33 protein-coding genes and 4 pseudogenes (1 of these 37 only partly in view) are annotated in these 43,665 nt (G+C 67.4%); 13 read left to right on the top strand and 24 right to left on the bottom strand.

Going from position 1 to position 43,665, the window contains the following annotated elements; genetic code table 11:
• Window positions 1–1,347, bottom strand: a pseudogene (locus ACZ45E_RS27120) (ISAzo13 family transposase); the annotation flags it as partial.
• Window positions 1,348–1,444: 97 nt separating this feature from the next.
• Here ACZ45E_RS27120 and ACZ45E_RS27115 point away from each other — a divergent pair.
• Window positions 1,445–2,256, top strand: a protein-coding gene (locus ACZ45E_RS27115) for an IS5 family transposase (RefSeq protein WP_468225091.1) whose coding sequence is annotated in 2 segments (ribosomal slippage) — window positions 1,445–1,768 and window positions 1,771–2,256 — 810 coding nt in all. Because the reading frame shifts where the segments join, the coding sequence is not laid out codon by codon here.
• Between the two features lie 32 nt (window positions 2,257–2,288).
• Here ACZ45E_RS27115 and ACZ45E_RS27110 read toward each other — a convergent pair.
• The 3 genes from ACZ45E_RS27110 to ACZ45E_RS27100 form a co-directional block, all read right to left on the bottom strand.
• The gene (locus ACZ45E_RS27110; RefSeq protein ID WP_468225089.1) at window positions 2,289–3,029 is read right to left on the bottom strand and encodes a tetratricopeptide repeat protein; all 741 of its coding nucleotides are present in this window, start codon (window positions 3,027–3,029) and stop codon (window positions 2,289–2,291) included.
• A 614-nt stretch (window positions 3,030–3,643) separates the two neighbouring features.
• On the bottom strand, window positions 3,644–4,315 hold the full coding sequence (locus ACZ45E_RS27105; RefSeq protein WP_468225086.1) for a DUF6308 family protein: 672 nt from the start codon (window positions 4,313–4,315) through the stop codon (window positions 3,644–3,646).
• Between the two features lie 122 nt (window positions 4,316–4,437).
• Complete coding sequence (locus ACZ45E_RS27100) at window positions 4,438–5,640, bottom strand: VWA domain-containing protein (protein ID WP_468225084.1); 1,203 nt, start codon at window positions 5,638–5,640, stop codon at window positions 4,438–4,440.
• Between the two features lie 484 nt (window positions 5,641–6,124).
• Here ACZ45E_RS27100 and ACZ45E_RS27095 point away from each other — a divergent pair, with 484 nt between their 5' ends.
• The 3 genes and pseudogenes from ACZ45E_RS27095 to ACZ45E_RS27085 all read left to right on the top strand — a co-directional run bounded on the left by ACZ45E_RS27095 (window position 6,125) and on the right by ACZ45E_RS27085 (window position 10,161).
• Window positions 6,125–7,996, top strand: a complete 1,872-nt coding sequence (locus ACZ45E_RS27095; protein WP_468225083.1) for a TerD family protein — start codon at window positions 6,125–6,127, stop codon at window positions 7,994–7,996.
• Window positions 7,997–8,376: 380 nt separating this feature from the next.
• Window positions 8,377–8,818 (top strand): annotated as a pseudogene (locus tag ACZ45E_RS27090) (IS630 family transposase); the annotation flags it as partial.
• Between the two features lie 50 nt (window positions 8,819–8,868).
• Window positions 8,869–10,161 carry an IS256 family transposase gene (locus ACZ45E_RS27085; RefSeq protein WP_468225080.1) on the top strand — a complete coding sequence of 431 codons (1,293 nt, stop codon included), beginning with the start codon at window positions 8,869–8,871 and terminating at the stop codon, window positions 10,159–10,161.
• Window positions 10,162–10,777: 616 nt separating this feature from the next.
• On the opposite strand, the gene ACZ45E_RS27080 is transcribed toward ACZ45E_RS27085, so the two are convergent.
• The 4 genes from ACZ45E_RS27080 to ACZ45E_RS27065 form a co-directional block, all read right to left on the bottom strand.
• A complete protein-coding gene (locus tag ACZ45E_RS27080) occupies window positions 10,778–11,209 on the bottom strand; it encodes a hypothetical protein (RefSeq protein ID WP_468225078.1) in 432 nt (143 codons plus the stop codon).
• 26 nt (window positions 11,210–11,235) lie between these two features.
• Window positions 11,236–18,162, bottom strand: coding sequence for a scabin-related ADP-ribosyltransferase (locus tag ACZ45E_RS27075; protein ID WP_468225075.1), 6,927 nt, complete (start codon window positions 18,160–18,162; stop codon window positions 11,236–11,238).
• A gap of 120 nt (window positions 18,163–18,282) precedes the next feature.
• Window positions 18,283–21,747 carry a LamG domain-containing protein gene (locus tag ACZ45E_RS27070; RefSeq protein WP_468225072.1) on the bottom strand — a complete coding sequence of 1,155 codons (3,465 nt, stop codon included), beginning with the start codon at window positions 21,745–21,747 and terminating at the stop codon, window positions 18,283–18,285.
• Between the two features lie 155 nt (window positions 21,748–21,902).
• The gene (locus ACZ45E_RS27065) at window positions 21,903–23,459 is read right to left on the bottom strand and encodes an integrin alpha (RefSeq protein ID WP_468225070.1); all 1,557 of its coding nucleotides are present in this window, start codon (window positions 23,457–23,459) and stop codon (window positions 21,903–21,905) included.
• 725 nt (window positions 23,460–24,184) lie between these two features.
• Between ACZ45E_RS27065 and ACZ45E_RS27060 the strand changes: the two are divergent.
• The 3 genes and pseudogenes from ACZ45E_RS27060 to ACZ45E_RS27050 form a co-directional block, all read left to right on the top strand.
• Window positions 24,185–24,472, top strand: a pseudogene (locus ACZ45E_RS27060) (SDR family NAD(P)-dependent oxidoreductase); the annotation flags it as partial.
• 211 nt (window positions 24,473–24,683) lie between these two features.
• Complete coding sequence (locus ACZ45E_RS27055) at window positions 24,684–24,833, top strand: hypothetical protein (RefSeq protein WP_468225068.1); 150 nt, start codon at window positions 24,684–24,686, stop codon at window positions 24,831–24,833.
• A 238-nt stretch (window positions 24,834–25,071) separates the two neighbouring features.
• The gene (locus ACZ45E_RS27050; protein WP_468225065.1) at window positions 25,072–25,305 is read left to right on the top strand and encodes a hypothetical protein; all 234 of its coding nucleotides are present in this window, start codon (window positions 25,072–25,074) and stop codon (window positions 25,303–25,305) included.
• Here ACZ45E_RS27050 and ACZ45E_RS27045 read toward each other — a convergent pair whose 3' ends face one another.
• From ACZ45E_RS27045 to ACZ45E_RS27025, 5 genes are all read right to left on the bottom strand, one after another.
• Window positions 25,306–26,424 carry an IS630 family transposase gene (locus ACZ45E_RS27045; RefSeq protein ID WP_468225119.1) on the bottom strand — a complete coding sequence of 373 codons (1,119 nt, stop codon included), beginning with the start codon at window positions 26,422–26,424 and terminating at the stop codon, window positions 25,306–25,308.
• Window positions 26,425–26,694: 270 nt separating this feature from the next.
• The gene (locus ACZ45E_RS27040; RefSeq protein WP_468225063.1) at window positions 26,695–27,117 is read right to left on the bottom strand and encodes a transposase family protein; all 423 of its coding nucleotides are present in this window, start codon (window positions 27,115–27,117) and stop codon (window positions 26,695–26,697) included.
• A gap of 235 nt (window positions 27,118–27,352) precedes the next feature.
• The gene (locus tag ACZ45E_RS27035; RefSeq protein WP_468225062.1) at window positions 27,353–28,003 is read right to left on the bottom strand and encodes an HAD family hydrolase; all 651 of its coding nucleotides are present in this window, start codon (window positions 28,001–28,003) and stop codon (window positions 27,353–27,355) included.
• Window positions 28,004–28,117: 114 nt separating this feature from the next.
• Window positions 28,118–28,732 (bottom strand): nucleotidyltransferase family protein, encoded by a 615-nt coding sequence (locus ACZ45E_RS27030; protein ID WP_468225060.1) that lies wholly within the window; start codon window positions 28,730–28,732, stop codon window positions 28,118–28,120.
• 19 nt (window positions 28,733–28,751) lie between these two features.
• A complete protein-coding gene (locus ACZ45E_RS27025; protein WP_468225059.1) occupies window positions 28,752–29,591 on the bottom strand; it encodes an enoyl-CoA hydratase/isomerase family protein in 840 nt (279 codons plus the stop codon).
• 98 nt (window positions 29,592–29,689) lie between these two features.
• Between ACZ45E_RS27025 and ACZ45E_RS27020 the strand changes: the two genes are divergently transcribed.
• Entirely contained in the window at window positions 29,690–30,049 is a 360-nt protein-coding gene (locus ACZ45E_RS27020; RefSeq protein WP_466653913.1) for a winged helix-turn-helix transcriptional regulator, read from the top strand.
• A gap of 151 nt (window positions 30,050–30,200) precedes the next feature.
• On the opposite strand, the gene ACZ45E_RS27015 is transcribed toward ACZ45E_RS27020, so the two are convergent.
• The 4 genes from ACZ45E_RS27015 to ACZ45E_RS27000 form a co-directional block, all read right to left on the bottom strand.
• Window positions 30,201–30,338 (bottom strand): hypothetical protein, encoded by a 138-nt coding sequence (locus ACZ45E_RS27015; protein ID WP_468225120.1) that lies wholly within the window; start codon window positions 30,336–30,338, stop codon window positions 30,201–30,203.
• A gap of 158 nt (window positions 30,339–30,496) precedes the next feature.
• Window positions 30,497–31,618, bottom strand: coding sequence for an FAD-dependent oxidoreductase (locus ACZ45E_RS27010; RefSeq protein WP_468225057.1), 1,122 nt, complete (start codon window positions 31,616–31,618; stop codon window positions 30,497–30,499).
• Window positions 31,619–32,124: 506 nt separating this feature from the next.
• Window positions 32,125–32,988 carry a DUF1963 domain-containing protein gene (locus ACZ45E_RS27005; RefSeq protein WP_468225054.1) on the bottom strand — a complete coding sequence of 288 codons (864 nt, stop codon included), beginning with the start codon at window positions 32,986–32,988 and terminating at the stop codon, window positions 32,125–32,127.
• A gap of 151 nt (window positions 32,989–33,139) precedes the next feature.
• Window positions 33,140–33,739, bottom strand: coding sequence for a DUF6461 domain-containing protein (locus tag ACZ45E_RS27000; protein WP_468225052.1), 600 nt, complete (start codon window positions 33,737–33,739; stop codon window positions 33,140–33,142).
• A gap of 1,239 nt (window positions 33,740–34,978) precedes the next feature.
• Between ACZ45E_RS27000 and ACZ45E_RS26995 the strand changes: the two genes are divergently transcribed.
• On the top strand, window positions 34,979–35,167 hold the full coding sequence (locus ACZ45E_RS26995; protein WP_468225050.1) for a hypothetical protein: 189 nt from the start codon (window positions 34,979–34,981) through the stop codon (window positions 35,165–35,167).
• A gap of 67 nt (window positions 35,168–35,234) precedes the next feature.
• On the opposite strand, the gene ACZ45E_RS26990 is transcribed toward ACZ45E_RS26995, so the two are convergent.
• Window positions 35,235–36,089 (bottom strand): helix-turn-helix transcriptional regulator, encoded by an 855-nt coding sequence (locus ACZ45E_RS26990; protein WP_468225047.1) that lies wholly within the window; start codon window positions 36,087–36,089, stop codon window positions 35,235–35,237.
• Window positions 36,090–36,259: 170 nt separating this feature from the next.
• Between ACZ45E_RS26990 and ACZ45E_RS26985 the strand changes: the two genes are divergently transcribed.
• Window positions 36,260–37,117, top strand: a complete 858-nt coding sequence (locus ACZ45E_RS26985; protein ID WP_468225044.1) for an SDR family NAD(P)-dependent oxidoreductase — start codon at window positions 36,260–36,262, stop codon at window positions 37,115–37,117.
• 643 nt (window positions 37,118–37,760) lie between these two features.
• Here ACZ45E_RS26985 and ACZ45E_RS26980 read toward each other — a convergent pair.
• Both ACZ45E_RS26980 and ACZ45E_RS26975 read right to left on the bottom strand, forming a co-directional pair.
• Window positions 37,761–37,901: a hypothetical protein gene (locus ACZ45E_RS26980; protein WP_468225041.1), complete on the bottom strand. Its 141-nt coding sequence runs from the start codon at window positions 37,899–37,901 to the stop codon at window positions 37,761–37,763.
• Between the two features lie 148 nt (window positions 37,902–38,049).
• Window positions 38,050–38,700 carry an NAD(P)H oxidoreductase gene (locus tag ACZ45E_RS26975; RefSeq protein ID WP_468225038.1) on the bottom strand — a complete coding sequence of 217 codons (651 nt, stop codon included), beginning with the start codon at window positions 38,698–38,700 and terminating at the stop codon, window positions 38,050–38,052.
• A 115-nt stretch (window positions 38,701–38,815) separates the two neighbouring features.
• Here ACZ45E_RS26975 and ACZ45E_RS26970 point away from each other — a divergent pair, with 115 nt between their 5' ends.
• The 3 genes and pseudogenes from ACZ45E_RS26970 to ACZ45E_RS26960 form a co-directional block, all read left to right on the top strand.
• The gene (locus ACZ45E_RS26970; protein ID WP_468225035.1) at window positions 38,816–39,775 is read left to right on the top strand and encodes an AraC family transcriptional regulator; all 960 of its coding nucleotides are present in this window, start codon (window positions 38,816–38,818) and stop codon (window positions 39,773–39,775) included.
• A 281-nt stretch (window positions 39,776–40,056) separates the two neighbouring features.
• The gene (locus ACZ45E_RS26965) at window positions 40,057–40,344 is read left to right on the top strand and encodes a hypothetical protein (protein WP_468225032.1); all 288 of its coding nucleotides are present in this window, start codon (window positions 40,057–40,059) and stop codon (window positions 40,342–40,344) included.
• Window positions 40,345–40,401: 57 nt separating this feature from the next.
• Window positions 40,402–40,596: pseudogene (locus ACZ45E_RS26960) on the top strand (IS5 family transposase); the annotation flags it as partial.
• A gap of 144 nt (window positions 40,597–40,740) precedes the next feature.
• Here the strand turns inward: ACZ45E_RS26960 and ACZ45E_RS26955 are convergent.
• From ACZ45E_RS26955 to ACZ45E_RS26940, 4 genes are all read right to left on the bottom strand, one after another.
• Window positions 40,741–41,643 carry a hypothetical protein gene (locus ACZ45E_RS26955; RefSeq protein WP_468225030.1) on the bottom strand — a complete coding sequence of 301 codons (903 nt, stop codon included), beginning with the start codon at window positions 41,641–41,643 and terminating at the stop codon, window positions 40,741–40,743.
• Between the two features lie 117 nt (window positions 41,644–41,760).
• Window positions 41,761–42,267: a SigE family RNA polymerase sigma factor gene (locus ACZ45E_RS26950; protein ID WP_468225028.1), complete on the bottom strand. Its 507-nt coding sequence runs from the start codon at window positions 42,265–42,267 to the stop codon at window positions 41,761–41,763.
• A 98-nt stretch (window positions 42,268–42,365) separates the two neighbouring features.
• A complete protein-coding gene (locus ACZ45E_RS26945) occupies window positions 42,366–43,613 on the bottom strand; it encodes an ABC transporter permease (protein WP_468225025.1) in 1,248 nt (415 codons plus the stop codon).
• Window positions 43,610–43,665, bottom strand: partial view of an ABC transporter ATP-binding protein gene (locus ACZ45E_RS26940; protein WP_468225022.1) — the 3' portion only. The gene runs 676 nt beyond the window's last position; only the last 56 of its 732 coding nucleotides appear in the window; its start codon lies off the right edge, out of view; the stop codon is at window positions 43,610–43,612. The genes ACZ45E_RS26945 and ACZ45E_RS26940 overlap by 4 nt, the downstream gene beginning before the upstream one ends.

Below are 43,665 nucleotides of genomic sequence, written 5' to 3'. Positions count from 1 at the left end.
GCTGGGTGTCTCCGTCCGGTGTCAGTTCCTGGACCAGGTCGTGCAGTTGACCGGGAGACATGCCGGTCAGCGCAGGGTCGGTCAGCAGGGCCGGCATCCATTCCGGCTCGCACGGTTCCGGAGTCCGGGCCACCGGGATGAGTGGGGCCCGATGGGGGTGCAGGACGTAGTTCCAGTCGCCGTGGAAGGCATGCCGGGTCAGTGGCAGAGCCGCCATCTCCGCATCACCGATCGTGACTCCAGTCGGATAGACATTGCTGTCCAGCTCGGCCGTGACGTGCAGTCCGGTGCGGGTGGTGGTCGCCGCGATGGATTGGACGATGACTTCGTGGCTGGTCAGCGGGCGGCCGCGCCAGTTCATGGTGATGTGGGAGAAGAGGCGGTGTTCGATCTTGTTCCACTTCGATGTGCCTGGCGGCAGGTGGCAGACGGTGATCGTCGGTCCTGTGTCAGCGGCAAGGCGGGCGAGTTCGAGTTTCCAGGCTCGGGTGCGGTAGCCGTTGGAGCCGCCAGCGTCGGCGGTGATCAGCAGTCGTTCCGCCTGCGGGTAGGCCGCCTGCCCCTGGCCGTGCCACCAGCGCCGGATCGACTCCACCGCGAATGCCGCGGTGTCGTGATCGGTACCGACGTTGACCCAACCGGTGTTCGCCGCCAGGTCGTAGATCCCGTACGGGATCGCCTTGCCCAGCTTCGGGTCAGCGAAGTCGTGCATGTTCACCGGCACCGGGTCACCGGTCGGGCGCCACTGGCGGCCGTCGTTCTTGAACTCGCCGACGACCTCCTTCTTCTTGGTGTCCACGCTGATGACCGGCTGGTCGGCGTCACGGTGCTCGCGGGCTTGCTCGTTGAGGTAGCGGAACTGCGCGTCCCGGTCCACGTGCTGGCTGCCCTCGAGCGTTTTGGCGTTGGCCTGCAGGCTGAAGCCTTCCTCCCGCAGCAGATCCGCGACGGTGTCCGCGCTGACCCGGTGCCCGGCTCGGGTCAGTTCCCTCGCGAGGGTGCGGGTCGACTTCAGCGTCCATCGCAACGGCGACATCGGATCACCCCGCACATCCGGCTCGACCAGCGCCAGCAGAGCCGGCAGCAGCCCCGGATCAAGATCCGTGACAGGCTTGCGGCCTCCGCCCGGCCGCCGCACCCGGCCCAGGGGCTCCTCACCGGCCTCCAGCTCGAACACACCCTTGCGGACCGTCGTCTCACTCACCCCGGCCGCGCGTGCGGTAGTCCGAACGCCGCCATGCCCCAGGGCACGAGCCTCAGCAGCCGACGCTGCCGCTCGTCCAGATGTGGAAACAACACCGCAAACTTCACGGAGAGTTGGTTGCGAGTCTCATCCGGGATGCACATACCACACCAACGAGCCTCAGCACGGGAAGCAACACCTTGATGATCTGCAAGCCCTTAGTAGCCGTGCCTGCCGGGGCGGTTGGGCGTTGTCCGGGTCGTGGGGACTTCACCGTGGATCGTGCCGGATGACCTGTGGGAGCGGATCGAGCCGCTGCTGCCGAAGAAGAAGCGGCGGTTCCGCTACCCCGGACGCCGACCGGTCCCGGACCGCCAGGCGCTGTGCGGGATCCTGTACGTCCTGCACACCGACATTCAGTGGGAACACCTCCCACAAGAGCTCGGATTCGGCTCAGGCATAACGTGCTGGCGCCGGCTACGGGACTGGAACGAGGCCGGCGTCTGGCAGCGGCTCCACGAGGTGCTGCTGGCCGAGCTGAATGCGGCCGCACGGCTCGACTGGTCCCATTGCGTGGTTGACTCCTCACACGTCAGGGCGCTAAAAGGGGGCTCCACACGGGCCCGTCGCCGGTCGACCGGGGCCGGGCAGGCTCCAAGCACCATGTGATCACCGACGGCCACGGCACCCCGCTCGCCGTCATCCTCACCGGCGGCAACCGCAACGACGTTACCCAGTTGCTGCCGCTGCTGGATGCGATCCCGCCCGTCCGCGGCCGGGTCGGGCGCCCCCGGCGCAAGCCCGACTCGCTCTTCGCTGACCGCGGCTACGACCACGACATCTACCGCGACCAGGTCCGAGCCCGCGGCATCGTGCCCGCCATTGCCCGCCGAAACACCCGCCACGGCACCGGACTTGGCGTCCACCGCTGGGTCGTGGAGCGAACCTTCGCCTGGCTGCACGGCTTCCGCCGACTCCGTGTCCGCTGGGAACGCCGAGCCGACATCCATGAAGCCTTCCTCAAGCTCGCCTGCTGCCTCATCACGCACCGGCAACTTCACTGTCTGCGATAGGTATGCCCTGCGCAGGCCATAGGCAGGTGGAGCTATCGCGTGAGGCTCTGTGCCCAGTCGCCGACGTGGGCCCACTCGATGGCCTGGCGGATATCGTCCTTGGTCAGTTTGAGCTCGTCGAGCACCGTGCGGGCATAGCCGAGGCCAGTGTCGCGATCGCCGAGCTGGGCTGCCTTGAGCGCGCTGCCCATGGCTTTGATCTTATCGATCGGGCCGCCCGCACCCTGGTAGCACATTGCGGCGAAGTTCAGGGCGGATGCAGGCGGCAGATCATCGCTCAACTGGATGTGCTGTTCCAGGGCCCGTCTGGCCCCGGCGAAGTCGCCGTGCACCAGTTTCATGTCGGCAAGCTGCGCCGCGGCCTGACTCACTCCGCCCCGAGCTGCCAGTTCCAGGAAGCGCAGACCCTCGTCGTCGGACTGCGGGACTCCGTCGCCCCGGAAGTACATCCCCGCCAGATTGAACTGCGCGAAGGGATCTCCTTGATAAGCAGCCTTCAGGAACAGCGTGGCGGCCGCCACCGGGTCCCGTTGGTCTGCTTCCATCAGGAGATACCCCAGGCCGCGCTGAGCAGACGGGATGCCGGCATCGGCGGCGACCTTCAGGTGCTTCCTTGCTGTGGGACGGTCGTTCTCGATCTCCAGGGCAAACGCCCCGAGCGCCTCGTGGCAGTAGGGGTCACCTGCTGCCGCTCCTTCGCGGATCTTCGGTAGCAGAGTCGTTGTGGCCTCCCTGTCCTTGTCTGCGATCGCGTCGAGGAAGGTCTGCGCCACGCTCCGACGATTGCCATCGCTCACCAAGTCCACCCACCGCTCCGTGTACCCGTCCCACCGTGCCGCTCATTCTTGCCGATCACGGAAAGGGCTTGAGAACCGCCCCTTGCCTGGGGCGTTCCTCAAGCAAGCGGACGCAAGACTGCGTGTCGTACCTGCGGAGGGGCCCACCCGCACCCCCCGCGTCATTGTGTTAGCCGTTCTTGGTGCAGAAGCGAGACGGCGACTCCGACCAGCGCAAGCGCAACAAAAAGCGATGCATATATCTGGCTAGCATCCGAAAGTTCCTGCCATGTGGTTCCTTAGGGGGCAGTTACCTTCAAGATTGCCGGAACCGCGAGAAGCAATGCGGTTGAGACGATCGCGAAAGCGAGGATGGCTATATGCTTCGATTTCCTCGTTGCAAACATGGGACCGTCCTTCAAGCGCTTCCATGGCCATTTGGGCTCTGTACAGGATTGCGCCGATCTTTGTTAGCGGCGAGAGGAAATCCGAAGGAGGGCCCGTTTCCGCAAGCTGAGCGGCAAAAGTACTCACGCAGCAGGCTGGGAACGACCGGGGAGGGCAGACGGATCGAAGCGCATAGTAACCCGAAAGCGCCAAGCCCAGAACGGTTACTCAGCTATATACCGGATAGCCGCGCCGGTATAGCAGGCACAGTCCCTTCTCTCCCGGTGAGCAGTATGGTGACGCATCCATACCGCGACGTCGCAGACCCGCAGTACGCTCACTGCCTCCGGTAGTCCGGCTGCCTGTCGTACCACCAGCGCGTCCTGGTGAAGTGCGCGGTTACGGTGGCAGAGGGCGCCTTGCAGCGTCAGCCAGAAGGACTGTGGCCGGCCCAGCGCGCAGCGCACGACGCTGTCGTAGACGGGGAGCAGTCGGGGTCGTTTGCGGGCCAGGAGTTTTCCGGCGATTACCCAGTTCACTCCGTGTTGTGCACACAGGAGGCGCCAAGCCTGGTCGGCGGGTGAGCCGGGCTGTAGGTGGCGTGCCTCGGCCTCGGCCATGTCGAGGTCGGCGGGTATGTGTGACAGGAGTTGAGACAGGTGCGCTGCCAGGTCGCCTTCGAGGAGGTCGAGAGTGACCGGGGCGGGGACGGTGACCGACAAGGTCTGGAGGGCGATCAGGTCCGTGGCGGTGACCGTGTTCGCGTATGGCGGGTTGTCTCCGCCGCCGCCCAGTGCTTCGAAGCGGGCTCCGGTGAAGGGGCTGGCAGCGGGATCGAGGCCGAAGTAGGTGCGCAGGTGCGGGATTGTTTGGGGATCGCTGAGGACCGCGCGCATTCTTGTGGCCAGTGGGTGCGATGGCCCGCCTGTAGATATCAGTGGCTCTTGCTGGACGGCGCGTTGGGGCCCTGGCGTCCGTGGGCTGGGCTGAGTCGTCTGTGCTGTGGCCGTTGTGGCGTTCATGAGCGGATCCAGGCAGCGAAGGCGTCGATGAGGCCGGTGTAGAACCGCTCGCCCGGGATCGCGCCGGGATTCTTGCTGGCGTCGTAGAAGGCCACGTTGGTGAAGGTGGCGGACGTTGAGGCGTTGAGGTTTTTGTAGAAGGCGAGTTTTCCGCGTCCGAAGCCGACGAACAGCCAGAAGACGCCGAGCGAGGCGGTGTTCTGCAGCATGGCGCGTACTTCGGACTTGTCCCAGGGTTCGTCGCCGACCTGCGTCACGATGAATGCCGGGTCGGGGGCGCCGGACTCTTGATAGTGGCTGACGGCCCGGCGCATGGCGTCGGCCACGTTGCCCCAGCCCCAGTCGACCTGGGTGTGCAGCTGGCCGATGCGGCCGCGGTAGTTGTCCAGCCGGATCTCCTCGAGGAAGGGCTCGCGGCCGCTGGAGAAGATGACGGGGACGGTGCCGTCGTCGTCGAGGTTGGCGGACAGGGCCAGGACTCGCTCGGCGAAGGCCTGCACCGCGAAAGACTCGTAAAGCTCCTCCATGTTCCAGTCGTGATCGAGAATCAGGTACACCGCGGCTCGGCGCCCCGTGATCCCCCGGTCCGTCAGAGCCTGGCCGGCTTGCCGCGCCGGTGCCAGCAGGCCGGGGGCTTGCCGTTCGACCTTGGTCATGTCCACCGCCGGTCCCGTCGGCGTGCCTGTCCGCGCCGGCGGTGCAGGGGCGGGCTCGGCGTCAATGTGGATGCCGTAGTCGGTTGCCAGTCCGGCCAGGCCGGAGTCGTAGCCCTGCCCCACCGCGCGGACCTTCCAGCCTCCGCCGCGCCGGTAGAGCTCTGCCAGGACGACGACGGTCTCCCCGGCAGCGAAGTCGGGGGCCGTGAACGAGGCCGCCGTGGCGCCCATCTGTGAGACCGACAGCTGGGGGGCGCGGGTGAAGACCGCGCCGGGCTGCAGCGGGTCGATGCTCACCGCGATCACCACCCGCTCCACACCCGCCGGAATCCGCGGCAGATCCGCTGAGACCGTCGTGTCCGAGACCGCCACGTGATCCTGGGTGGGATGGTTGTAGAAGACCAGATCATGGTCGCCGCGCACCTTCCCGTCCGGCCCCAGCAACAGCGCGGACACGTCGACAGCAATCCCCTGCGCGGACACCGACAAGACCACCGGAGCTTCCTGCAGCCCCACGTTCTCGCCCTTGCGTAATACCGACATCCACCACTCCCGTGTGATCGCTCAGACAGAAACGGTAGACCGCTCGGCGAAGAAATCGTCCCTCCTTCGCACAAAACGAGCGCACGAACGAAGACCGAGCGGCACCGTCCTCTTCGCCGCGTCACCTGCCGGAGAGAAACGGCGAACACACCTGCAGATCTGCTGAGGACCCGCAGACGCGGTACTCCCGAGGAGTTCGAGTAGGTGGTGGGCCACGGCCGTCTGCCGCATCTGGTCGCCAGCGGCAGGCTGCTGCTTGTTGAGCCTGCCCAGGCGAGCAGGCTCAAGACCGCGGTTCAGGCTCGCATGGCCGGGGCATCAGCTCGCCCCTGCCCTCCAGCTGGCCTTCGTACCGCTGACCAGCCCGTAGCGCGCGCCGGGCGGCACGCCCTGCCTCAAGCCGTGCGGATGGCAGCGCTGATTGCCGGCCGCCGCTCCGGTGCCGATGTCACACTCGATGCGTCGACCGGCAGGAGGAAATGGCATGGGGTTCGGTTTCCGCGTTGGGGTGCCGGGGATGAGCGTGCGGGTCTCCACCCGAGGGGTGCGCACCTCGCTGGGGCCGCGGGCGGCCCGCATCAGTGTGGGCAGTGGCGGCACCCGGGTCTCCTCCGGGCTCGGCCCTTTTTACGCGTCGAGCTCTCTGCGCGGCGGAGGCGGTCGCCGTACCAGCACACACCGCTCGCGGCCGCGCTCCATCACCCCGTCGGCCGCGCAACTCGACCGCGCTCGCCGCCAGGCGGAGCGGGCGCAGCAGGAGGCTCAGCGCGATGCCGCGATCGCGGAGCTGACCGCGCTGCGGGAGCAGACGACGACGGTGCATCTGCAGTCCTTCCCCCTTGCGCAGCCTCCGGTTATCGCGCCTCCTGTCGAGCTTGGTCTGGCGTGGGCGCGGGCCGAGGCGCAGGCCTTTCATCTGCGGGGGGTCGGGCGGCTGGCGCGCGCCGAGCGCAGTGCTGCCAAGGCGCGTGCGGTACAGGATGCACCGAAGTATCTGGCCGCCGAGCAAGGGCGTTTGCAGGGCGTGTTCGATGCGCTGTGCGGCGAGGCGGATCAGTGGTGGCGCTCGCTTGTGGCGAACGACGAAGAGGTTGTCTGTGAGGCGGTGAATACTGCGTTCGGCGACAATCCGGCCGCTGGGTGCGCGGTCGGTGTCGCCGGGTCGGTGATGAGTGTCGTGATGCGCCAGCAGGACCTGGACGCGCTGCCGGACCAGGCACCGGGCCTGACCCCCAGTGGCCGGCCCACGCTTAAGAAGCTCAGCAAGCGGGAGCGCACGCTCTGGTGGCTCACCTCCATGGGATCAAACGTCATCGCCACGCTCAAGGAGGGATTCGCCACGGCCCCCGGCATCACGGCGATCGACCTTGCCGTCCTTACGCGTCTGACCGACAGCCAGCGCCTGGGGTTCGTGGCCTTCGGGCGGTGGACGCGTCACGCGGTCGAAACCACGCCGTGGCGCGAGGCCCAGGACGCTCTGCGCTTCCTGGACATCGGCCAGGACGTCGCCTGCTCGGTGAAGACCACGGCGTCAGGCAACTTCTCCAGCGTCCTCAAGCCCCTCGACGTCAGCCGCACCGACGGGCTCCAGGCCCTCCTCGACCACGTGCAGGAGGAAACAGACATCCCGGAGCCGAACCTGTCCGACCTCGACGTCACCCTCCGCGGCACGGGCGACCGGCCACAGCCCGCCCCACAGCATTCGCCGTACGACATCCGTCCGTTCGCCGACTGGAAAACCCGGACCGCACCAGCAGTTACGGCGCCACCTCCGGCAACCGTCCAGCAACCCCATCCGCCCCGGCCGCTCCATGCACCAACAACACTCGTTCCCGGGCAGACCGTCGTCCTTCCGGAAGAAGCATGGCAGAGCCTCAGCGTCGCCTTCACCTTCACCGGCGCGGACGCCGATCTCACCCTGCTGCTGACCGATACGAACAGCCGCGTCGCAGGAGACGAGGACTTCGTCTTCTACAACCAGCCCACCGCAGCCAATGGCGCCGCCCGGCTCTTGGGCAAGCAGGCCCGCCCCCCGCACACTGAGGAAAGAGCAGTGCTGCACCTCAGCGCGCTGCCCTCACACGTACAGCGCGTCATCGTCTCCATCAACATGGACGTCGATAGGGGACTGGCCTGCGCGGCACTCACCCACGCAGCTCTGCGCATGGACTGCATTACCGGCGAGGCATGGATTTTCCAGCCACCCGCCGACCCCGCCATCCGCGCCATGGTCATCGCCGAGATCTACCGCCACCACATCCAGGGCACGCCCGTCTGGAAACTTAGGGCCATCGGCCAGGGCTGGGCCGACGGACTCGACGGCCTGGCCCGCGCCTACGGAGTCGACGTCGAATAGCATCCGCCCGGACCCGAGAAAGGGGGCCATGCGCTGAACGTGACCAGCGCTACCCACCCGTCACACGGGCGCACCGGATGGCTGAGACACTCCTGCCCGCTCTGAGATGACCGGCCGCCTCGCGAAGCATTGTGCAGCGAGGGCGGGCCCGTGATGTGGAGGGTGCCCTCCAGCGCGGGACCACCACTTCGCCCTGCGCCCCCGAGGCGTCTTGAGAGCCATCACTGACAGTGACGACGGCGAGCTGGACGAAGCCTCGACCGACCGTTGACACCACGCTGACGGCAGATCTGCCCTGATCGGTACATTCAGCCTGTCCGAAGGCCGAGTCAACCGCCGAACAGCGTCGGGCGATGCCTCAATACGGCTCGCAGGCTTTGGTGGACGAGAAGTCCCAGATCCAGGCCCTGGACCGCTCGCAGCCGGTGCTGCCGATGATGCCGGGCATGCCCGAACGTCGTACTCACGACTATGTTCGCAACGGCCTGATCACCTTGTTCGCGGCCTTCGATGTCGCGACCGGCGAAGTCATCACCTCCCTGCACCGCAAGCACCGGGCAGCGGAGTTCAAGAAGTTCCTCATCAAGATCGACAGCGAAGTCCCCGCACGCCTGCAGGTTCACTTGATCTGCGACAGCTACGGCACCCGCAAGACGCCCGGCCATCAAGGCATGGCTGGCCAAACACCTGCGGTTCCACCTGCACTTCACGCCCACCGGCTCCTCCTGGATCAACCAGGTGGAGCGATGGTTCGGCTTCCTCGCGGACCAGGAGATCCGCCGCGGTGCCCACAAGAGTGTGCGTTCCCTGGAAGCCGACATCTGGGGACTGTAAGACGTTCGGTGTAACTCCCGATCATGGAAGATGCATCGATGACCAGTGAGAACGTGTCCGCGTCGGAAGCCGTCGAGCCCACGAAGGCTGCGTCGGCGAAGGCCATGGATGACCAGTTGATCGACGAGCTGGTGGGCCGGGCCCAGGCTGAGGGCCTGCAGTTGACCGGCGAGGGCGGGCTGCTGCAGCAGCTGACCAAGCGGCTGCTGGAGTCCGCCCTGGAAGGCGAAATCACCGACCACCTCGGCTATGACAAGCACGACGCGGCCGGCAAGAACGGCGGCAACTCCCGCAACGGCAAACGCTCCAAGACGGTGCTGACCGACGTCGGCCCGGTGGAAATAACGGTGCCCCGTGACCGTGACGGCTCCTTCGAACCGAAGATCGTCAAGAAGCGGCAGAAGCGTCTGACCGGCGTCGACGAGATGGTCATCTCGCTGGCCGCGAAGGGCCTCACCCACGGCGAGGTCCAGGCCCACCTGGCCGAGGTCTATGGCGCCGAGGTCTCCCGGCAGACCATCTCCACCATCACCGACAAGGTCCTTGAGGGCATGGCTGAATGGCAGAGCCGACCGCTCGATGCCGTCTATCCGGTGCTCTTCATCGACGCCATCCACGTGAAGATCCGCGACGGTGCGGTCGCCAACCGGCCCATCTACGTAGCCCTGGCCGTCACCGCCGAGGGCCGGCGGGAGATTGTAGGGTTGTGGGCCGGCGACGGTGGCGAGGGTGCCAAGCACTGGATGCACATCCTCACCGAGATCAAGAACCGCGGGGTGAGCGACGTGCTCATGCTGGTCTGCGACGGGCTCAAGGGGCTGCCCGAGGCAGTGGAGACGGTCTGGCCCCGCACGATCGTGCAGACCTGCGTGGTGCACCTGCTGCGGAACTCCTTCCGCTATGCCGCCCGCCAGGACTGGGACAAGATCGCCCGTCTCCTCAAGCCCGTCTACACCGCCGCCACCGAGGAGGCCGCCCTGGACCGGTTCGCGGAGTTCGCCGAGGCCTGGGGCCAGAAGTATCCAGCAATCGTGAAGCTGTGGGAGAACGCCTGGGAGGAGTTCACCCCGTTCCTGCGGTTCGATACCGAGATCCGCCGCATCGTCTGCACGACGAACGCGATCGAGTCCGTGAACGCCCGCATCCGTCGGGCGGTCAAGGCCCGCGGACACTTTCCCAACGAGCAAGCCGCTCTGAAGTGCGTCTACATGGCGATCATGTCCCTCGATCCCACCGGCAAGGGACAGGCCCGCTGGACCATGCGCTGGAAGACCGCGCTGAACGCCTTCGACATCACCTTCGACGGCCGCCTGACGGCAGCTCGTCAGTAAGTACAACAGCCCCAGTTACACCGCTCGTTTGACAGTCCCTGGCCATGCTCGCCCATGCCTTCCTGGCGGTCACGGCCCACCAGGCCAGCGAAAAGGGGGCGCAACCGGTAAAAGGGCCGGGACCATCGCGCTCACGGTGGCGGAGGTTCGGCGACTCCTGGCAGCTTGTCTGCCCCGGCCCCCGCACCTGCGCGGGCGCCGAGGCAGACACCACGCGGTGAACTGGTCGAATTGGCGCCGACGACGCCAGGCAGTCTCTCATGGCTGTCATTACCGGCGGCGGTGCCGCACGTTCGAGGGGCGGCCTCCGTGAGACCGCCCCCGACCATGCCCCGGCCCGCTACTCGCCCTGCTAGACGACCAGCCCGCCCAACGACCGCCCGAACGCACAGCTCCAGCAGCGTTCACGAAAGCCTTGATCGCGCGAGCTTGGCACTCCTGCTGGCGACCTCGACAGAGGCCGCCAGCAGGAGATGGCAGCGACGGCGAAGCACCCGCGCCAAGATGCGCTGCCTCGCTACCCTCACCAATCAGGTCAGGAATCGAAATGTTTCCAATGCAAGCAATCGACGCACCGCCCCTCCTACTATCGACACCCCACCCACATCACTTTGCGTCACGAGTCGGGAGAGGCAACGTCACGCGAATTTGTGTTGCATTCTCGCGACAAGCGCTTCCCGAATTCCTCTTCCTGCTCCTCGTCCCAGCATTTTACGGAGCGCCAGCGTTCCTGATCGTACTCTTTATGCCACTGCCACGGCGAGACTAATGCCCACAAAGAGTTCCACTCCACCATGATCTGCAAGCGAGCGAATTTCTCTCCGTCGCGGCCTTCCGCAGCAAAGGACAGAGAATTCTGAAGTGTTACCACGAGGTGATGTAGGGCGGTTCGGACAGAGCGCGCCACATTTCGTTCGTCGCTTCCACGCTCCGCTCGAGCAACACGAGCGGTCCGATCCAAAAGAAACGATTGCAAGCGGGCGATGTCCTCCGAAGTTACGTCACGGCCGAAGCGCAACACTACTCTCTGCTGATTTTCCTCATCCAACTTATTCTCCTACCGTCGAGTGCGATCTATGACCTTTCCCAAATCGGCGCGTCGTAGTCGAAGTCGATTTCACCCCACTCATCTTTCTCCCAAACTCGCGTAACATGCTCCCATGGAATTCCTCCGTCAAATGCCACTTCCGCTTCGTGAGCGTTTGGATTCATACCGCCCATGCGCGCATTGACATCGATCCCGCGAGGCGCCCCGCGAATCTCATACACGTAGCCTCGACCACCAGTAGTTGGGAACCCAGCGGCAGTTTGGGCGTGCTTAGATGTCGACACAAAACTACCGCGCGTGTTGTTTTCTACATAGTCTCCGAGTTGAGTTTTCGCACCCGGATCGTGAGGTATGAATCCGCCAGCTTCTTGGATCTCTGCTGGTGCCCGAGTATCACCGCGGTAAACGGTGCAATTATGGACGAGGACCGGCGTTTTGCCTGCCAGCACATAATAGGAGTGAATGCCCATGACCGTGAGGTCATGAGTGCGCTGCCGCTTCTCGAAGTGACGGACAGCCTCGATGGTGACCGTGGAGCCAGTGGGGGTACGCAGAGTGTCACCGACTTGGAGGTCGCCGGCCTTGGTCCACTGGTGCTTGGACTTGCTCCAGAACGGGTGGGTGCTTGTGGCGATCAGCGCGGCGTCTTCGCCGTTAGTGGTCTCGATGGTGAGGTCGACGAACTGCTTGTCGTCCTCGGTGACGATGGTGCCTACGACCTCTCGGGTCGTGGTATTACCGGTCTCCGCGTCGGTGACGGTGACGGTGTCACCGAGGGCCACGTCCTCGATGGACTTGGTGGTGCCGTCGCTGAGCAGTACCTGGGTGCCAGGCAGGAAACTGTGGCACTCAGGCTTTCCGCCGAGTTTTTTGGCTCTGGCGATGGCCGCTTTGTTCTTCTCGCGGGCCAGCTTTAGGACATCCTTGGCCTTGCCGAGCGCCTTGGAGGCGGCGAAGGTCTCCTTGACCCCGCTGATCAGATCGCCGACCAGCCCGACTATACGTTTGGCGAGCTTGATCCCCTTCGCCCATTTCCATGGGACGCCGTACTTCGCGAGAATTTTGCCTGCGAGGCCTCCGGCGAAGCTACCCGCGACGTTGAGGAGGGTCTCGCCACAGGCGCCGAGGTCTCCGGTCGAGAAGCAGTCCAGGGCGGCATCGACTCCGATGATGTCCCGGACGATCTTGATCAGGGCCTTGGCGGCCTGCTTGACGGTCTGCTTCGCAGTGTTCTGCCGCGTCTGCGCTTGTTGAACGTCGTGCGCTGCTTGGTTTTCTGCGGCTTGTTCGTGAGGCACGCCGGGGGCGGGGCCGTTCCCGCAGACGTAACCGCCGTCCTGGCAAGGCGAGGTTCCGGTCGCGTCCGAGTAGGATACGGGGCTGTTATTGGCGTATGCATAGCCATTGATTTGTTGCGGGTCGGTGTAGTCGATGAGGGGGTCGACGGAGATGAACTTGCCGATGTCGGCGTCGTATTCGCGTGCGCCGAGGTGTGTCAGGCCGCTCTGGTCGTCCTTGGTGCCGCCAACGAATCCCCTTTCGCCTGGCCAGGTGCCCGTCGCTTCCCCGCGGTCCATTCCGTAGGGGTCGAAGCGTCGTTGCGCGACGGCCCCGGTCGTGGCGTTGATGGCGAGGCTGCTTGTGCCCTGGTGGTCGGAGGCCAGGAAGGAGAGGTCCCCGTTGTCCTGGCGCACGGCGATGGTCTGGCCGGCGAACTCGTAGTAGCGGGTCGCCTCGACCGCCGTGCCGCCCTTCGGCAGACGCAGCTCCATGCCGGGGAGATAGACGGTAGTGGCCTCCTCATCGCTGCGCAGGACACGGTTACCTCCGGCGTCGTAGAGGTAGGTGGTCTCCTTGCCCGATGCCTCGGTGGTCTTGGTCAGCTCGCCCTGGTGGTTCCACACCAGGCTCTGGGTGTCGCCGTTGGCGGTGCGTGTGGTGGTGTTTCCGGCGGTGTCGTAGCCGTAGGAGAGTTTGCGGTCTCCGGTGGGGGTCTTCTCCGTGACACCGGTGACGGCGTGCGGGCCGGCGTTGTTGCTCCGGTCGTAGGTGTAGTCGCGGGTGATGTTCTTGGAGGCGTCCAGGCCGGTGTCGTGGATGACGTCGCGGGTGCGGTTGCCGATGCTGTCGCTGGCATAGGACTTCCAGTAGGCGGCCGGGCCGCCGAGCGGGCTGCTTCCGGGGGCCGTCTCACAGGCCTTCGGCTTCTTTCCGCCCATCTGCCCGCCGACCGTTCCGAATCCGGTCGCGTCGGCTTCAGTGGCCTGGGGCGTCCAGGCGTCCGACAGGCGCATCCGCTGGTCGTAGGCGAAGCACTGCACGTCTGGCGAGGAACCGGCGAGGTCGGAGATGGACAGGACGTTTCCGGCCTGGTCGTAGGTGTAGGCCGACTCCTTGACCGCGGCCTTCTGTCCCGCATCGCCCGAGATATCGACTGTCGAGCGAGTCAGTCGGTCGGTGCCCTTCTCGTAGAAGTAGGACTGCCCCACCTTCTTCCCGGTGCCTGTGGACAGCTGCAGCTGCTCCAGCTGGCTGGTCTTCGAGTAGGAGGTGACGGTGGCGTACGGCGTCTTGCCGTGCATGCCGACCGGACGCTGCAATGCGTCGTAGTCGAAGTCGATGGCTTCCGCCGACAGGCCACCGGCGGCGGGCATGCCGATGCCGTCGACCGTGTTGTCCCGGTTGTAGACGGTGGTGAAGACGTAGGTGCCGGCCAGTTTGCCCTTGGAGGCTGGGACCGTGTATGCAGTCTTCAGAGGCTGGTAGAAGGCGTCCATGGACTGGGTGATGGAGCCGAAGTACTCGGTCCCGTTGATGTAGCGCAGTGAGGCCCATGCCTGACCGAGCCAGCCCGCCTTGTCGTAGCGCGTCTCGGTGAGCTTCGTGCCGGTGTTGGCTTCCCCGTCCCAGGTGCTCAGCGGACGGCCGAGATCGTCGTAGACGGTGGAGGTCGTGCCGTTTTCCGTCGTGACCGAGGTGGGCCGGTCGCGCTCGTCGTACTTCGTGTCCGTGGTGCCCGCGTCGGGGTCGACGCTCTTGGTCTGGCGGCCCACCTGGTCGTACTCGTAGGACCAGACGTTCTTCTGGGGGTCGGTGACCGTCTTGAGCCGGCCCGCCGGGTCATAGGTGTATTTCGTGCTCTCCGCGGGTGCGGAGGGTCCGGTGGCGGGGCCCGGCTGCTGGATCACCTCGACCGTGCTGCCGCGCGCATCGGTGACCGTCGTGGTGGGCACACCGCCCTGGGGCGGCACGACACGCGTGCGCTCACCGTCGTAGGTGGTGGCCGTTCGCCACTGCTCGACTCCGGCGACCTCGAGGATGTTGGCGGTGGGCCGCCCCATGCCGTCGTACTCGACGATGGTCTGGCCGTTCACCTCGCCGTTCGGCGTGGTGGCGAGTCTGTCTTCAGGAGCCTTGAAAGCGTTGAAGGTCGCGTTGGACTTCCGGATTTTGCCCGTGCCGTCGTAGAAGACCTCCCCGATCATGCGGGTGCCGTTGGGGCCCTCGGTCTGCTTCTGGCGGGGGCGCAGCAGGCTGTCGTACAGCTGGTACTCGACGCCGTAGGTCTCGTCGTTCTCGAGTTTCTCGGTCTTGATCGCGACGACGTCGTCCCGGCGGACGTTGTACGTGTACTTGATGCTCGGGCTGGTGAGGTTGTTGGCCTTGCTCCGGTCTGCGAGCCATACGGAGGTGAGCCGGCCCAGGCCGTCGTACGCGAGGTCGGTGCGCTTGTTGTTCGCGTCTGTCTGTCCTACCGACTGGCCCCAGGCCGGGGCGAAGTCGGTGATGGTGGTGTGGCCGAGGGCGTTGGTCACCTTGGACTGTGTGCTCAGACCGTTGGTGTCCGTGTACTGGATGTCGGTCGCGGCCTGACCCGCGTCCTTCTGCTGGGTGGGCCGGCCGAAGCTGTCGAACTTGGTCCAGCCGGTGGCCTGATAGGTGGCGGTGGTGCCGTCGTGCTTGCTTAGGCGGTCCGTCTTGGTGGCGTCTCCCTTGCTGGGTGACGCCCCGAGGGTGGTCTGGTTGTCGTAATAGGTGCGCTCGTCCGCGATGACCTGGCTCTTGCGGTCGGGGGTGGTCGCGCAGTCGACGGAGACGGTCTCGCTGCGGGAGGGCAGCTCGTAGATGTTCTTGCCCGGGTTGTCGGCGTACCACAGGCGGGTGCAGGTGTCGTCGGTCTTGGTGGAGGTGTCTCCTGAGTCCGTCGTGTGGCTGATGCGTGCGGTGGGGGTTGAGGTGTCGTAGTGCGGGGCCGACTTCGTCTCTCGCCAGGAGTCGTCGGAGAGGAGGCTGTAGCCGCGGGTGGCGCCCGGCTTGACGATCGTGGCGTGCGTAGTGCCCCAGGACCTGGTCTGGGTGGCGGTGTCGTACTTCCACGGTTCCGTGATCGTCTTGGCGATCACCTTGCCGCCCGAGGCCTTGTCGTACGCCTGCGTCTCGAGCTCGAAACCGGTGAACTCCTTGTGGCCCGTGTACGAGACGCCGGTGGAGTCCTTGACCGATTCCGTGCGTTTGCCGCCGCCCGGCAACTGGTCCCCATCAAGGCCCTGCAGGTAGGTGTAATCAATCTTGGTCGATGTGGTCTGGCCGTCGCCGCTGGTGACCGTGACCTTGCCGTATCCCTGCCAGTCGCCCCAGGTCAGGTACTTGTTGTCGGTGATGCCGTCCGGTTCGGTGTGTCGCCAGCCAGCTTTGTCCTGGTAGTCGTAGTGGGTGACGAGGTCGTCGCCGTCGCCGGTGCGGTCGGTCTCGGTGACCTCCTCGACGACATATTTGTGGAACCAGTCGGTCTTCGGCTCGATGCTTCCTGGCGGGGCCCAGTTGACCGGGTAGCAGCGCTTGGTCGACTCACCGGGCTTGGGCAGCGCATTCGCCGTGCAGTCAGTGGGCGCGTACTTCACGTCCAGTTGGCTGCCGGTCTCGCTGAGGACAGTGGCGAGGCGGTAGCGGTGGATGGCATCGATGTTGTCGTTGTCGCTGTCGACGCGGTTGATCAGATGGATGCCCTGGAGATCCAAGGAAGGCAGTTTGGCGCTGCCACCGGCTCTGCCCTCGTGATCGATCTTGGACAGCCACAGGGTCTTCGTGTCGTCACCGTTGTCGGTGAAGAAGTGGGTGAACGTCCACGCGTCGACGTCGCCATAGTCGGTGGCGGCCGGGCCGGTGCTCATCTGGGTGGTGATGCCGGTCAGACGCTTGTTCGTCCAGAAGGTCTGGGAGACCTGGCTGGCGTTGCATTTGACGCCGGCCTTGCAGTAGCGGTCCACGGGGGTGTCGGGCCAGTACTTGGCGTTGGCCGTCGTGAACTTGTCTTCGTCGCACTTGAAGGTGGTGTCGCCCAGGCAGCGTTCGTTGGTGTGGAAGACGACGCGAGCCGGTGCCTTGGTGGTGTAGACGGCGTCGTCGCGCTGGCCATAGTCGATACGCTTGAGGTAGCCGCCGCGGTCGTACTCCGTGCCGTTGACGTCAGTCTTGGCGTTCAGAGCGTAGCGGTTCTTCTCAGCCCCGTAGTAGTACGACATCACGTTGCCATGGGTGTCCTTGACGTAGTCGAGGTTCCACCGCCATGCCTGATCGCAGTGTGCGTTGGCGAACGTGGAGTTGTAGCAGGGGTCGTCGGCGTCATCACCGAAGACAGGAACGGCCCAGGTCGAGTTGGTCGCTTCCTTCCCCTTGGACCAGCCCGGAAGCTGGTTGAGCCCGAAGTAGTACTCGGTGCCTTCGGACGTGGTGATCTTCCAGTGTTCGCCGTCGTTGTCACGGTTGCCGGTGGCGTAATCGGCATTGGTCAGCTGCTCGATCTTCGAGCCGTTGTCCGAGGCGAAGTGCCACTCCCCGCCCTCGCCGTCCTTCTTGTCGTTCTTGACAAGCTGACTCGCGCTGCCGTTGAGCATGACGGTGGCGTTGTCGAAGGCCCAGCACTGCTCGGCCGACGTCTTGTGCTCACCCTCGGCGCAGGGCTTGTACGAGCGCTCGACATACCCCGGTTCGTAGGAGAAGCCCTCGCCGATCCAGGAACCCTGGTTGTTGGTGGCCGAGGTCCTCCCATCCGCCGACTGCGAGGAGTAGCCGAGACCGATGGACGGACTCAGCCCGCCCGGGGTCGGCACGGTCCGCAGCGGGTAGTCCCATGAGAAGCCGCCGGAGGAGTTGGCCACACTCCAACTCGCCGACGGCGCCAGCGAGGTGGCCTTGTAATCGCCCTTGGAGGAGGAGTCACCTGCTTGCAGGGCGAGGACGGTTGCGCCAGCCGTCGTGCGCGCGGAGGACTGTGCCTGCGTCTTCGCGCCTGCAGCCGTCGGTGCGGGAAGGGCGATGTCGGCGGAGACGGTCCTGCTCGCGGCGTCGTTGACCGATCGCAGCTGTTTCGGTGTGCCGGGGCAGGCGCGGCTGCCCAGATCGTGGTCGGCGGCGCAGGCCGGAAGCTCGACGAGCCTCAGCCGTGCTCCGTAGCTGCCACCGAAGGCGTTGTCGAAGGCGGAGTAGTCGAGCGCCAGGCGCATCGTGCCGGTGGCCGCGCTCTGCCCGGCCGGCTTGACCCGCAGGACGGCGCCTGCGCCGAGCTGCTCCGCGCGGGAGCGGTCGAGCACCTCGACGTTGACCCGCGCCGGGGCGGCGGTTTTCGCCCGGGTGTCCGGTGCTTGTCGGCTAATGGCGACCGGGAGGCCGCCGATCTGCACCTTCGCCCCGGCGTTCACCGGCACATCGGCCAGGCCGTGCTCGGGCAGGGTGGACTTGCCCAGCTGTCGGGTCGCGGCCTTGGCCGCCTGATCGACGGGTCTAGGTTTGGACTTACCGACTCCGGAGTGGGCCGGGTCGGGGTCGTCGTGCGTCCACGACCGAGCGGCTTCTGGTTGGGCCGGCAACGCCTGGACGCTGGTTGCCGAGAGGGAAAGCAGCACACCAAGCACGGTCGCGCCAATGGCGTGGCGAGACATGCGTGTGGTGAGCAAACGACCACGAAAAGGCATGGGGACGACTCCGCAATAAAAGTCGGGCGGGCTCAGGAAGGAAAAGACGATGCGTCTTCGTGGTCCGGGCCCGGTGGAGCCCGGACCACGAAGACGAGAGAGTTACAGGTCGCGGTCCCCGGTCAGCACCCTCATCCGGCCGATACCGATCGGGTCGACAGCGCCCGAGTAGACACGTACTTCGTCCAGCGCTCCGGCGAAGTACTCACTGCCGCCGCCCTGCGCGGAACGGCCCACCTGCAGCCCGCCACTGGAGGGCCAGGTCATCTCGTCGTCCGCCACCGCGGTGGCGGACAGCTGCCCTTCGACGTACAGACGCACCTGGTGAGTGAAGGAGTCGAAAACCACCGCCAGGTGCTGCCCTGATCCCTCATTGTTGGGCGGCGCCTCGGCACCGGTGACCGTGATCACCTTCGCCGTCGTACTGTCGGCGTCGGTGACTGCCAGTTCCCATCGCCCGCTCGCCGCCTGGTAGCGCACCACGACCCGGTCAGCGTTCCTCCCGGGCAAGGAGAGCACCGTCTGCGACTCTGTGGCGTCCACGGTCGTGAGCTGAGCCCGGAGCGCGACGGTGTAGCTGTCGGCGCCACTGACCACGGGGCCAGCCGTGGCTGCCCAGTCACCCTCACCGTCGAGCCGCAGGTCACCTTCGTCGACCAGCGCGGACTCTTCGTTCAACGGGTCCGCCGGCCGGTAGATCTTCGCGTCGCCCCGCAAGGTGAGGGGCTGACCGCCCGACTGCACATTCGCCGTGATCGCGTTGGTGGCCTGCTCTAGGGGCCAGTAGCCCAGACGCTGCGGCGCGATCTTGCCCAGTTCCGCCACCTGAGCAGCGGGCAGTACCCGGTCGAAGACCCGTACCTCCGCCATGTCGCCCTGAAAATTGTCGGTGTAACCGGACTTGGCCTGCACGCGACCGATCTGGAGGCTGCCCCGGGACGACCACGAGGTGTAGCGGGCCGCTGTGCCCGCCTCCCGGCCATCGACATAGATCCGCATCTGCGGGCCGCCCGACGCATGCGCGTCGAAAACACCGGTCAGGTGCGTCCACTCGTTCGCGGTGACCGTCCCGGACGCCTTGGCGGTCCAGCGGCTCATCGCCTCCACATCCATGTCCGGGGCGGAGAACTCCCAGGCCTTGTCCGCGGCGTCGTAGCCCAGGACGAAGCCTGGCTCGCCAGTACTGTCCTGGCTGACCACAGCCATGTTCTTGTTGAGAGCCGTCGGTCTCGCCCAGGCACTGACGGTGAAGTTGCCGGCGGTGTCCACGAGCGTGCCCGCAGAGTCCAAGTAGGCGTTCGCGGTCCCGTCGAAGTGCGCCGCACTGTCCGCGTGCACCGCGCTGCCTCCGGTGTCGCCAGGACCTGGCGCCTGTCCGATGGCTACACCCGATCCCACGGCTGCCGGATGCCGCCCGGCCTCGTCGTGCGCGATGTCGCTGCCGCCCGCATCGGCCAAGTTCCACTGCCCGACGGCGGCTTTCCCGTCCGTGACCAGGAACTCGTAGTGCGCCGGTACGATGTTGCTGTTGTGTGCAGCGTCGTACGCCTCGACCGTGACCCAGCGACGGCCCTCCCGGGTCGGGGTCCAGACCACCTTGACCGGGATGGTTCCGATCGTGGCCTTCACCACGGTGGCTTCGCCGTTGAAGGTGTACCGGATCTCCCGTACGTCCTTGTCGGCCGGGGTGAAGGTGAAGGTTCCGGGTGTGCCGACCCCGTGGTGCCACACCTTGTCCATCGGGTACTGGGGCGAGCTGATCTTGGGCGGCTTGGGATAGGTGCTGTCCCACATGAACTCGCACCGTTGAGCGTCCCCGTCGTAACTCCACGACCCCCAGGCGTCGCCGTCGAAGGCGCGGGCGGCCCAGTAGATCACTGAGTTCTGCGGGATCTGGGGCTGGCCGGACGGACGTTGCCTGACCTTGTATGTGAAGACGGTACCGGCATTCGGCGCCTTATAACCGGTGTCGTACGTGAAGGACTGCGCATCACCATTCTTGTCGGTCCAGGCCACCAGGAACTGCATTTTGACCTGGTCCGTGCTCTTGGAGGTCTGGTCCGGGTCACGCGCCTCCGCCCGCAGCTCCGGAAGCTCGTCCGTGTAGCGGCGTCCACTCCCCCAGACGCACTTGCCTCCGGGGTTCGTGGTCATCAGATCGGTGTCGACCTGCTTGGGCGGATTGTTGTAGGTGATCTTCAAATAGGTGTTGCCGCAGATCCTCTTCCAGCCGCCGAACGTGCTCTCGTCCTTCGCCTTCAGCCCGAGAGACATCTTGGACCAGGATCCGGCCGCGGCCGCCTTCGCCTCGGTCAGCAGCTCTCCGTTGCTGATGTTCAGGTTGGCGCTGCTGCCGCACGTGGTCGGCGAGATCTTCGTGTCCGAGGTCGCCAGGTAGTCGGACCAGTCGTCCTTGGTGTTCGAGTAGTTGCTCGACGACGTGACGCTGTAGTCCTTGCCACCGATGCGGTACAGGTCGACCGGTTCCGCCCGCGCATCCGCGTGATACACGTGCTCCACACGGCCGGAGAACTGCGTGCCCAGGATCTGCTTGCCCTTGTAGGCCGACAGCGGGAACGTGAACAACAGGCGGCGCACGCCGACTCCGTTGCAGGAGACAGGGTTGTAGTCCGTGGGGCACTTGCCCATGCCGGCGCTGCCCGAGTACTTCCAGTCCTGCTCCGTCGGCATACCGGACATGACACCGCTCCACGCGGTGCGGGTAGCAGTGCTCGGAGTGGGGTCGATCACGACGGGGTACTCCGTCTTCTCACCCCGCAGAAGTTCGAGGTCCGGCTTGAGCGTGAGGCGGTCCTTCTCCACGGCGAGGTCCACGGGTGCACTCTTGCCGCCGTCGCCGGGGTCCAGTGCCACCTCCGGCTCGGCCGCCACCCTGGCGAGCGGCGCGGCGCCGTTCTGCTGCGCCGCCGAGTCCCACATGGTCGGCTGGGCCGACTCGAAGACGGTTCCGCCGACGGCCGCGTCCACCGCCTTCAGCGCGCCGTCCTCCTCCTGCACCGTCAGACCCTTGACAGCCAGGCCGAGTTCGATCTGCTCCAGCTCGGCGTTCCCGGCTGCTTCGGCGCTCTTGACGACCAAGTAGTGGCTGAAGCCTTCCGCACCGGCCCGGACGGTCAGGTCGACACCGGGAAGCACCTCAGGGTAGGTGGCCGTGTCCCCGGCGACCTTGGGCTCGGGCAAGTCGCCAGCGGGCCAGCTCAACGCGTACTCACGACCGGCCTTGGTCATCCGGGCGAACGGCTCGCCGCCACCGCCCGAGAACTTCAACCCGACCGTCGATGCCTTGGGCGACAGGCTGCCATCCGCGCCCCGTACGAGGGTGTCGTCGACCGGAACCCAGGTACCGCCCCGTATCGCCCGCACGGGCTGGGTGTACTCCTGCGCCGTGAACGATCCATCAGGGTTGGCGAAGACCTCCCTACGCTCCTGGCGCAGGCCGGTCACCTCGACAGAGTCACCGCTGTCCTCCGCGGCAGAGCGTGCGAGGTCCTCCGTGGGCGCCTTGCTGCTCTTCTGCGCCGCCGCGACCGCGTCGGCCCGCTTCACCGGCGTCTCCTCAGCGATCGCAGAAGGCATAGCGCCCAGCCCGGTGGCCACCACAGCGGTGAACGTGCTCAGGATCACCGCCCGGCGCCACCATCTGTTACTGCCTGCCGAATCCATTCCCGCCCCTGTTCGCCGCAGCGTGCCTCGCTGTACCCTCATCGGATCTCGGCCCCGAACGCTGTGCCGCCGGCGGCAATCCCGCCCTCGCCCGGCTTGTACGTCGTGGTCGGTGCACCGCCGTCGGCCACGGTCCACTCGAAGCCATACACCGCACCAGGTGCGTCGCCCGGTTCGTGGGCGACACCGACCAGGAGCGCGCCGGGGGTCGTCGCCAGACTTGTACCAACGAACATCTGCCGCGCGGAATCGCCCGGAATCCCTCCGCCGGGCTCAAGCCACTGGTCGGTGGTCTTGTAGTCCGTGGCGGCGATGGAGAAGATCTGCACGCCACCCTGGTCGGTGTATTCGTCCGAAGTCTCCTCACCCGGAACACCGACCGCGAGGCGCAGCGTGGCCCCCTGCAATGTCGCCGCCAGCTCCTGGCCGAAGAAGTCACCGGGTTCCGCGGTGTCGCCCACGCTGCCGAAATCCTGATGCAGCTCACCCACGGCAACCGTGATCGCGCCTGCCGCGGTCACCTTGTAGAGCGTCACGCTGCCCGCGTCCGCTTCCTCTCCGACGTCCTCACCAGGAGTGCCCACCACCAGATAGGAACTGTTCGCGTAGGTGCCCACCTTGTCGGGCACCGGGGCCAGCGCGATCGAGGTGGCGAAGCGGTCCCCGGCCTCCGCCACGTCGTCAGGGCTGATGTCCGGGGAGTCCTGGTTCGCATCGCTCAACGACTTGGGACGGCCCGCGCTGTCCACCGTGTGGCCGAACAACCACACAGCCCCTGCGAAGGCGTTGGTCCCGATCGCCTCACCCGGTGCGCTCACGGCGAGATGAACGGCATTACCGGTCACAGACGTTCCGAAGCGGTCGTCCGGCTCGATACCGCCGGCTACATCGGGGCTGTCCTGGTCCACCCACCCGACGGCGCTACCGCGAATGTAGACGACAGCACCGGCGTCGCGTTTCGCCACCCCGTCGACGTTCACGTCCTCTCCTGGGATCCCAATGGCGAGGTAGGCCCCTGAGGCTGCCTTGCCTGCGGCCACCGAGTAGCCGAAAACGTCGCCCGCCTCCGGAGCCCCGGGTACGGAGCGCTCACCCTGGATCCAGGTGACGGACGCTGGGCCACTACCCAGGCCCGCGGGTGCACCGTAGATGACGTACACCGCTCCCGCGTCACGGGCCGCGCCGATGTCCGTGTAGGGCGCGGCCGCGACGAGGTCGCTGCAGCCGTCTCCGTTCAGGTCCGCCTGGGCCATGGAGTATCCGAACTTGGCACCGGGGGCCGCGTCGCCGGGCACGGAGGCAAGATCCTGCTGCAGCCTGGCGGTTCCGGCTCCGCCGCCGTAGACGACGGTGACGGCACCGGCGTCCTCTTTCGTCCCGACAGTGGCTTCCGGGTCGGCTATGGCCGTGTCCCGAACGCCGTCACCGTTGTAGTCGGAATCCGCGCCGGCGCAGGCTCCGGCAGCGAACGCTCGCCCGTCTGGCAACCCGACGAACGCCGCGAGGAGGAGGCCGACGATGGCGAGCCAGGCTGCCGCCGACTCGCCCCGGAAGTTCCGCCCCCACGTTTCCTCAGCACGGCTTCTTCGGTGCACACGCCCGGACCCGCGCGGGCCGCGCCTCACCCTTGACCCCACAATCCCCACCCCAGGTTCACAGCAAATTCATAGACGGGGTGAGCTAACACTGCCGGGGTTCCTGCTACCAGTGTGATCTGCGACACTCGATCATGGTTGGGGCGAAAGAAAGCCAATGCCTGAAGTCTGAAGATTGCACAGCGCCGTCCCTGGAACGCCCCGCGGGCAAGAACATATCGAGTTCCACCACGACCTCCCCGAGAGTGTCAACTGTGCTGCCTGTGCCGAGAGTTGCACTTCCAGGCACGCAAAGTGGCTCACCGCCGAGGTGGGGTCGGGATTATTCGCTTCTGCAGGCCTTTTTGAGCCACATGACGGCCTGCCGTCATCGCCCGCTCCGGGGAAATAGATGTCGTGCGGTCCCGGCCGATCCTTCTTCGGACGTATGACCCGGCCCCGAGCTGCTGGTCTGCCTCGCCCAGTTCGCCCTGGATGCCAGTTTCCTGCGGCTCGGCCAGGAGCACATGACGTACTCCTTCCACCAGCCTGCCGTGCGCGAGGCGATGGACGCCGCGATCCCGGACCTGGACTCCTCCCTCGCCGTCAAAGCACAGGACGCGGCCATTCGCCACGAACCGCTGCCCAAGTCTCCGCAGGTGCTGCGCTGCCTGCCCAACGTCTTGTCGGTGCCCCAGGGCCGAGCCCTCAGACGGACAGTCACGGCTCGTTGTGGCCGCCGGACGATCACCGGCGCGTCCCGCGGCTTCAGCCGTATCTGGGCCGAAGCCGCTCTCGACCGCGGCGACCGCGTCGCCGCCGCCACACGAGGTCCCGAGACCCTGCGGCCCCTCCTGGACGCTCACGGGGACGACGTCCTCCCGCTCCGCCTTGACGTGACCGACCGCATCGCCGCGACTGCCGCGGTACGGCGGGCCGCCGAGATTTTCGGCCGCCTCAGCGTGGTTGTCGACAGCGCGGGCTACGGCTTGTTCGGCATCGTCGAGGAAACCACCGAGAAACAGGCCCGCGCCTAGCTAGCCGTGTTCGGAGCGGCGCGTGTCCTCGATGGCGGGGTGCGCGCGGCCGACGGTGAGCGCCTGAAAAAAACTCCGGAAGCCGCGTAAGTGTGCGGCCGTTCCGCTCTCTCTTCCTCTGCCACGGAGGACTTGCGGGGCTAAGTGCCCAGTCCTCCAACGTCCCCTCATCGGCCAACAGGCCGGTGAACCGAGACCGGAGGACCCCATGCCCACCGACCGCACTGCGCTCTTCGTCCTGGCCCTGCTCTGCGCCGCCGTAGCGGGCATCGTCGTGATCGTGAGCCCCGCCCTGCTGGCGCCGATGGGAGTCGCCGCGGCCGTCTTCATGGCGGCCGCGCTCGCCCTGAAGCTGTAGCGGTCGACGGCGAGTTCTATCGGGCGGCACGACCTGAATGCCCGTTCGACACTTAGCAGCCGGACCAGCGGTGGGTGCAGGCGCTGCTGTCGGCGACGGCGGCCGCGGTTCGGATCGTCTTCATGATCAGCCAACCGGGCGTCGGGCGCGGCGGGCACGGGTGATCCTCCCGCGAGGCGGCTAGCTAGTGCTGTGACCGCTATGGTTCGCCGGGTTGAGATGGAGGACTGTGGTGTTTGTGGAGATCGTCTTCGCGGCGCTGCCGATCGACCGTGACGAGGTCGAGGAGGCGTTGGAAGCGGCGTTCGAGCGCGACGGCGAGGTCACGGGGGCGGGCAGCGGCATGGGTCGTTGCCACCTCGACCTTGAAGTCGCGGAGAGTCTGGACGCTGCCGTGGCTCTGGAGCGACTGCAGCGCGTGCTGGCCGAACTGGGCGTCGCGGGGTGCGCGACGATGAACGTCAGCGAATGATCAGGCTGCCATCCGGGCGCGTCCGCCCCAGCGAATCCCCTTCTCGCTGCGGATCCGGGCGCGTTCGCGGCGTTCGGCCGCCAGGACATCGCGGTGGCGGGAGTTGGCGTTGCGCCAGCGTAGATAGGCGTGCAGAGCCCTGGTCTGGACCGTGTGGTTGCGGTGGTTCGAGTTGGCGACGGTGAACTGCCGCAGCGGCCCGAAGTGCGCCTCGATCGGATTCGCCCAGGACGCGTAAGTGGGGGTGAAGCACAGCTCGACCCGGTTCTTCCTGGCCCAAGCACGGATCTTCTCGCCCTTGTGGGCGGACAGGTTGTCCAAGATCACGTAGAGCGGGGCGCCGTCCGGGCGGGCCGCGCGGATCGATCTGAGCGCGGCCAAGGTGTTGCCGGCGCCCTTCTTGCGCCGGTTGACGCCCCACAGGGTGTCGTCGCCGATTGAGTAACAACCATGGAAGTAGCGGACCCCGTGGGGGCGGTGGTAGGTCGCGGGATGTCGTTCGGGGTGTCCGGAGGCGGCCCAGCCCGAGCCGCCGGTCGGGCGGATTCCCAGGGGTCCGAACTCATCGAACGCGAAGACCCGGTCGGGGAAGCGGTCCAGGACGTGCTCGATCCGGTCGAGCTTGGCGTCGCGATCCGGGTCCGGGGATTCCTTCCAAGTCTTCGTGCGCTGGAAGGTGACGCCGCGGCGGGTGAGTAGGCACCGTGACGCCTCCCTGCCGATCCGGATCACGCGGCCGTGAACATGTCGCAGGTAGATGACGAGTTTGCGGATCGACCAGCGCGTGAAGGGCTGGCCGAGCTTGGTCGGGCGAGTGACGGCCGTCGCGACGACGAAGTCCTCGTCGTCAGGATTGAGCAGGCGGGGACAGCCTCCCGCCCAGCGAGGGTCCAGGCAGGCCGGGCCGATCTCGTTGAACCGGTGGATCACGTCGCGGACCGTGTCCTCGTCCGCCTGCACAAGCTGGGCGATGACCGGGACGCGGTTCCCGCCAGCCGAGGCCAGCAGCATCATCGCGCGCCGGTAGCGTACCGAACTGGTGCTGCCCCGGCGCACGATCTGCTGCAGCTTCTGCCCTTCCTGGTCTGTCAATCTACGCACACGGACAGGCTCGGCCACCGCACCTCCACCGGTCGGATCGGACGTCACCGCACATCCAACTGCCTCGACCACCAACCCGGCGAACCAACCCGGTCAGAGCACTAGTCAGCCAGGTGGCCAGCGGCCCGGCTTCGCGGGTCGCGAGCACGTCGACCACGCGATGGTCTTCGACGCTGGTCAAGACCGTGGAGTAGGCCTGGCCCCGGCGGATCGCGAAGTCGTCCACGCCCAGCACCCGCGGCGTGCTGAACTGCGGATCGGGCAATGCCATGACTCTCCGTAACAGGGTCATCCGGCCGGCCCGAAGCCCAGCTGAGCCGCCAGCCGGGCACCGGCCCGCCCGGCCAGCGCGAGCCCCACTCGCTCCAGAGCGTGATTGAGCCGCATAGTGAACCGTGCGTGCGGGACAGCCAGCTGCGAGAACGGCTCGGCGAACGTCCGGCGCGGGCAGTCCGCCGGCCCGTAGATGAAGCGCCGGACCGTCAGTCGGATCACAAAGCCCTGCTCAGCGAGCGGAAGATCCTTCAACCTACGCTGGTATCGATCGTGAACTCGACCCGAGAAGCGGCCGCAGCCCGGACATGCAGCGCCGGCCGCGCGGCCTCTCGCCACCACCTCGACCGTGCCGAACGCGACTGTGACCACCTCGACATCCACATCGTCGATTCCGTCGAACACCAGCGAGTCCCAGAACGGTGCATCGGTCTGCATGACGAGCACCATCCCCGGCCATATCCGGCTGCAGCAGCGGCTGGCAGACACCTGAGGGAGCGTCAATTCCGACCGTCAGACGACAAGGCGTACGCGGTCTCAAGCGAAACCGTCTCCTCGCAATCGAACGACGATGTCACGCTCCGCGACGACTCCCCAAGATCTGTGCCAGAGCCAGAAAATGGCGGCAGTTCGGTGGTGGTCCCGAAGGAACATCCGGAGCGGATGTCGCGCCTTATCTCGCCGCGCTCATCACGTAGTTGATCGCGCTGGCGACATCCTCGTCGGCATGAGTGGGGCGGAAGGAGCTCTGGGGCCACGGTTTTCCGTTCGACACCCACACGCTTCGAAGTCCAAGGGCGTTCGCGCCGGCGATGTCGGCGTGCGGTGAATCGCCGATGACCCACGCGCCGACGAGGGGTAGTCCGACGGTGTCCGCGGCCGCGTGGAAGATCTCCGGATCAGGCTTCTTGTGGCCGACCGCCTCGGAGACGACCCAGCCTTGGACGAGGCGGTCGAGCCCGGCATGGCGGATCTTGTCTTCTTGCTGGGCGGTACGGCCGTTGGTGACGATCACGCAGGTCCAGCCGCCAGTTTGGGCCTGGTCCAGGGCCTCGCGGGTGGAGTCGGTGAGGGTGACGCGATCGGCCGCGCCGTGGTCGAGCAACGCGTGGATGGACTCGGCGGGCACCGCGTTCCGGTATCGGTCGGTCATGGCTGTGGCGACATCGTGGCGGGCGGTATAGCCGCTGGCGTCGGTTGTCAACACCCAGGTGAGATCGGTGTCGGGCAGGCGGTACTGGGCGAGGAATGCGGCGACGGCGTCGCGGAAGGCGGCGTCGCGGTCGACCAGGGTATTGTCGAGGTCCAGCATCAGCAGCGACATGATCGGCAGTAGATCATGGGGCGGAAACCTTGCGGCAGTTGGGTTTCGCAGCCGTGATCGACGTGGTCGGCAAGACAGCTCAGGGCGGTCGCTGGCCTGTCGCCCGGGATTCGGTCACGAACGCTGTCGAGCTGCAGACGGCCAGTCCAGCACGGTCAGTTCGGGCCACTCCTGCTGCCACCGCGCCGCCTTGGCCTCATAAACCGTCCGTGGGGCGAGCAACGGGTTCGGCCGGAGGACGAGGTTGAAGACGTCCGACAGCCCATGGGGTGCATAGACGCGCCACTGCCCGTCCGTCTCCACGCGTACTCCCAGACAGCATGTTGTTGCGGCGAAACCGTCGATCGCCGCCTCGGCGGAGTCGTACGGCGGGCACGGGACACCGAACTTTTCCTCGTACCAGAGGTGCACCCGTGCCTCGTTCCTGATCTCCACCTCCGCCGGTAGATCAGCAAAAACCTCCAGCCCGGCCTGGATCACTGTGTCTTCCGCTTCCCAGGAAAGATCGCTGTCATCGAAGTAGAAGACGTCGTAATCCTTGATGCCGCTGGTCGGGGGCTTCTCCGTGATCACGTTCCATACCGTCTGGAACAGACACCCGGCCGTCACGTACCACCCAGGCAATCCCAACGATGCGGTTCGCGCCAGCACTTCAGTCAATACGTCGTTACGGGCAAGCATCGAGCGCAGGGACTCAAGCTGTTGATCAAGAGGGAGTCGGCTGATCATCAGCACTGCTTAAGCTGCTTCAGGCGAGGCCGTCGATCAGGGCCTCGAGGTGGCGCTCTCCGTCCCGGGTCTGCGCGCCGGCGGCCAGTGCCGCCTCTCCGCGGCGGCCCGCGTCGGGAGTGCTGAAGAGCTGGCCGAACAGTTCGTTCGCCGTGGCCAGGCCACCGGCCGTCGACACCGCTGCGGCGTCCACCGCCTCGACCGTGGCGCGGGCAACGCCGGGCGCCAGGGCGGCGATGCGGGCGGCCAGGGTGTCGACGACGTGGTCGAGCTCGGCAGCCGGCACGGCCCGGTTCACCCAGCCCATCCGTTCCGCGGTCGGGGCATCGACCAGCTGGCCGCTGAGAATGATCTCCAGCGCGCGTGCGCGGCCGACGAGGCCGGGCAGATAGACGGTGCCTCCCGCGCCCGGCATGATGCCCATCGTGTCTTCCGGCTGAGCCAAGCCGGCATGCTCACGAGCCGCGAACCTCATGTCCATCGCGGACAACAGTTCCGCACCGCCTCCGCGTGCCAGCCCGCGCAGCTTGGCGATGGTGATCTGCGGCAGGGTCCGGATGCGTTCGTGCAGGCGCATCATCGGATTCAAGGAGGGGTCCTGCTCCGAGGCGACATCAAGCGCCGCGAACGACTGAGGGTCCTCGGCGATGCGCATGTCTCCGTGCGCGATGAAGAAGTCCGGGTCCGCGCTGTCGAAAACGATCACTCGGACGTCGGCGGCGGCGAACATGGCGCCCGTGAACCGGTCCAAGTCCGTCATGAGGGCGGCATCGAGCAGGTTGACGGGAGGGTTGTCGATAATGGCATACGCCACACCGTCGGTGACAGAGACATGCAGGGTCGAGTAGGTGTCGGCCATAGGGAGCCTTCCTCACGGATCGAACTACTAGATATCTAAGATATATCTAGTAGTTCTGGTATACTGCAACGAAATCAGGTATCCCCGAGGAGACCGGCGTGACCCACATAGAGCTCGGTGACAACGGTCGACAACTACTCGACCAGCTCTTCGACAAGTGGTCGCTACTGGTGCTGGACGCCTTGTGCGATCGCCCCCGGCGTTTCAACGAGCTTCGCCAGCACCTACCTGCGGTCACCCCGAAATCTCTGACGGCATGCCTGCGGCGGCTGGAACGCAACGGCGTGATCGAGCGAGTGATCCTGTCCACCGAGCCCGTGGCGGTCGAGTACCGCATCTCCCCTCTGGGGCGCACCCTCCAGGACCCTCTGCAGACCCTGCTGAGGTGGGTGGGCAATCACCTCGACGCAGTGGACGCCTCCCGCTCCCGCTACGACCAGCGGCATACGCGCAGTTGAAGCCGAGGCCCACGCCGTCCGTGCATGGTGAACGCGACCGAAGCGGAACCCTCGCGTCGTGGGAATTTTTCCCCACAGAAGTCGGTCCTCGAAGGCGAAGAGCTAGAGAGAAGAGCCGCGGACAGGCCGAGACGCAGACTCTTCATCCACTTCATTGGCCGGAGACGCGCCCGGTGAGCCGGGCTCGGCCTGGCCGGGCATGGCTGGCCTGTTCGGCCAGCCCGAGCAGGTAGGCGCGGGCGGTCGCTCGGGGCTCCACCCGCCCGAACCGGCGCGCGATCCGGGTCATGACCTGATCGAACATCGCCCGCCAACGGACAGGGTCCACGCTATGGCCCGCGGCCACCGCACGATCTTCAGGAGTCCACACAAGCCTCGGAGATCACGCGATGGCCATACCTGTTCCCCGTCGGGGCCACGGCAAGATGGCGGACCCGGGCCGGGGCATCAGGAGTGGTCGAACAGAGTGACTACGCTCTGCGGTGCTTCCCGGCCGAAGAAGATTTCCAGGTTCTGCGCCGAGCGGCCTGCGGCGCCGCTACCACGTAGGAACAGCCGCTCTTCGTAGGCGGTGAGCGCGGCCTCGACGTCGCATTGCTCAACCAACTCGCTCGCCAGGTCGGCGCCGTCGTACATGGCGAGGTTTGCGCCTTCGCCGGCAAAGGGCGACATCAGGTGCGCGGCGTCGCCGACGAGCGTGACGCCGGGCACCCTGTCCCATTCAAGCCCGACGGGAAGCGCGTAGATGGGTCGGAGCCAGGGTTCCGCGCAGCTCTCTGTCACAAAGGCGGTGAGCAGCGGCGACCAACCGTCGAACTCGTCGGCGACTTGACGGAGGCCGGCGGACGGGTCGCCGAAGTCGATCGACCTCATCCACGTCTCGGGCTTGTTCAGCGCCACGTATCCGCGCACCTGCCCGTCGGAGTAGCGGTGGGCGATGATGCCTTTGCCCGGCGCGACCGCCATCAGCGTGCCGCTGCCGATCGCGGCCACGCTCGCCCGATGGTTCTGGCCGCCCGAGGTGACGGCGATCTCTACGAAGCAGGTTCCGCTGTAGAGAGGCTCGGCGAGGGTGAGCAGCGGACGCACCTTCGACCAGGCACCGTCCGCGCCGATGACGATGTCGGCGCGCGTGGCGGAACCTTCCGTGAAGGTGAGGGCGTAGTCGCCCTCCGGACAGTGCCGGATCGAGGCGAGCTTGTGACCCCACCTAATCGTCCCGGGCGCGAGCGAGTCGATGAGCAGGCGCCTGAGTTCGCCACGATCCACCTCTGGACGGGCCGAACCGGGGTCCGCAGGCATGTCGAAAAGGATCGTGCCGTGGCGGTCGACCACGCGCTTGGCGTCCTCGCCCGGTCGGACCAGAGTGAGGAACTCGTCGTGCAGACCAGCTGCGCGAAGCGCGACCTGTCCGGTCTCTTCGTGAATGTCGAGCAAGCCGCCCTGTGCACGGGTCGTCGCCGAAGCCTCACCCTCGTAGATCGTCGCGGCGATGCCGTGAGCCTGAAGTACCCGGGCGAGCGTCAGCCCGCCCAGTCCCGCTCCGACAATGGCGATGGTCTTCCGCATGGTGCGCTCCTCTGTAGCGCCGACACGCGTCGGCGATTGTCAGCGCCGTGAGCGGACGGGATGTCCGGTCTCGGCAGGAGACGCTCACCGATCAGAACCATCTGCATCGATGTATGCGCGATGCCCGGCGGGTGGACCCGCGGGACATCGTTTTTCGCGACGCTGTGACTATAGCCCGGCATCCAGTCCGCAGCGGTCGGGGCCGCTCACGCTGCGACGCACCGCCCCCGCCACGTTCATCGGCGACAGCCGCCTCGACCGGCTCGGCGGTGTCGTCGGGCGTGGTTGTCCGAGTGCTGCCTTGTCCACGGCCAGGCTGCTCCACTGGTCCATCTGGCGCAGACAACCACCGGGCGATGGCCCAGCGCAGCCGCTACCGACAACGAGCCCACTGGACAGATCGCGAAACCAGACTGGAGTACTAGGCGGTCCCGTGCGCCGCTTGTACGTCCTCGTGGTCGAAGGCCGGTGGCCTGCCGCTCCTGCTCGCCCCCGTCATGGCCTGCTCAGGGGTTCCAGAAGACGGTGGTGAACACGCGCTCGAAGCGTCGGGCCGCGAGGTCCTCGTGCTGGATCACCCAGTGGACGGTCGCGCCTTCCCGCCCCTTCACGTCCCTGCCGGCGTACCAGTCGGCGAGGAGCACCCAGTCGGCCACGTCGTCCGAGACGGGACCGTCCCAGTGGCCGGCGTCCACCGCCTGCGCCGCGAGGGACGCCGCGACGTCGACCGGGTCGAACTCCACGGCCTCCTCGTCCGCGTATCCTCCGATCTGCATCTGCGCCGAGGGAGCGATGAGGTCCTTGGTGCTCTCCCATATCTCGACGAGTTCGGAGCAGCAGGGATGCCCGGGAAGGTATACGGCTTCCTCCTCACCGGCGGGAACGATGAACTGGTGGTGAGGGAGCGACACGTCGGTCCGCGCCCGGAGCGGCCCCTCCGGATAGCTCGCGAACACCCTGTCGTCCTCGGCGATGTTCGCCATATTCCAGGCGTACGAATCCCGACGTGTGACGGCCGCGTCGGCAGGCACGTGGATCACCGTTCCCACGGAGGTGTGGTCCCCAGGCTCAGGCAGGGCGAAGAACAGCAACCGGCCGTCGGGCGGCAAGAGGAGGTCCGTCGCGCCGACCGGCAGTGCGGCCAGGTCGACCGAGGCCACGAAGGGGTGTCCGGGGTCCGGGGTGTCGGCCGGAAGCAGCAGGGGGCCGCCGAACCGTCCCACGACCGGCCCGGGGTCGTCGTCGGACAGTGTCAGGGTGGCGCAGGGACGGGCTGTGGCCAGCCACCGCTCCACATCGTCGGCCGGCACGCCTTGGACCTCGGCTTCTTCGCGGAAGGGACGGAACCGGTCCCGTATCGCAGATGTCATGGGCGCACCGTACCGAACGAAGCGGAGGGCGGCGTCGACGCATCTCCCTTGCGGGAAACACCCATTGGCGGTCGACGACAGGGCGCCCCGAGCAGACCCCCGAGGGCTCGCCCGGCGGTCGGACGGTGCCGCTCGCCCGACCGACGCACCGTCAGCCGAACGGCAGGACCACCAGCGGAACCTGACGCAGGGCGCTCAGGGTGAGCGGGAGGCCGGCCAGAGCGCAGACGGCACGCATAGCGATGGAGCTGTCGGCCTCGCCCGGCTCGATGCCTTCCTCCTCCACGGTGCCGGCGGCTTCGAATGCCGCGCGCAGTTCGGCCGGCATACGGGGAAGATCCTCCTCCAGGGCGAGGCCGCAGACGTCGACGCATACGACCTGCTTGCCATCGACGGCATAGGTGAGGCCGGCGTCCCCGTTGATGCTGAACACGCTCGTGGCCCCCGTCCGTCCATCGGCGGACAATGCCTCCGCCGCGTCCTCGAAGGTGAACCCGGAGTCGTCGTAGACGAAGGTCCACTCGCCGACGCGTCCCGCCAACAGCGCCGCGGACGATCCCGGGTCCATACCGAGAGCCGCGCACGGCAGTGACGTCCACTCGTCCGGCCTGCTGTCGGGCAGTTCGCAGGGCTGCATCAACCTCGTCCTGGCGCCGAGCCTTTCCAGCGCCTCCGCCGGTTCGATGCCGTGCACGACGTGCAGGATGTGGTACGGGTCGTCGGAGGCCAGATCAGTGATCCATATCGGCATTCCTGCGGGATCGAGCGTATGCGGCGGGAAGCCGGGCGTGGGCATCATGGACCTCTTTCCTCAGTGGCGCGTGTGGCCTCCCCGGCAGCGGTGCCGCAGGTGCCGCCGGGAGGACCTGCGTCTGGCAATGCCCCGATCGGGGAATGACGACGGTTACCGTAGTCCCCCACCCCCCTCTCGCCATATCCCTCAACTGGACCTGTTTCACCGGTAATTCAGAACGACGAGATGCATCCAACGAGCACACGTGCTCGCCGTCCTGAGCGGCGAACTCGGTGGCGGGGCACTGCGTCCGGTCGCCTGTCGCTGTATGCGCAGCTGCGGATCACGCGTTCAGTTCGGCTCCGGGCATCAGGATGAGCAAGCTGTGGGCGCTTGGTCGTCGATCATGATCGGGTAGAAGCCGTCGTCGTCCGCTTCCGCAGCGGCAGCGCGGATGAACATGGCTTGTTCGTGCGTGGTGAGTGCGGTCTCCGCATCGCCGGGGCGCGCGGCGAGGGCTGGCTCGGCCGAGTTCGGCGCCGTCCTGTATGGCCAGGTTGGCGCTTTGGCCGTTCGGCGCCCGGAGGTGGGCGGCATCACCGAGCAGGGTCACCCGAGGCACACGGTCCCAGCGGTGCCCCGCCAGGCAGTGTGAAGAGGGAGCGCAGGGCCGGGGGGTGTTGCTTTCGGTGATCAGGGCGGTGAGTGCGGGAGCCCACCCGTCGAACTCCCTCGCAACCCGTGCGGTGAGGGCTACAGCATCGGTGATGTCGTAGTCAGTGAACCAGTCCCGGGGCTTCTTCAGCTGCGCGTAGGTGTGCAGGGTTCCGCCGCCTTCACGGTGGGTCAACAGTCCCCTGCCCGGGGCGAGTGCAAACAGCGAGCCGGCTCCGACCGCCTCCGCGGAAGCGGGGTAGGGGGGTTTCCGCGTTGAAGAGGAACGTCTCTACGTTGCAGACGGCGAGGTACTCCAGAGCGGCCTTTGAGAACTGCGGTCGTACGCGCGACCAGGCTCCGTCGGCGCCGGTGAGCAGGTCCGCGACGGCGGTGGTGCTGTCGGCGAAGTCGACCTGGTGGCGGCCGTCGCCGAGGGCCCGCACGGGTGATCTTCTGACTGACCGAGCATGAAGCGTGGCCTCCCGCACAGCTCGTGGGTGTCAAGTCGAGGGCCGAGGCGGGCAGACGGAGCTATTGCCACCGGCAGGTGGTCGACGCGGTGCGCTACCTGGTCGCAAGGGCGGCATCACCTGGCGGGCGATGCCGGCGGACTTCCCCGCGTGGTACCGCGGCTCCGCCTTCTTCTTGCGCCGGCGGGACAAGGGCCTGACCGCCGAGTTCCGCGACCGGCTGCGCGAGAGGGTCCCCCAGGTCGCCGGCCGGGACGCGGAGCCGACCGCCGGCATCATCGACGCGCGATCGGTGACGCCGCGTCGGTGCATGCCGTAGCCAGGGGCTTCGACGGCGAGAAGAAGGTCAGGCGAGAAGAAGGTCAACGGCCGAAGCCGCAAGTGGGTCAGGAGCCTGCGAATGTGTCGGTGCCGAGCACGGTCAGCAGGGCGAGCTTGGCGTGGCTCTCCGTGCCGGGTGTGGCGGTGAAGATGAGTAGCGACTGTCCCTGGTCGGGGTCGAGCAGTGTCTGGCAGTACAGGTCGATGCGTCCGATCTGAGGGTGGACGAAGCGTTTGGCGCTGCTCCACCGCAGTCCCACTTCATGGCGGTTCCAAAGCTCGGCGAATTCCTCGTTGTGTTGCAGGTCAGCGACGAGTAGCGCGGCTGAGGACCCGGGCCCTTGCGCGGTGGCGCCGGCGCGCAGGGTGGAGACATAGACGCGGCTGTGCTGATGGTGGTCCTCGGGCAGGTACCGATGGCGGGCGGTGGGGTCGGTGAACCAGCGGTAGAGGGCGCTGCGCGCCGGGCCGGTGTGGTGCGTTTCGTTGCCGAGCAGCGCTACGGCGGGCGGCGTCTGCTGCAGCGTTTCACCGACCGGGCCCACGATCTGTGCTGGGGTGTCCTGAAGCCGGTCCATGACGCGCAGCAGCCCAGGGCTGATGTGCGCTTCGCGTAGGTGCCGGGTCGGGAGGCGGTGCCCGCACAGCAGGAACAGGTGGTCGCGTTCGTCCGGGGTCAGGCGCAGGCCCCGGGCGATGGCCGCCGCCATCTGCTGCGACGGCTGGGAACCGCTACCGCGTTCCAAGCGGGCCAGATAGTCGGCCGACATGTCGCACAGTTCGGCGACCTCTTCCCGGCGCAGCCCGACCGTGCGCCGTCGCACACCGCGGCGCAGCCCGACGTCCTCGGGTTGCAGGGACGCCCGGCGTCCGCGCAGGAAATCGGCCAGGCCCTCACCGTCCAGTGCCGTGTCCGCCATGTGCTCCCCACCTCGCACGCCGTCTGCCTCCACCTCATTGTCCGACAGGTGAACGCGGGTAGCCACGCCCTGCCAGTCAGTGGCTGGGCAAGTCCTTCATCCGCCGACGCGGGCCCTTTGTACTGGACGACGTCAGGAACCCGGTAAGAGAGCGTCTGGAGAGTTTCACCATGGCCAAATGGACCGCGGACCGGCTGCCGAGCATGACCGGCGTGACAGTAGTGATCACCGGCGCCGGCGGGGGGATCGGGCTGGTGACCGCTCGCGAACTTGCACGGGCCGGCGCTCACGTGGTGCTGGCCGTGCGCAACGTCGACAAGGCGCGCCGGGCAGTGGCCGGTATGCGCGGAGATTTCGATGTCTGGCACCTCGATGTCGCCGACCTGGACTCGGTCCACGCGTTCGCGGCGGCGTACACCGGTGCCGTCGATGTTCTGATCAACAACGCTGGGGTGATGGATATCCCGGCGGCGCGCACCGCGCAGGGCCTGGACGTTCAGACCGCGACGAACTATTTCGGGCCGTTCGTCCTCACCAACCTGCTGCTGCCCCGGCTGACCGACCGCGTGGTGACGGTCTCCAGCCAGCTGCACCGCTTCGGCAGGCTGGACCTCGACGACCTCGACTGGCGCACCCGCAAGTACAACGGGCTGGCCGTCTACGAGGCGTCCAAGCTCGCCGTGGTGCTGTTCTCGCTGGAGTTGCAGCGCCGCTTGACCGCCTCGGGCAGCCATGTCCGCTCGGTGATCGCTCACCCTGGCGTTGCGCGGACCGGACTGGTCACGCACTCGCCGCTGAGATTCGTCAACCGGCTTCCGTTCCTGGTCCAGGACGTGGAACACGGAGCGCTGCCGCTCATGTACGCGGCCACGCAAGACGTTCCTGGCAACGCCTACGTCGGTCCGGACGGGTTGTTCAGCTTCACGGGCTCCCCACTGGTCCGCAAGCCCAGCCGGGCCGGCCTGGACGGGGCCGTCGCCAAGAAGCTCTGGCAGACAGCCGCCGCTCTCACCGGAACCGGCATCTGAGACCAGGCACCGGGTGAGACTTCGGGTGTAGCTCCCTCGGGCATGAGATCACCGGCACCGGGCCGCGATACGGCGATCGCCCAGAACTTGTTCGCGGGTGGGATCGGCGCGGTCGCCGAGCGGTTCGAGTCCCTCGCGCCGGCGGCTGGCAGGTCCAACCGACAACCCCGCGCAGACCCCGCTGGTGATGACCACGCGTCTCGGCACGGAAAGCCCCCGTCACGGATGCGGTGCGGCCGGGCCGGGCCGGGTGCCGCCAGCGCCCCGCCATATCGCGCGCGACGTCGACGGCTACCTCCATCACGATGTGGGGCTGCACCAGATGCACGTCGAGTCTTCGCCGGGTCCCCCACCCCGCGGACAACGTCCGGCCGGTCCACGGATGGACGCCCGCCGGCTCGGCCGGGCTGCCGGCCAGGGCAGGCCCGGCACTGCGGAACACGGTGGTGCTGCCGCCGGTGTACTGCAGGACGCCCGCGGCGTCGTATCGGCCGAGCGGAGCGTGCGCGGGTCGGTGAGGGAACCGGTGACCGCGCCGACGACAGCCTCCGTAGTCGCCCGCACCTTGTACTTGCGCCACGACCGCACCGGCAGATAGGGCTCGGCCAGCCGCTTGAGGACCAGACCCTGTCCGGTGGAAGCCTCACTGCCCGGTCACCGCGCCGTTGTGCGGGTCATAGAGGCCCGGGGCCCGGCGGCCGCGGCGGCCGAAGTGCCGGTCGTCATCGAGGCCGCCGGAGAGGAGATCGCCCGGTCCCCCGGGCGATGCCGTGTGACGCGTCACGGCCGGTGCGACCCTGCGGCGTCATGGGCATGAGCGGGAAGCGGTCGACGCCCGCAAGGCCCCGTCCGGCCAAGGGGGAGCCGGCCGGCCGGTCCGCACCGCCGGACCGGCCGGCCGCACCCGGGGGCGGCTGCGCGGGCTCTGACGGTCAGGCCGTCACGGTCTCCTCGGCGAGGAACTTCTCCAGGTACTCCCGTGCGCGTTGATCGAAGGCCGCGTAGTGCGCCTCTCGCTCGGCGTCCGCGACCGCGTCGCCGACCAGCAGTCTGCCGTCAGCGTCGGAGAGCAGGCAGATGGTGGAGTGCGACAAGCCGCAGTAGTGCGCGATGCCCTCGCTCAGGCTGGTGAGGACGGTCCTCATCCCCTCCGTGACGGGATCGTCGGCGGTGGCTCCGGCCAGCCCCAGCCACAGGATGCGCTTGCCGGCCAGTCGGGGCTTGCTGCGGCCGTAGGCGAACCCGTAGTTCCATACGCGGTCGATCCAGCCCTTGAGGATGGCGGGCACGTTCTGCCAGTACACCGGGAAGACGGCGACGACCACATCGGCGTCGAGGAGGCGCCTCATGTGGGTGTGCGTTTCGTCCGAGTACCTCTTGTCCCGGTCGCCCCACTCCGGCTGGTCGGCCACGTTCATACGGGGGTCGAACCCCTCGGCGTGCAGGTCGAGCAGGTCGACGCGGTAGCCGGCGGCTTCGAGCTGGGTGGCGGCGCGGCGGGCCGTGTGCGCGGTGAGGGAATCGGGGCGGTGGTGTGCGACGACGACGAGGGCTGTTCTGGCGTGACTGTCCTGCTGCGGCACGGTGACTCCCGGCTGGTCTCGGTCGGTTGCGATGAGTCCAGTACAGCCGCGACGGTTGTAGATGATCCATGGGAGATGCGCTGCGAAACATAGGAGATCGTCTACAGTGTCCTCCGTGGATCCTTTGAGTTCGCTGCTGAACGGCATCCGGGCCGAGGGGTCGGTCTTCAGTCATGCGCTACTGACCGTGCCCTGGACCATCCGCTTCGCCGACGACGCGCCGCTCACCATGATCGGTGTGCTGCGGGGCGGTGGCACCCTGCTGCTGCCCGACGGAACCGAGCGAGCGGTCGGTGCCGGCGCCACCGCCCTCGTGCGCGGCCCCGGACCGTTCCACCTCGTGGACCACCCAGCCACCGTGCACGGTCCCCATGCCACTTACGAGATCGCCTGCTCCACCCCGAACGACGAGTGCTCCGCCCAGGAACTCGGCGGCGTCCAGTGGGGCGCCGACGCGAAGGAGGCGACCGCGCTGATCGTGGGCGCCTACCGCGCCTCGGGCCACCGCCACGAGCGGCTCCTGCGAGCCCTGCCACCGGTGCTGGTGGTCGAGGGGGACGCCGAGGTGTGTGCCTGGCTGGAGACAGCCGCCGCCTACGCCGCCCGTCAGTCGGCCGGTTCACAGGCGCTGATGGACCGGCTCCTCGACTGGGCCCTGGTGTGTACGCTGCGCACCTGGTTCGACGAGGCGGGTGCTGATGCGCCCTGCTGGTACCGGGGCCTCGCCGACCCGGTCCTCGGCCCCGCCCTGCAGTCCTTCCACGACCAGCCCGCCGGGGCGTGGACGGTGGCTTCCCTGGCCGCACGGTCCGGTGTCTCCCGGGCGCTGTTCGCCAAGCGCTTCACCCAGTTGATGGGCCGTCCGCCCCTCGCCTACCTCACCGGGTGCCGCTTGGACGAGGCAGCGGTGCTGCTCACCGACACCGACCTCAGCATCGCCCAGATCGCCAGGTCCGTCGGCTACGCCGACGCCTTCGGCTTCAGCGCGGCCTTCAAACGCCACAAGGGCCTGAGCCCCAGCGTGTTCCGCGCCACGACGACTGCGGCGGCTCCCGGCGCTCCCCGGCCGAGGTAGCCGGGCACCGTACGGGCGCGGGCGGTGCCCGGTGACGTACGGAACCGTCAGGGGCTGAGGGAGCTGCCCTGCTGGCCCACGCCACGCAACAAGGTGTCGACCACGGTGTTTGCCAGCTCATCGACATCGTCGACTTCGTCCGAGCGGTTCCGGGCGGCCTCGTGAATGAGGGCGTGACAGACGTGGCGGGCCCACACCAGGTCGGTGCCAGGGCGGAGAACACCGGCTTCCAGCGCGCTGGAACAGGCGGTCGCACTGGTCGAGCACATCGGCGTGTACTCGTGCCACCTCGGGGTCCTCCGGCGTGGCCCCTGCTCACAGACGAGCCGGCCGACGTCTTCGCCACCGCGCAGGCCGCCTTCGACGCGCCCGCCGGGTTGGGCACCATCGCCTCCCACGCGACCGAGGTGGCGCTGCCCGCGACGGGCACCCGGTCCAATCCCGGCAGGGGCGGCGCCCAGGCGGACATCGTCATCACCGCGCCCGAGGACGGGGTGCCGCGGCTGTTCGTGGAGATCGACAACTGCTTCGAGGCTGCTCAGGTCCTCACCGAGAAGATCGACAAGTAAATGCGGTTCAGCCGGCGGAAGGCGAAGGACGTCGACGGCAAGGAGCGGCCGATGTGCAAGGGCTGGGCGGACCGCGGCTACCGCGAGTACCTCGTCGACCACGCCGCCCGCCTCGGCATCGGCCTCGAAATCGTTCGCCGCGAACCGGGCGACCGCGGCTGCACGGTGCTCCCGCGCAGGTGGACGGTGGAGAGAACACTCGGTCGGCTCATGCACCACCGCCGCCTGGCCCGGGATCACGAGGACCGCCCGACCGCCAGGAGGTCATCAAGTCGTCGGAGTGGCCGAGGCCGAAGTGGACGGATGACCTCATGGCTGACACCCAAGCGACCAGAACCGTGGCCCCGCCCTCCGGAATAGGGCGGGGCCACGGGGTCGGTGGGCCCGTCGGTACACCTACGGGGTCTTCCCGGCGGCTTTGTCGTTCACGGCCGGTTCGACCCACTGCTGCCAGCGCGGGCTGGCCGCGATGGTACGCATCCGGGCTTCGGTGAGCGATGTCCCGGTGGCGGTGACGAGGATCCTGGTGCCGTCGGGGCGCAGCAGGTCGGCGGTACGGGTGCGGACACCGTCGGTGGTGGTGGTGTACGCGAGCAGCGTGGCGCCGCCTTCGAGGGTGCTCAGGTGGCAGTCGGTGAGGGGCGTGGTGCTTCGGACGTCGCAGGTGTAGAGGTGCTGCAGCTGACTCCTGCTGGTGTCGTGGCGCTGTTTGGCGATGCCCGCTTCGTGGCTGCGGCGGGCGGCGTCCTTCTTGCCGGCCTCCTTGTCGGGTGCGACGGTGCCGCCGCTGTCCGTCCCCGGCGATGCCGTGGCCGCGCCGGGGGGGGTGCCGGGAGCGGCCTCGGCCTCCGCGGGGCTGAAGACGAAGTCGCCCATGACCCGGACGCCGACGACGGTCTTGTCGTGGGTGGTGATGCTTCCCATGGTCTGGACGGATGTGAAGCGCGGATCGGTGTTCTGCCAGCGGACGGTGGGCTGTGGGCCCGGCCCGCCGGGGAGCAGGTCCCGCAGGATGTCCACGGTCGCGGCCCCGGTCAGGGCCTCTTTGCCCGCGGGCGGGGAGGCCTGCGCTCCGACGGCCGCGAAGTCGGGGATCCTGACGCTGGTCGCGGTGGTGTCGCCGGCGTGGCTGCCCGGTAGCGCGGTGACGACGGCGAAGGCGGTGAGTGCGCAGAGCGCGGTGCCCGCGGTGCTCCAGGCCACCGCCCGCCGGCGGCGCCGGGTGCGGCGGCCCCGGGTCACGGCGCCGCTCACCAGGGTCTCGGTCTGCACCGGAAGGTCGCTGAGCGTCGAGCTCATGGTGCGGGACAGCTCGGGTCCGAAAAGGTCTGCGGCTGGGTCATCGTGTTCATGCAGCGGCATCGGAGCACCGTCCTTCTCGGTGGCGGGCAGGGTGGTTCGGTCGGACTGTCATGATCAGTGCGGAGAGTACGAGGCGTGCTCGCCACCGATGAGCTTGCGCAGCCGGGACAGGCCGACCGCGCTCCGGTTGCGGACGGATCCCTGGCTGAGGCCGAGTTCACGCGCCGTCTCGGCCACGCTCCTGTCCTCCCAGTACCGCAGGATGACCACGGCTCTCTCGCGCACCGGGAGCTCCGCGAGCGCGGCAAGGAGCGTGACCCGCAGCGCGGCGTCCGAATCCATGGCCGTGCCTTCGGGCACGGCCGAGACCGGTCGCTCGGTGGACCGGCGCAGCCGGGTGTGCGAGATGAAGCTGCGCATCAGCACGGTCCGTACGTACGCCTCCGGGTTGTCTGCCCGTTGCACTCGGTGCCAGGAGGCGTACGCCTTGCCCAGGGCCGTCTGTACCAGGTCTTCGGCGAGGTGCCAGTCCCCGCAGAGCAGCAGGGCGGTACGGAACAGGCGCGGGCTGCCGGCACGGGCGAACTCCTCGAACTGCCCGAGGTCCTCCGAAGACGCCACTGTGCCCCAGCCCTTCAGCCGATCGGAGTTCTTCCACATCCTTAAGGACGCCGCGGGGTGCGGATCCTGTCACGGCGTCCGGAAAAGAAATACGGATCTCAGCGTCGCAGTGCTTCCGCCGGCTGGATGCGGGATGCCCGCAGCGCCGGATAGAGACCGGCCACCAGGCCGGTGACCAAGCCGATCACCGGGGCGGCCGCGACGGTCGTCGGGTGCACCACCGGCGTCCAGTCGCGGGCCACGGCGACAGCCACCACGGTCACGGTACCGAGACTGGTCCCTATGAGGCCGCCGAGTGCGCCCAGGGCGGCGGACTCGGCGAGGAACTGCACGGTGATGTGGCGGCCGCGAGCACCCAGCGCCCGGCGCAGACCGATCTCTCCGGTGCGCTCGAGGACGGCGACCAGCGTGGTGTTCGCGATACCGACCGCGCCGATGACCAGACAGATCGAGGCGAGCAGCAGGAAGAGCTGACTGAGGTCGTCGGTCACGTGGGAGCGCAGCGACTTGGGATCCGGCGGTGGCACGGCCTTGAGGTAACCGGGGTGGTCCGGGCGCAGGGCGGTCGGCGCCTCGGCGGCGATCTGCTGGGCGGCGCCGATCCGGGTGGAGATGAGCATCTTCGCCGGGGTGTCCTGCGGCTCGCCGTACAGCCCGAGTGCGGTGGAGCGCGGGATGACGACCGACGAGAGCAGATCGGCCTTGCGCCGGACGTCGTCGATGATGCCGATGACGGTGAACGGCTGCTCGCCGACGAAGATCGCCGGATGCGTCTCCAGGGTGGTGACGCCGAGTCGCTCGGCCAGGCCGGAGCCGATCACGGCCACATCGTCGGCGTGCTTCTCGTGGTAGGCGTCGAAGATCCTGCCCTGGGACAGGTGCGGTACGGCGGCTTCGAGGACCCCGGGGGAAGCAGCCACCAGCGCGGCGTCCTCGCCGGTCCCGTCGGCCGAACCGCCGCCCAGGGAGGCACGTACCCGCATGTCGGGGCCGGTGCGCACGGCCCAGAACACCCCGGCGTGCTCCACCCCGGCGAGTCTCTCGATCCGCTGGTCGGCGTTGCGGGGAAAGGCCATCGACGCGTACGGGTCCTGCTCCCGTGCTACGTCCTGGACCGTGACCTCGGTGGCGGTGAGTACGGAGAACCGGGCATCGATCTGCGAGGAGGTGGTGGCGGTCAGACCGAGGATCGCGACGAAGGTGCCGACACCGAGGACGGTACCCAGCGCGGTCAGGGCGGAACGGGCCGGTCGCTGGAGCAGTCCGGCCAGCGATTCGGCGAGCAGGTCACGCACACTGAAGGAGGACGGTTCGACGGCCCGGTCCGGCCGTTCGGTGTCGCTCACGCGGTGCTCTCCCGGTCCTCGTGCAGCACGCCGTCGCGGATCGCGACGGTAC

It is taken from the genome of Streptomyces sp. NPDC030991 (assembly GCF_055571235.1).
Note: the sequence above shows the minus strand (reverse complement) of the source record. Positions and strands in the feature narration are given on the sequence as shown.

What these genes read in the sequence shown, in the direction of transcription:
- ACZ45E_RS27055 (WP_468225068.1), top strand. Translation starts at nt 24,684, where the DNA reads ATGCCCACCGACCGCACTGCGCTCTTCGTCCTGGCCCTGCTCTGCGCC.
- ACZ45E_RS26990 (WP_468225047.1), bottom strand. Translation starts at nt 36,089, where the DNA reads ATGGCGGACACGGCACTGGACGGTGAGGGCCTGGCCGATTTCCTGCGC.
- ACZ45E_RS27005 (WP_468225054.1), bottom strand. Translation starts at nt 32,988, where the DNA reads ATGACATCTGCGATACGGGACCGGTTCCGTCCCTTCCGCGAAGAAGCC.
- ACZ45E_RS27100 (WP_468225084.1), bottom strand. Translation starts at nt 5,640, where the DNA reads ATGTCGGTATTACGCAAGGGCGAGAACGTGGGGCTGCAGGAAGCTCCG.
- ACZ45E_RS27010 (WP_468225057.1), bottom strand. Translation starts at nt 31,618, where the DNA reads ATGCGGAAGACCATCGCCATTGTCGGAGCGGGACTGGGCGGGCTGACG.
- ACZ45E_RS27030 (WP_468225060.1), bottom strand. Translation starts at nt 28,732, where the DNA reads ATGATCAGCCGACTCCCTCTTGATCAACAGCTTGAGTCCCTGCGCTCG.
- ACZ45E_RS27085 (WP_468225080.1), top strand. Translation starts at nt 8,869, where the DNA reads ATGACCAGTGAGAACGTGTCCGCGTCGGAAGCCGTCGAGCCCACGAAG.
- ACZ45E_RS27000 (WP_468225052.1), bottom strand. Translation starts at nt 33,739, where the DNA reads ATGCCGATATGGATCACTGATCTGGCCTCCGACGACCCGTACCACATC.
- ACZ45E_RS27015 (WP_468225120.1), bottom strand. Translation starts at nt 30,338, where the DNA reads ATGACCCGGATCGCGCGCCGGTTCGGGCGGGTGGAGCCCCGAGCGACC.
- ACZ45E_RS26985 (WP_468225044.1), top strand. Translation starts at nt 36,260, where the DNA reads ATGGCCAAATGGACCGCGGACCGGCTGCCGAGCATGACCGGCGTGACA.
- ACZ45E_RS27105 (WP_468225086.1), bottom strand. Translation starts at nt 4,315, where the DNA reads ATGCGCGCGGTCCTCAGCGATCCCCAAACAATCCCGCACCTGCGCACC.
- ACZ45E_RS27095 (WP_468225083.1), top strand. Translation starts at nt 6,125, where the DNA reads ATGGGGTTCGGTTTCCGCGTTGGGGTGCCGGGGATGAGCGTGCGGGTC.
- ACZ45E_RS27035 (WP_468225062.1), bottom strand. Translation starts at nt 28,003, where the DNA reads ATGTCGCTGCTGATGCTGGACCTCGACAATACCCTGGTCGACCGCGAC.
- ACZ45E_RS26955 (WP_468225030.1), bottom strand. Translation starts at nt 41,643, where the DNA reads ATGAGCTCGACGCTCAGCGACCTTCCGGTGCAGACCGAGACCCTGGTG.
- ACZ45E_RS27025 (WP_468225059.1), bottom strand. Translation starts at nt 29,591, where the DNA reads ATGGCCGACACCTACTCGACCCTGCATGTCTCTGTCACCGACGGTGTG.
- ACZ45E_RS26995 (WP_468225050.1), top strand. Translation starts at nt 34,979, where the DNA reads ATGCCGGCGGACTTCCCCGCGTGGTACCGCGGCTCCGCCTTCTTCTTG.
- ACZ45E_RS27040 (WP_468225063.1), bottom strand. Translation starts at nt 27,117, where the DNA reads ATGCAGACCGATGCACCGTTCTGGGACTCGCTGGTGTTCGACGGAATC.